Annotated in this window: 44 protein-coding genes and 3 tRNA genes (2 of these 47 cut by a window edge); 14 read left to right on the forward strand and 33 right to left on the reverse strand. The window is 32.9% G+C overall.

Annotation, left to right across the window (positions count from 1 at the left end):
• The 9 genes from tuf to LL966_RS14205 all read right to left on the reverse strand — a co-directional run.
• Window positions 1–275: the start of an elongation factor Tu gene (gene tuf / locus LL966_RS14165; protein ID WP_026730432.1), read on the reverse strand. 913 nt of this gene lie to the left of the window's left edge; only the first 275 of its 1,188 coding nucleotides appear in the window; it begins with the start codon at window positions 273–275; the stop codon falls past the left edge of the window.
• Window positions 276–330: 55 nt separating this feature from the next.
• A tRNA-Thr gene (locus tag LL966_RS14170) sits at window positions 331–402 on the reverse strand.
• Window positions 403–480: 78 nt separating this feature from the next.
• Window positions 481–561: transfer RNA gene (locus LL966_RS14175), tRNA-Tyr, on the reverse strand.
• Between the two features lie 58 nt (window positions 562–619).
• A tRNA-Thr gene (locus LL966_RS14180) sits at window positions 620–693 on the reverse strand.
• A gap of 90 nt (window positions 694–783) precedes the next feature.
• Complete coding sequence (gene hpf, locus LL966_RS14185; RefSeq protein WP_035652108.1) at window positions 784–1,086, reverse strand: ribosome hibernation-promoting factor, HPF/YfiA family; 303 nt, start codon at window positions 1,084–1,086, stop codon at window positions 784–786.
• Window positions 1,087–1,119: 33 nt separating this feature from the next.
• Window positions 1,120–2,013, reverse strand: coding sequence for a tyrosine-type recombinase/integrase (locus LL966_RS14190; RefSeq protein ID WP_229354177.1), 894 nt, complete (start codon window positions 2,011–2,013; stop codon window positions 1,120–1,122).
• Window positions 2,014–2,112: 99 nt separating this feature from the next.
• Window positions 2,113–2,307, reverse strand: a complete 195-nt coding sequence (gene rpsU / locus LL966_RS14195; protein WP_095954821.1) for a 30S ribosomal protein S21 — start codon at window positions 2,305–2,307, stop codon at window positions 2,113–2,115.
• A gap of 252 nt (window positions 2,308–2,559) precedes the next feature.
• Complete coding sequence (locus LL966_RS14200) at window positions 2,560–3,702, reverse strand: acyl-CoA dehydrogenase family protein (protein ID WP_229354178.1); 1,143 nt, start codon at window positions 3,700–3,702, stop codon at window positions 2,560–2,562.
• A gap of 14 nt (window positions 3,703–3,716) precedes the next feature.
• Window positions 3,717–4,526, reverse strand: a complete 810-nt coding sequence (locus LL966_RS14205) for a ComEA family DNA-binding protein (protein ID WP_317207141.1) — start codon at window positions 4,524–4,526, stop codon at window positions 3,717–3,719.
• Window positions 4,527–4,880: 354 nt separating this feature from the next.
• On the opposite strand from LL966_RS14205, the gene LL966_RS14210 reads away from it, so the two are divergent.
• Entirely contained in the window at window positions 4,881–6,347 is a 1,467-nt protein-coding gene (locus LL966_RS14210; RefSeq protein WP_229354181.1) for an APC family permease, read from the forward strand.
• 54 nt (window positions 6,348–6,401) lie between these two features.
• Here LL966_RS14210 and LL966_RS14215 read toward each other — a convergent pair whose 3' ends face one another.
• The 7 genes from LL966_RS14215 to LL966_RS14245 all read right to left on the reverse strand — a co-directional run bounded on the left by LL966_RS14215 (window position 6,402) and on the right by LL966_RS14245 (window position 16,887).
• Window positions 6,402–6,629 (reverse strand): PspC family transcriptional regulator, encoded by a 228-nt coding sequence (locus LL966_RS14215; RefSeq protein ID WP_026730439.1) that lies wholly within the window; start codon window positions 6,627–6,629, stop codon window positions 6,402–6,404.
• 73 nt (window positions 6,630–6,702) lie between these two features.
• Window positions 6,703–7,974 carry a DUF2851 family protein gene (locus LL966_RS14220; RefSeq protein ID WP_229354183.1) on the reverse strand — a complete coding sequence of 424 codons (1,272 nt, stop codon included), beginning with the start codon at window positions 7,972–7,974 and terminating at the stop codon, window positions 6,703–6,705.
• 75 nt (window positions 7,975–8,049) lie between these two features.
• Complete coding sequence (locus tag LL966_RS14225; RefSeq protein WP_229354184.1) at window positions 8,050–8,532, reverse strand: 3'-5' exonuclease; 483 nt, start codon at window positions 8,530–8,532, stop codon at window positions 8,050–8,052.
• 78 nt (window positions 8,533–8,610) lie between these two features.
• A complete protein-coding gene (locus LL966_RS14230) occupies window positions 8,611–9,972 on the reverse strand; it encodes a pyridoxal-phosphate dependent enzyme (protein WP_229354185.1) in 1,362 nt (453 codons plus the stop codon).
• Between the two features lie 43 nt (window positions 9,973–10,015).
• Window positions 10,016–12,001, reverse strand: coding sequence for a putative porin (locus LL966_RS14235; protein WP_229354186.1), 1,986 nt, complete (start codon window positions 11,999–12,001; stop codon window positions 10,016–10,018).
• Window positions 12,002–12,183: 182 nt separating this feature from the next.
• On the reverse strand, window positions 12,184–13,764 hold the full coding sequence (locus LL966_RS14240; protein ID WP_229354187.1) for a RagB/SusD family nutrient uptake outer membrane protein: 1,581 nt from the start codon (window positions 13,762–13,764) through the stop codon (window positions 12,184–12,186).
• 9 nt (window positions 13,765–13,773) lie between these two features.
• Window positions 13,774–16,887 carry a SusC/RagA family TonB-linked outer membrane protein gene (locus LL966_RS14245; protein WP_229354188.1) on the reverse strand — a complete coding sequence of 1,038 codons (3,114 nt, stop codon included), beginning with the start codon at window positions 16,885–16,887 and terminating at the stop codon, window positions 13,774–13,776.
• A gap of 582 nt (window positions 16,888–17,469) precedes the next feature.
• Here LL966_RS14245 and LL966_RS14250 point away from each other — a divergent pair.
• Complete coding sequence (locus tag LL966_RS14250) at window positions 17,470–18,135, forward strand: ribonuclease HII (RefSeq protein WP_229354189.1); 666 nt, start codon at window positions 17,470–17,472, stop codon at window positions 18,133–18,135.
• Between the two features lie 62 nt (window positions 18,136–18,197).
• Here LL966_RS14250 and LL966_RS14255 read toward each other — a convergent pair whose 3' ends face one another.
• From LL966_RS14255 to LL966_RS14270, 4 genes are all read right to left on the reverse strand, one after another.
• A complete protein-coding gene (locus LL966_RS14255) occupies window positions 18,198–19,049 on the reverse strand; it encodes a nuclear transport factor 2 family protein (protein ID WP_229354190.1) in 852 nt (283 codons plus the stop codon).
• A 300-nt stretch (window positions 19,050–19,349) separates the two neighbouring features.
• Window positions 19,350–20,048: a lipoyl(octanoyl) transferase LipB gene (gene lipB, locus LL966_RS14260; RefSeq protein ID WP_229354193.1), complete on the reverse strand. Its 699-nt coding sequence runs from the start codon at window positions 20,046–20,048 to the stop codon at window positions 19,350–19,352.
• Between the two features lie 5 nt (window positions 20,049–20,053).
• Window positions 20,054–20,806: a hypothetical protein gene (locus tag LL966_RS14265; RefSeq protein ID WP_229354195.1), complete on the reverse strand. Its 753-nt coding sequence runs from the start codon at window positions 20,804–20,806 to the stop codon at window positions 20,054–20,056.
• A gap of 99 nt (window positions 20,807–20,905) precedes the next feature.
• Window positions 20,906–21,631: a hypothetical protein gene (locus LL966_RS14270; protein WP_229354198.1), complete on the reverse strand. Its 726-nt coding sequence runs from the start codon at window positions 21,629–21,631 to the stop codon at window positions 20,906–20,908.
• Between the two features lie 313 nt (window positions 21,632–21,944).
• Here LL966_RS14270 and lysS point away from each other — a divergent pair, with 313 nt between their 5' ends.
• The gene (gene lysS, locus LL966_RS14275; protein ID WP_229354200.1) at window positions 21,945–23,648 is read left to right on the forward strand and encodes a lysine--tRNA ligase; all 1,704 of its coding nucleotides are present in this window, start codon (window positions 21,945–21,947) and stop codon (window positions 23,646–23,648) included.
• Window positions 23,649–23,855: 207 nt separating this feature from the next.
• On the opposite strand, the gene LL966_RS14280 is transcribed toward lysS, so the two are convergent.
• Both LL966_RS14280 and LL966_RS14285 read right to left on the reverse strand, forming a co-directional pair.
• Entirely contained in the window at window positions 23,856–24,446 is a 591-nt protein-coding gene (locus LL966_RS14280) for a hypothetical protein (RefSeq protein WP_229354202.1), read from the reverse strand.
• A 44-nt stretch (window positions 24,447–24,490) separates the two neighbouring features.
• Window positions 24,491–25,516, reverse strand: coding sequence for a 2-hydroxyacid dehydrogenase (locus LL966_RS14285; RefSeq protein WP_229354204.1), 1,026 nt, complete (start codon window positions 25,514–25,516; stop codon window positions 24,491–24,493).
• A gap of 163 nt (window positions 25,517–25,679) precedes the next feature.
• On the opposite strand from LL966_RS14285, the gene LL966_RS14290 reads away from it, so the two are divergent.
• Window positions 25,680–26,108: a hypothetical protein gene (locus LL966_RS14290; RefSeq protein WP_229354206.1), complete on the forward strand. Its 429-nt coding sequence runs from the start codon at window positions 25,680–25,682 to the stop codon at window positions 26,106–26,108.
• A gap of 46 nt (window positions 26,109–26,154) precedes the next feature.
• Here the strand turns inward: LL966_RS14290 and LL966_RS14295 are convergent, their stop codons facing one another.
• The 5 genes from LL966_RS14295 to LL966_RS14315 form a co-directional block, all read right to left on the reverse strand.
• A complete protein-coding gene (locus tag LL966_RS14295; RefSeq protein ID WP_229354208.1) occupies window positions 26,155–28,626 on the reverse strand; it encodes a zinc-dependent metalloprotease in 2,472 nt (823 codons plus the stop codon).
• A 160-nt stretch (window positions 28,627–28,786) separates the two neighbouring features.
• Entirely contained in the window at window positions 28,787–30,073 is a 1,287-nt protein-coding gene (hemL, locus tag LL966_RS14300; protein WP_229354210.1) for a glutamate-1-semialdehyde 2,1-aminomutase, read from the reverse strand.
• Window positions 30,074–30,125: 52 nt separating this feature from the next.
• Window positions 30,126–31,025 carry a glucosaminidase domain-containing protein gene (locus LL966_RS14305; RefSeq protein ID WP_229354212.1) on the reverse strand — a complete coding sequence of 300 codons (900 nt, stop codon included), beginning with the start codon at window positions 31,023–31,025 and terminating at the stop codon, window positions 30,126–30,128.
• Window positions 31,018–31,926 carry a 1-aminocyclopropane-1-carboxylate deaminase/D-cysteine desulfhydrase gene (locus LL966_RS14310; RefSeq protein WP_229354214.1) on the reverse strand — a complete coding sequence of 303 codons (909 nt, stop codon included), beginning with the start codon at window positions 31,924–31,926 and terminating at the stop codon, window positions 31,018–31,020. Before LL966_RS14310 ends, LL966_RS14305 begins: the two co-directional genes overlap by 8 nt.
• A gap of 84 nt (window positions 31,927–32,010) precedes the next feature.
• Entirely contained in the window at window positions 32,011–32,355 is a 345-nt protein-coding gene (locus tag LL966_RS14315; RefSeq protein ID WP_229354216.1) for a hypothetical protein, read from the reverse strand.
• 115 nt (window positions 32,356–32,470) lie between these two features.
• On the opposite strand from LL966_RS14315, the gene LL966_RS14320 reads away from it, so the two are divergent.
• The 7 genes from LL966_RS14320 (at window position 32,471) to LL966_RS14350 (ending at window position 40,633) form a co-directional block, all read left to right on the forward strand.
• The gene (locus LL966_RS14320) at window positions 32,471–32,650 is read left to right on the forward strand and encodes a DUF5522 domain-containing protein (protein WP_095928730.1); all 180 of its coding nucleotides are present in this window, start codon (window positions 32,471–32,473) and stop codon (window positions 32,648–32,650) included.
• 11 nt (window positions 32,651–32,661) lie between these two features.
• A complete protein-coding gene (locus tag LL966_RS14325) occupies window positions 32,662–33,636 on the forward strand; it encodes a 2-hydroxyacid dehydrogenase (RefSeq protein WP_229354218.1) in 975 nt (324 codons plus the stop codon).
• A 512-nt stretch (window positions 33,637–34,148) separates the two neighbouring features.
• Entirely contained in the window at window positions 34,149–36,125 is a 1,977-nt protein-coding gene (locus tag LL966_RS14330) for a urocanate hydratase (protein WP_229354220.1), read from the forward strand.
• Between the two features lie 32 nt (window positions 36,126–36,157).
• Complete coding sequence (locus LL966_RS14335; RefSeq protein WP_229354222.1) at window positions 36,158–36,697, forward strand: DUF4136 domain-containing protein; 540 nt, start codon at window positions 36,158–36,160, stop codon at window positions 36,695–36,697.
• Window positions 36,698–37,044: 347 nt separating this feature from the next.
• Window positions 37,045–38,289 (forward strand): threonine ammonia-lyase IlvA, encoded by a 1,245-nt coding sequence (gene ilvA / locus LL966_RS14340; RefSeq protein ID WP_229354224.1) that lies wholly within the window; start codon window positions 37,045–37,047, stop codon window positions 38,287–38,289.
• 79 nt (window positions 38,290–38,368) lie between these two features.
• Window positions 38,369–38,755 carry a group III truncated hemoglobin gene (locus tag LL966_RS14345; protein WP_229354226.1) on the forward strand — a complete coding sequence of 129 codons (387 nt, stop codon included), beginning with the start codon at window positions 38,369–38,371 and terminating at the stop codon, window positions 38,753–38,755.
• Between the two features lie 114 nt (window positions 38,756–38,869).
• Window positions 38,870–40,633 (forward strand): aromatic amino acid hydroxylase, encoded by a 1,764-nt coding sequence (locus tag LL966_RS14350; RefSeq protein ID WP_229354228.1) that lies wholly within the window; start codon window positions 38,870–38,872, stop codon window positions 40,631–40,633.
• A gap of 182 nt (window positions 40,634–40,815) precedes the next feature.
• Here LL966_RS14350 and LL966_RS14355 read toward each other — a convergent pair whose 3' ends face one another.
• The 5 genes from LL966_RS14355 to LL966_RS14375 all read right to left on the reverse strand — a co-directional run bounded on the left by LL966_RS14355 (window position 40,816) and on the right by LL966_RS14375 (window position 50,875).
• Complete coding sequence (locus LL966_RS14355) at window positions 40,816–41,445, reverse strand: DUF4230 domain-containing protein (protein WP_229354230.1); 630 nt, start codon at window positions 41,443–41,445, stop codon at window positions 40,816–40,818.
• A 185-nt stretch (window positions 41,446–41,630) separates the two neighbouring features.
• The gene (gene tamL, locus LL966_RS14360) at window positions 41,631–43,946 is read right to left on the reverse strand and encodes a translocation and assembly module lipoprotein TamL (RefSeq protein WP_229354232.1); all 2,316 of its coding nucleotides are present in this window, start codon (window positions 43,944–43,946) and stop codon (window positions 41,631–41,633) included.
• Window positions 43,930–49,041, reverse strand: a complete 5,112-nt coding sequence (locus LL966_RS14365; RefSeq protein ID WP_229354233.1) for a translocation/assembly module TamB domain-containing protein — start codon at window positions 49,039–49,041, stop codon at window positions 43,930–43,932. The genes tamL and LL966_RS14365 overlap by 17 nt, the downstream gene beginning before the upstream one ends.
• A gap of 176 nt (window positions 49,042–49,217) precedes the next feature.
• A complete protein-coding gene (locus LL966_RS14370; protein WP_229354235.1) occupies window positions 49,218–50,177 on the reverse strand; it encodes a GSCFA domain-containing protein in 960 nt (319 codons plus the stop codon).
• Between the two features lie 86 nt (window positions 50,178–50,263).
• A complete protein-coding gene (locus LL966_RS14375; protein WP_229354237.1) occupies window positions 50,264–50,875 on the reverse strand; it encodes a hypothetical protein in 612 nt (203 codons plus the stop codon).
• Window positions 50,876–51,432: 557 nt separating this feature from the next.
• Here LL966_RS14375 and LL966_RS14380 point away from each other — a divergent pair.
• A complete protein-coding gene (locus LL966_RS14380; RefSeq protein WP_229354239.1) occupies window positions 51,433–53,178 on the forward strand; it encodes an ABC transporter ATP-binding protein in 1,746 nt (581 codons plus the stop codon).
• A 284-nt stretch (window positions 53,179–53,462) separates the two neighbouring features.
• Here the strand turns inward: LL966_RS14380 and alaS are convergent, their stop codons facing one another.
• A complete protein-coding gene (alaS, locus tag LL966_RS14385; RefSeq protein WP_229354241.1) occupies window positions 53,463–56,102 on the reverse strand; it encodes an alanine--tRNA ligase in 2,640 nt (879 codons plus the stop codon).
• Window positions 56,103–56,379: 277 nt separating this feature from the next.
• Between alaS and LL966_RS14390 the strand changes: the two genes are divergently transcribed.
• Both LL966_RS14390 and LL966_RS14395 read left to right on the forward strand, forming a co-directional pair.
• Complete coding sequence (locus tag LL966_RS14390; RefSeq protein ID WP_229354243.1) at window positions 56,380–57,357, forward strand: M23 family metallopeptidase; 978 nt, start codon at window positions 56,380–56,382, stop codon at window positions 57,355–57,357.
• A gap of 49 nt (window positions 57,358–57,406) precedes the next feature.
• Window positions 57,407–57,671 carry the 5' portion of a MerR family transcriptional regulator gene (locus LL966_RS14395; protein ID WP_026730479.1) on the forward strand. Its footprint extends 68 nt past the window's final position, so 265 of the gene's 333 nt are visible here — the first part of the coding sequence; the start codon lies at window positions 57,407–57,409; its stop codon lies off the right edge, out of view.

Below are 57,671 nucleotides of genomic sequence, written 5' to 3' on the forward strand. Positions count from 1 at the left end.
ATGTTCTTTACGTAATCCGCGTGACCTGGACAGTCAACGTGAGCGTAGTGACGGTTAGCTGTTTCATACTCTACGTGTGATGTATTAATAGTAATACCTCTTTCTTTCTCCTCTGGAGCGTTATCGATTTGATCAAACGACTTTGCTTGACAGTAACCAGCATCTGACAATACTTTTGTAATTGCAGCAGTTAATGTAGTTTTTCCGTGATCTACGTGTCCAATTGTACCTATGTTTAAGTGCGGTTTGGAACGATTAAAATTCTCCTTTGCCATTTTACTTAATTTTTAATCTTAGTTATATATTAATTTTCAATTTCCTACTTACTTGAGCCAATGTCGGGATTTGAACCCGAGACCTCTTCCTTACCAAGGAAGCACTCTACCCCTGAGCTACACCGGCAGAGAGTTCTGATTTTAGATTTTTGAATTCAGATTTTAGATTTAATCTAAAACTCCAAATCTCAACCTCTTTTTTTTGTGGGGAGAGCAGGATTCGAACCTGCGAAGTTCACACAGCAGATTTACAGTCTGCCCTCGTTGGCCGCTTGAGTATCTCCCCTAGTTTTAAAATCTCATTATTTTAATGAACAAATTCAAATCGCATTTGAATTATTTTGAGCCGATAGAGGGACTCGAACCCACGACCTGCTGATTACAAATCAGCTGCTCTAGCCAGCTGAGCTACATCGGCGAATGCAATAAAAAAGTCCGCTATTTCTAACGGACTGCAAATGTAGGTATTTTATCTTTTAATCAAAACATTTTTTAAAAAAAATTTCAATTAAATGTGTGCTCTTATTTTTTCTTTCCTTTTTACAAGTAAACGTTCTAAAGATTCTGCCGAAAGCTCAACCGCCTCTTCAAATGTCTTACACTGTTTTTTAACCAAAAAATCATCCCCAGGAACATTAATCTTAATCTCGACCGCCTTATTTTCTTTATCACTTGTTCTTTCAACTTTCAAAAAAACATCTGACGAAACTACGCGATCGTAGTATTTTTCTAACTTATCCATTCTTTCCTGAATAAAATCGACCAATTTTCTGTCAACAGTAAAGTTAACTGCATGAACATCTACCTTCATAATAAAAATTTTAGGATTAACATTTTAGAATTATTATTTATTCCTTGGATGCGCACCTATATATACCTTTTTAAGCTCCGCCAAACTATTATGAGTATAAACCTGTGTAGACGCCAAACTAGAATGCCCTAATAACTCCTTAACTGAATTCAAATCTGCCCCATTATTTAACAAGTGAGTTGCAAAAGTATGACGAAGCACATGCGGACTTTTTTTCACCTTTTCTGAGACTCTACTAAAGTATGAATTTATTAAACGATAAACAAAAGATTCACTCAATTTTAACCCTTTTTTCGAAACAAAAAAATACTCCGAATCAATATCTTTTTCCAAATCATCACGCTCCTTAATATATGAAGCTATCTGATCAGCTATAATTGGCAATATAGGAATAAGACGCTCTTTATTTCTTTTCCCCAAAACCTTTATCAAACCTGCCGAACGATCTACATTTTTCAACATTAAATGAATCAACTCCGCACGACGCATTCCAGTAACATAAAACATCTCAACAATCAACTTATCCCGAACCTCCTCAAAACCGACAGGTACATCAATTTGCACCAACACTTCTTCCATCTCTTTTTCAGAAAAAGGAATCTGAACTATTTTCGGCGTTTTCAAAGACTTGTGCTTTAACATTGGATTAATTTCAATCTGTTTTATTTTTAAAAGAAATTTATAAAAAGCTTTTAACGAAGCCATTTTCCTATTGACCGAAACATTTGAAACATTGTAATCAACCAAAGAAACAATCCAACTTCTTATCTGACCATAATTTACCAAATCAATACCATCCTGCCCAAACTCTTCTTTAAGAAAAACCTCAAAAGCAGTCAAATCACTCAAATAAGCAGTAACAGTATGAGAAGAATACTTTTTCTCTAACATCAAATAATCACAAAAAGCCTCTTTATTCGTTTTCATAAAAATTTAAATATCTCAAAATTATCCATAAAAAAACCGTTAGCATCAAAATTATAACATTTTGACCACTAACGGTAATTATTTTTGAAAAGCTAAATATTAACTTTCTAAGCTATCTTTCAAACCTTGAATATAAGCAGCTTTTTGAATTTGAGCTCTTTTGACAACAGAAGGCTTAATAAAAGCAGTACGTGCTCTTAATTGACGAACAGTTCCTGTTTTATCAAATTTTCTTTTATAGCGCTTTAATGCTCTATCGATATTTTCTCCGTCTTTAATTGGTATAATTAACATAATATAGACACCTCCTCTCGTTAAGGCTGCAAATGTATATATTAATTATGAATTATGAATTATAAATTTTGAATTATTTTTAAAAAAGAGGAAAGAGGAAAGAGGAAAGAGTATAGAGAAGAGATAATAGATATAATTCTTTATTCTTTATTCTTTATTCTTTATTCTTTATTCTTTATTCTTTATTCTTTATTCTTTATTCTTTATTCTTTATTCTTTATTCTTTATTCTTTATTCTTTATTCTTTATTCTTTATTCTTTCAACAAATTCCTAGAAATAACTAATTTTTGAATCTCAGTTGTCCCTTCTCCTATTGTACATAATTTAGAATCTCTATAGAATTTTTCTACTGGAAAGTCTTTAGTGTAACCATATCCTCCATGAATTTGAACTGCATCATTTGCAACTTTCACACACGCTTCAGATGCATACATTTTTGCCATTGCTCCTGATGTTGTAACTTCTCTATGTTTTTGTTTTAAAAAAGCCGCTTTATGCAACAATAGCTCAGAAGCTTCTATTTCTGTAGCCATATCTGCCAACTTAAAAGAAATTCCTTGAAAACTACTAATTGGCTGCCCAAATTGATATCTTTCTTTTGAATACTTCAATGCGGCCTCATATGCTCCTTTTGCAATTCCTAAGGAAAGAGCACCAATTGATATCCTTCCTCCATCTAAGATTTTCATCGCTTGGATAAACCCTTGCCCTACTTCCCCTAATCTGTTTGCATCCGGAACTCGGCAATTATCAAAAACTAATTCAGCTGTTTCACTCGCTCTCATTCCTAGCTTATTTTCTTTTTTACCAGATGAAAAACCTTCCATTCCTTTTTCAAAAACAAAAGCTGTCATTCCTTTAGAATCTCCTTTTTCCCCAGTACGTACAATAACTACAGCAATATCTCCAGAAATAGCATGCGTAATAAAGTTTTTAGCACCATTAACGATCCAATAATCTCCATCTTTTACAGCGGTTGTACTCATTCCTCCCGCATCTGAACCTGTATTATGTTCCGTTAAACCCCAAGCACCAATATATTCTGCTGTAGCTAATTTTGGAAGCCATTTCTTCTTCTGTTCTTCGTTTCCAAAAGTTAAAATATGATTGGTACACAAAGAATTATGAGCCGCAACAGACAACCCTATTGACGGATCCACTTTTGAAATTTCTTCAATTATAGTTACATATTCATGATACCCTAAGCCTGATCCTCCGTACTCTTCGGGAACTAAAACCCCCATAAATCCCATTTCTCCAAGCTGTTTAAACAAAGGGACTGGAAAAATTTGAGCTTCATCCCATTCCATTATATGTGGCTTGATATTTTTTTCTGCAAAGTCTTTTATAGACTGAGCAATCATTATTTGCGTTTCGTTGTAATCAAAGTTCATTAGTTATGTTCTTTTTAGAACTCCAAATATAAACTAATTATTTTTGCTTTTTCTACAGGAAAATCTTTAATTTTTGCTAAATCCTCAATATTATTAAAATTTCCATTCATACTTCTATAAGTAACAATCTGTTTTGCTAAGGCATATTTGAAATAGAAAAATTGCGAAAGCTCCTTTAATGACGCATCGTTGACATTTATTTTTTTGAGGGACGGAGGAACTACAGCTTTAAAATGACTATTTAATTCCACTATAACTTCAGGAGAAAGTCCCCAGATATCTTTCATTTGTTCCATTGAAACAAAACAGCCCAAGACTTCTTTTTGTCTTAGTATTCTGCCTGATAATCCTTCACCAATTCCATACAATTTCATTAAATCTTCCTGACTTGCTTGATTAATATCTAATACTGCTATCTTTTCTTTCTTTGGAAAATCCTTTTTAAAAAAATCTATTTGTTTGGATTTGTAATCAGCTTTTTGCTGTACCCAACTGGGAAATTTAAAAAGAGGAGCCATTTTATTTAATAATGAATCTGAAATACCTGTAACTTTTTGAAACTCATCAGCCGAGTTTATATATTTATTTTCTTTACGAAATTTCATTAAACGATCAATTTCTTCAACAGTCATTCCTAATTTATAACCTTTATAATCAGAAATAAAATTAGGATTAAATAGATAATTGATAATTTTCTCACTCTTGCTCTCCGTTTTCTGCTGATCAATTTCAGACTGATAGGCCATCCATTTTTCTTTGTTTGCATCTTCTTTATCTAAAACATCAAAATCCGCTAATAGATAAAAAATCTGTAATGCAATCATTAAGACGAAAAGAATAAAAATGCCTTTTCGCTGTTGTTTCGAGAAGCGGAAGTGCTTATTAAAATGTGTAAAATTCATAATCTAAAATAAACTCCAATTTTAAAATCAAATCAAAAAGAAAGAAAAATCCTTCAAATTTATTGATTAAATTAGTAAGAAAAGTAGTTTTTAAAAAATTATTGAATATTTTATAAATAAGCAATTAATTTAATGAATATCAATAGTTAAAGAAACATCCTTGAGAGTACTGTAAAAAAATTAAAGTTTTTATAACTTAAAACATGATAAATGTTTTTATTTTTTACAAAAAACAATACATTTGGCACTTAATAACAAATAAACCAATAAAATAGTATGTCAATCTGGAGAGTTAAACCGATATCTGCCTTTGAGGCCGATATGAAAAAAAGTGATTTAAAGAGAGTTCTAGGAAAATGGAGTCTTACTGCCATTGGCGTTGGTGCCATTATCGGTGGTGGAATTTTTGTACTTACAGGTACTGGAGCTTATTATCATGCAGGTCCAGCATTAGCAATTTCGTTTATTATTGCAGGTATTGCCTGTGTATTTGCGGCTCTTTGCTATTCTGAATTTGCTTCGATCTTACCTGTTGAGGGATCTGCTTACGCATATGCTTATGGTACTATTGGAGAAATTTTTGCCTGGATAATTGGCTGGGGACTTATTCTAGAATATGCAATGGGCTCTATGACCGTCGCCGTTTCCTGGTCAGGATATTTTAATAAATTACTTAAAATATTTCATATCCAACTCCCTGAATGGCTTACCACAGACCCTGCAAGTTATACTGGAGAAGGATTCTCAATGAATCTTCCAGCTTTCCTAATTGTTATATTAGTTATTTCATTACTTATAAAAGGAACAAAAAGTGCTGCAAAAGCAAATAACGCTATTGTTATTCTTAAAGTTTCTGCTGTAATTTTTGTAATTGTTGCTGGTCTTTTCTTCATTAATACAGCAAACTGGAGTCCGTTTATTCCTGAAGCTACACAAATTATCGAAAAAGAAACAACACACAATGCTTACGGAATCGGAGGTATCGTTTCTGGAGCTGCGGCAATTTTCTTTGCTTATGTTGGTTTCGATGCCGTTTCTACACAGGCTGGAGAAGCTATCAATCCTAAAAAAGATGTTCCTTTTGCTATTATTGCTTCATTATTGGTTTGTACAACTTTATACATTCTTGTTTCTTTAGTATTGACAGGAATGATGAATTATCAAGATTTTAATCCACTAGGAAAATATCCAGAAGCAATTAAAGCTCCTGTTGCATATGCTTTTGATATTGCAGGACAAGGCTGGGCTGGATTTATTATTACTATTGCTGCTACAATTGGTTTAGTATCTGTATTAATGGTTATGATTATGGGGCAATCAAGAATTTTCCTTGGAATGTCTAAAGACGGCTTAATTCCACCTGTTTTCTCTAAAGTAAATCCTATTTCTGGAACTCCAAAAACTAACTTAATGATTTTAGGAGGTATTATCGCAACAGTTGCTGCTTTTACTCCAATCAATAAATTAGCCGATATGACAAGTTTCGGTACTTTATTTGCCTTTACAATGGTTTGTATCGCGGTTTGGATTTTAAGAGTTAAACAGCCTGGTTTAAACAGAACTTTTAAAGTTCCTGCTTTACCTGTTATTGCTGTTTTAGGAATTGCAATCAACACTTATTTAATTATTAATTTGAGTATTGATGCTCAATTGTTATCACTTGGGTGGCTTGCAATTGGTATTTTGGTTTACTTCGGATATAGTAAACAAAGATCAAAATTGAACAACAAAACTGAAGAATAATATACTATATAATATTTCACAAAAAAGCTCCAAATTTTCATTTGGAGCTTTTTTTTATAAATCAAATACTGAAGTTCTTTTTGATCGAATTAAATCTTTCAATCTAATCCAAAAAGCAAGAGTCAAATACACGCCAAATCCTAAACCTGCTGTAACAAAAGAGATATAGATAAAAAATAATCTTACGTTTGTTACGCGCATTCCAAGTTTATCCGCTAATCTTGAAGAAACATGGAATCCATATTTTTCGAAAAAGAATTTAAGTTTTAAAATAGCTGACATTTTATTATTTTAGATTTTAGACTTCAGATTTTATATCCGTATGGTTATCTGGATTTCAAAAATACAAAATTATCTAATTGTTTTTTAGAAGATCTATACCTATCGCGCATTTCAGACATGATTTATTATTACAATATTCATTTTTAAGTTCTAATAAAGTCTGACTTTCAAATGCGTTTTTAGATTTTATTCCGAAGGAAATAAATTTATCAATTATAGCATTTTTCTCTGGCGCTACTTCATTCATAAAATCAATTAAACTTTCGATATCTGGTTCGCCTAATGTAGCTGAATAAGCAAATTGGATAGGAATAATAGTATTTATTACGATCAAATCTAGAAACGATTTCGATAATGATTTTGCTTTCTTTGGACTTTCTTTATCAAATTGATAATGGTTCAGCCAATAATTACTCGCCGAAATATCAAATAATTCATACACACTTTCAAGAGATTTTAAATGACATATTTTAGAAAACAAGTTTTGATATTTATGATATAAGCCTGCCAACTGAGAAAGTCTAATTGTTGGAAAATTATCTGGACGGAGCTTAAAAAATTGTACCGGATCTACAAATGTTCTCTCTAACTGATACTTATGCAGTAAATAAAAATATCTAAAATTTAAATCTTTAAAATAGACATCTTCTTTTTCGGCATTCAACAAACCGGCATTTCCGAAAAATAATGCTTCGAGGTTTTCGTTCTCAAAACTTTCTTTCCTAATAATAGAAAATGGAATTGATTTAGCTATTTGCAGAAAAGAATTCCCATTCGTATTTAAACCAAAATTTTTTGCTAGAAGACAAAATAAGACTGCTTCCCAATCTTGGTTTGTTTCTTCTAATAAATCATAAATAAATTTAGATTTACGCTCTAAACGTTCTAAAAACAATCTTTCCTGCCAACTCTTAAAAACAAATTGATTCGTGTCTTGAATTTGTTTCTCACATGAAATCCAAGTTTTAGGAGTTATTAATGCAGTGTAGTTATGAATTATTTCTTTACTCACATAATCTTTAAGAATCAAAACAGGAATTTCTGTATTATCTTCTCTAAAAATAGCAGTATCATTTTCCCACACCACATGCAGAATGACATTTTGATATGCTGGATCATTTTCGTGATTGTGAAGATACCAATCTGAAGATTTTAAATGAATCTCTACATTGCCAGCCCATTTTTGATGTCCAATTTCTATATGGGCGTTAAAAAAATCTGGTCCCGAAAGCTCCAAATAATCACCTATTTTTAAAATGGTAATTATCTCTCCTTGAGCACTTTTTAAATTCAAAGTGTCAAACTTCTTGAATTTCCAGAGATAATGAAGAAAATCTTCTTTCATTTTTAGACCTTATAAAAAATTTTAAAGGTCTAAAAATAATAAAATTTTAATACTATTCTTACAAAAATAAATTATTTAACGCAACATATAAAGTTTAGCACAAGCTCTTGCGTCTGATAAAGCTTCATGGTGATTGAGTTGAATATTCATTTCACGGCAACAATCGCTTAACTTTGTCGGTTTTAAACCCTTTGCTTTATAAATTTTAACTGTGCATTCCCATTTTGGTGCAATATTCAAATCTTCATAATTTAAACCGTGAAGCAGCATTGTTTTCATCAAAACATTTCGATCAAAACTTTCGTTATGAGCTACTACAACGCGGTTCTTTAATCTCTTTTCGATTTCTGGATAAACCTGAAAAAAAGATTTTGCATTAATGGTATCTTTCGGATAAATGCCATGAACACGAATCGTAAATGGATTGTATTCATTGTTTGGAGGTTTGATTAAAGACACAAATTCATCTACTATTATTCCGTTTTGAACAGTAACAATTCCGACTGAACATGGATGATGCCCAGTTGCTGTTTCAAAATCAATTGCCGTAAAATTCATATTATATTTTTAAAAGAAAAATCCACAAATCCAATTGTACAACAATTAGATTTATGGATAAGTTATATTTGTAAATGCTTATTTTATTGCACCAATTATATCATATTTAGTAATAATATGATGATGTCCATTTCCTAAATCGACCAAAACAGCATCATTTTCTTTTGAGAAAAGTTTTGATACTTCTTCGATTGGTGTTCCTAATTTTACAATTGGAAAAGGTTTTCCCATTACTTCTTTAATAGGTTTTTCGGCTACATTTTTATCTGCTACATAACTTCTAAACAAATCTGTTTCATCAACAGAACCAACAAATCCGTTAATATCTACAACTGGAATCTGCGAAATTTTATATTTACGCATACGCTCAATTGCGTGCGAAACCAATTCTTCTGTTCGAACAACAATTAATTCTTTATCAATATGATCTTTAATAACGTCTTCTGCCTTCGTTATATTTTCTTCTAAAAACCCACGCTCGCGCATCCAATCATCATTGAACATTTTACCTACATAACGGCTTCCAGAATCGTGAAAAAGAACAACAACCACATCGTCTGGCTTAAAATGCTCTTTCAATTGCAAAAGACCTTTTATACAAGCCCCAGCAGAATTCCCAACAAAAATAGCTTCTTCTAAAGCAATTTTTCTAGTATAAACTGCAGCATCTTTATCCGTTACCTTTGTGAATCCGTCAATTAAAGAAAAATCGACATTTTTAGGCAAGATATCTTCACCAATTCCTTCTGTTATATAAGAGTAAATTTCGTTTTCATCAAAAATTCCAGTTTCGTGGTATTTTTTAAAAACAGAACCATAAGTATCAATTCCCCAAATTTTAATATTTGGATTTTTTTCTTTTAAATATTTCCCAACACCAGAGATTGTTCCTCCAGTTCCGACACCTACAACAAAGTGCGTGATTTTACCTTCTGTTTGTTTCCAAATTTCTGGTCCCGTCTGCTCATAATGTGCCAATGAATTTGACATATTATCATATTGATTAACATACCAAGAATTTGGTGTTTCTTCTGCCAAACGTTTTGAAACTGAATAATAAGAACGAGGATCTGTAGGTTCTACATCTGTTGGGCAAACAACAACTTTTGCTCCTACAGCACGAAGAATATCCATTTTTTCTTTTGATTGCTTATCCGAGATTACACAAATTAATTTGTATCCTTTTACGATTGCAACAAGTGCAAGTCCCATTCCTGTATTTCCAGAAGTTCCTTCAATAATAGTTCCTCCCGGTTTCAATCGGCCATCAGCCTCTGCATCTTCAATCATTTTTACAGCCATCCTGTCTTTTACAGAATTACCAGGATTAAAGGTTTCGACTTTTGCCAATACTAACGCATCAATTTCAGCAACAATTTTATTGAGCTTTACCAATGGTGTGTTACCAATTGTTTCTAAAATATTTTTTGAAAAGTCCATTTTATTTAAGTTTAATATAGTGGTTCTAATTAAATTAGGCTTTTTATTGGAAGAAATTCCAAACTAAACCAAAACGCAATACAAAATCACGATAAGGATTATTAGGCGCCGAGTAATAATTGCTTTGTGAAAAAAGCGCGTTTAAATGTTCTGCTTTTAAATAAAAACGTGTTTGACGAATTCTGGCATTTACGAAAACATCGAAAGTAGCGAAGCCACCCGTCTTTTTTTCTTGCTGCACAAAGAATTCTGCAATAACAGGATTGTAATCATCTCCATAATATTTTGTCATATAATTAAAGACAATACCCGTTTGCATAAACAATGCTTTTTTGAAGAAATGATTTGAATAATAAAAGGTATTTCTTGTCACAAAATCAGGAACATTCAGAATCAAATCTGATTGATCTACTTTTTGATATAAAAGTGTATTGTCTAATGCAAAAGGACCAAATTTAAATTCACGACTTGCTTTTATTTCTAAATAATTGATCACATTACCATATTGGAACGGCCTAACTATTTGAACATTTCCTTCTTTTTCTACATCTGTTGCATCATCAGTAAAATACAAATGATCTTTCAGTACTGTATATTGAACTTGTCCTGTTAACCAAGGAGTTGTTATTTCGGCACTTAACGAATTTATTTTTTCATTCTTAAAATTATGCGACCAATTATATGAAATCCAACTACTCTGATATAAATTATAATTATTATTTGGCAGTTTATTGATATTACGATATCTAAAATCGAACTTAATTTTTTCATTTAAGTCGTATCGTAATTTAGCATCCAAATCTGAAAGTGATTGATTGGTTATTGATCTTGAATACAAAAATCTACCGTTCCATTTGTTTTTTTGGTATTCATACTGCCCACCCACATTATTAAATTGCAGATATAAATTGGCAGGAACAGCACTTCCTAAAGAATCTACTATTACTCTTTCATATTTATAATTTGATCTGTAATCATCTATAAAAAAGTTAAACTTACCTAAAAGCGAGTTTTCATAGGCAGCTCCCACTTTATTATAAAGCCTTTCATATTTTGTTTCATCGTTGATACTACTTGCTACATAAGAATCTCCAAAACGATTTACTGTTGTCGTTACGTTGTTATTATCTGTAATAGAAGAAGCAACTGTTGGCTGTTTATACTGGTAATTTTTATACTCGTAATTAAATTGATGTGTTAGATATAAATTATTATTCCCATCTTTTGGATTTACTCTAAAAGCATGGTCAAAAAACAATCTTCTTCCCTTCAAAAGCGTTTCTGCATCCGTCAAATAGACTTGTAATCTTTGTCGGTTTTTAAAATCTGGATCATTACTTTCGAAGTTAGAAACATTTGTAATTCCTCCATTTTCTTCGTTCATTATATCTTGATTGGCAAAATGCGCATTTATTGCATAACGTCTGCTGGTTGTAGCATAACTCGTTGTAAATCTAAAATTACCCGCACTAACCAATTGATTAATGTAATCTCCTTCAGACCTTAGACCTCTGTAAGCGATTGAAAAATTGAGGTTTTTAGATGTATTCAGAGTAATAAAAGAATCTACATTTTGTCCTTTATTAATTGTTGTATTAAAAAACAGCTCTGTAAAAGGTGTTGCGGCTGAATAATATCGAATTTGATCTGCCTGTATATAATTAGAATGCTTTCCTGTAAATCCAATTTCAGGATACGGAGAAAAACTTGTCAAACTATATTGCAAGGTATTTAATGGCTGGCCAATATTTGAAAATTCTAAAAGTCCAAAAAGATCTTTTCTAAGATGATTTTGCCTGTAAGCACTTTTTATTGTAAGCGAAGTATCTGCATATATAGTATCATGTTCTAGGGTAATAATCTTATATTGATCGATAGTTGCAATTTTAGCTTTTTTCTTCTTTACGGTATCTGTAATACTAGAATATTCCGTATTCATATCTAAATCCTTTTTAGGAGCGGCTTTTTTTTCTTGAGAAAACAATAAAGTTGGTACAACTAATAGATATAGGAAAATGAATATTCTCATTTGATGGCTTTATATAAATTTATTTTTTGACAGAATTTGTTGAGCAAAGGTAAAGATAAAAACGTATTAACGAAAAAACATAATATATAATATAAAGTGAAAATTGTCTCACTATTTTGAAACGAAAACCCCGTATACAAAAGTATACGGGGCTTCCAAAAAAAATTCAAAATAATTACCTATTACCAATCAGGATTTTGTCCTAAACCTGGATTTGTATTCATTTCTAATTGAGGTATTGGCCATAAAAATCTACGGTCAGCTGAAGGAATAGCCGCAATAGGAGTGGCAATAACATAAGTATTTCCTAAAACGAATGCAGCAGCTGTAGGTGCAGCATTTGCCATTTTAGCTGGAATACCACTTGTAGCAACTGATGCTATTGGATCTCCTTGTAATCTGTGAATATCGGTCCATCTACGTCCTTCTTGTAAAAACTCAATTCTTCTTTCTTTAAGAATAGCTGCAACCATTGCTGCATCTGTTGTAAAAGAAGCAGCTGTGTAAGCCTGAGTAGTTGGGTTTGCCAAAGATCTATTTCTAACAGAATTTAATAAAGTTAAAGCAGCTGGCAAATTAGATTGACGAGCTTGAGCCTCAGCCATATTTAATACTACTTCAGCATATCTGATAATTGGAGCAGCATCAGTTCTGTTCGTAACATCAGTATATTTATTAGTATATTTAATACCAGAAGCTGTGTAGATAAACTTACCATCTTCTCTACGTTTATCATCAGCTAACCATTGTGCATCTCTCCAGATAATTGGACTAATACAAACTAAAGCTCTATCTTTTAAAATACTAGCTAAAGCAGCATTTACACCTGGATTAGCTGTAGCTGAATGCTGAATAGAGAAAATAGACTCTGAGTTACTAGCATTAACTCCTGTAGTATTTTGGAAAGGTGCATATGGATCTGCAGTTAAAGCGAAAGCTCCGTTTAATTTAGCTCCTTCAACCAAAACATTTGCCCAATCTCTTTTTTGAAGATAAAGTCTAGTTTTGAAAGCGATTGCAGCCCATTTAGAAGCTCTTCCAACCGGTCTAGATGCAAAAGCAGTACTGCTTCCTGAAGTAATCAAAGTCTCAGCATCGTTTAAATCTGCTAAAATTTTATCATAACAATCTGCTACAGTATTTCTTGGTTTTGCAGATTCAGAATCAATTTCTTCAAATGTGTTAACTCCAACTGTTCTGTAAGGAATACCAGGGTGAGTTGCGCCAGCAGTAAAGTGATAAGGTCTTGCAAAATAAGTTAACAACTCTAAGTGCGTAATTGCTCTTAAGAATTTAGATTGCCCGATGTAATTATCACCGATTGCTTTTGTAATAATACCTTTTGCTACAGCTTCGTTAGTACCTTCAATCATAAGATTACATCTGTTGATTAATCTGTAACCATCAACCCAGTAGTAAACGTTGTTAGCCGTTGTTGGATCGTAAGTACCTCTATAAGTTAACTCATAGAAAGTTGCCATATTTACAACATCTTCTCCTCTAGCCTCTCCTTGTTCAACATAAGCAGCTCCCCATACATAACCACGACCACCGTTTGGACTAGTTGGTGCAGCGTTATATTGTCCAATTGCAGCCGCATTATAAACCCCATTCATATATGTAGATATTAATGTAGGAGTAGTAAAAGCGTCAGGACTTAAAATATTGTTGACAGGCTTTAGATCTATTATTTTTTCTTCTGTACATGAACTCATCCCAAGTACCACTGCAGAAAGTAAAATTGTTTTTATTATATTTTTCATATTTCTTTATTATAAACTTACATTTAATCCAATTGATACAACTTTAGCACGTGGAGTACCATTAATATCTACCCCAGAAGTTTCCATTTCAGGATTTAAACCTTTATAATCTGAAATTAACCAGATATTTTGGCCTTGAACAAAAAGTCTAAATGTATCTACACCAATTTTGTCTAATAATACTTTAGGCAATGTATAACCTAAAGTAATGTTATCAAGTGAGATAAAATCTCCTTTTTCAACAAAACGTGTACTAGCACTTCCAGAAAGGTTAGTAAATGTATTTGAACTTGCATATAATCTTGGTGTCCATCCATCTCCAGGATTAGCAGCACTTTGCCATCTTCCTAAGATTTCAGTTCCGTTATTGTTGAAGTTTTGATTCAACAACTCTCTTCTTGTTGAGTTGAAAATTTCATTTCCTCCACTAAATCTGAACATGAAACCAAAATCGATGTTTTTATATTTCATATTAGAAGATACAGAACCGTAATATGTTGGTAATGTGTTTCCTAATATTTTCTTATCAGCTGTACTTAAAGTAGCTGCTGTTGTTGTATCCATTGGACCGCCTGGGTTACTTGGATCAAACTTGAAATAAGTCTGTGTATTCAAGTTACCTTGCACTAAACTTCCATCAGCTTTGTAATAAACTGGGTTACCATTTGCAGAGTTAACTCCCCAATATTGGAAACCATATAAAGAGTTAATCGACTCACCTTCAGCAATAATAATGTTTGGGGCAATATTTGTATCTGTAGAAGAACCACCTACAATAGATTGTCCATTGTAAAGAGCCGTAACTTTGTTTTTAGTTAACGTTAAGTTAGAAGAAATATCCCAAGAGAAATTTTGAGTATTGATTGCCTTAAAGTTAAGAGAGAACTCATATCCTTGGTTGTACATTTTACCAACGTTTTGGTTAACCGTATTATTTGGAATACCGATAGAAGGAGAAGTTGGAGCTGCTAAAACTAAGTTATCAATATCATTTTTGAAATAATCAAAAGCTAATGTCAAACGGTTGTTTAAGAATCCTAAATCTACACCAAAGTCAACTTTAGTAGAAGTTTCCCACTGCAATAAAGGATTACTAAACTGGTAGTATCCAATTCCGTTTGATGGACCATAAGGAGAACCAATTGTAAGGTCTTTTGAAGGATAAGCTGCACCATTTAATACATCAACGTTACCTACTTCAGAATAAGAACCTCTGAATTTCAAATCAGAAACTACACCGCTGATTCCTTCCATAAAACTTTCTTTAGATACTGTCCAACCTGCAGAAACTCCAGGGAAGTTGTGGTATCTAACATCAGATTCGAATTGTGAAATTCCGTCACGTCTAAGAGACGCCTGTAAGAAGTATTTTTCTTTAAAGTTGTAAGTGAAACGACCTAAGTAAGAAATAATACCTTTTTCTGTAATACCACCACCTGCATCTTTAGTATTGAATGTATTTGTTACAAGATTCTCATCAAAGAAATCACTAATGATGTCACTTCCTTGACCCCATAACAATTTATCTCTAGATTTTTGGTATTCAGCAACTCCTGTTAAACCAATGTTGTGGTTTTCAGCAAAAGTATGTTTGTAGTTCAAGATATTTTGCCAGTTCCATCTTAAAAGGTTTCTGTTATCTTGGTAAACTAAACCATTAGATCCACGTCCATCACCATGAATAGGGTTCCAATATTGAAAACCGTCAGTCATTGCGTTATCAGCACTTACCTGTAATTTATAACTTAAGTCTGAAGTAATTTGCGCATTTGCATAAGCACTTGCGATAATTCTTGTTGTTGTAGACTTGTATTTGTTGTGATCCAAAACATACAAAATGTTTGTAATATTATCTCCAACAGCTGCCGTGTTATCCCACTGACCAACTGTAGCATTATTTGCTGATAGGTTGTAACCTGTTGGATCTAAAGCATCGTAAATTGGCGTATTAGGCAATTGTCTGATTGTATTAAAGATATTTCCAGAAAGACCACTAGCATTACTGTTCAATCCATCATACTCTGTTCTACTTACCGCTAAGTTTGTTCCGATACTTAACCATTTGTTTATATTCTGATCAATGTTTGCTCTAATAGAGTATTTTTTCATACTATTAGCCAAGTTGATACCATCCATATCAGAAAGACCTAAAGACAAATAGTATTTAGTTTTTTCAGATCCTCCGCTAAAATTAAGATTATGCGTTACTTGTGGAGCATTTCTTAAAACAGCTCCCTGCCAATCTGTGTTATATGTATTTCCAACTGCCCAAGGAGTTTGTCCTGCATTAGTTCTTTTTTCGTTAGAAATCACTAAGAAATCAGGAGTTTCTAACAAGTCATATTTTTTAGCAGCACTTGCAACACCAAAAACACTTGAATAACTCACTTTTAAAGCACCTTTTTTACCGCTTTTAGTTGTAATTAAAATTACCCCATTAGCAGCACGAGATCCATAAATAGCTGTTGCAGCACCATCTTTTAACACGTCAAAAGACTCAATATCCTCTGGATTAATATCTGCCAAACCATTTGTAGCAGAAACACCTCCAATATCACCTGAGTAAATTGGCACACCATCTACAACAATTAAAGGCTCTGTACTACCAGAAATAGATCCGATACCTCTAATTCTAATTTTTGGTGCAGCACCAAGAAGACCTGTGTTCGTTAAGACTTGAACCCCTGTTGCTCTACCAGCTAAAACACCTTCGAAAGACGGAGTAACTAAGTTAGAAATGTCTTTTCCAGCAATTTTAGAGATAGATCCAGTTACCTCTTTTCTTTTCTGTACACCGTAACCAACAACCACAACTTCATTCATTAATTGTGCTTCAGACTCTAATTCAACGCTAATTGTATTAGATGTTCCTACAGTGACATTTTTATTATTCATACCTACGTATGAAAAAATCAAAACATCACCAGTTTTTGCTTTGATAGAGTAGCTTCCGTCAAAATCTGTCTGAGTACTTGTTTTAGATCCTTTCACAAGGACATTTACCCCTGGAATAACACCTGTTTTATCAGATACCTTTCCAGTTACAGTTCTCTCCTGAGCAAAAGAAAACTGCATAGATAACGCTACAAGCAGCGTCGAAATCCATTTTAATTTTAATTTCATTTTAAGTTATTTTGAATTAGTATTTCGCAAACATCATAATTATTTCTTAAAATACCAAGCCGTTTATTAACACTTTCTAATGTTATTTTAATGTTTCATTAACACTTATAATTAATAAAGCAACAATTTCACGCTTAGACCTAGTTATATTTAACAAAACGGTTAAAAATGCTTTTTTTATCACTTTTTAATTTTAACAAATAATTAACACTTTAAAATGTAACAAATCACTTTTTTTTTAGTCTAAAACATCATTTTCATAAATAATATCTTAACAAAAAGTTAATGCAAAAAACTTTTTAATCTTGTTTTCTGTCATGTTCGTCGATTCATTTCATTCATTTATTGAAAAAGAATAATTTATTCTCTTCTTGTTAACAGAAAAAAACACCCATTTAATCTGATTTTCAGATTTAAAAAAAAAAGAAAACTAATTTCAGAGTTAAAGAACAAAATCATAAAAAACAGGTGTTTTTTTCTTGCAAATAAGTTTTCTCAAAAACTTTGATCTCATTTTTAGAACTTCATTTTTTAGGTCAATTTTCAAAAAATTGCAATATTTGCGATTCAAAAGAATAAGAAATGCTCGAAAAAAATTTCTCAGGATTAATTTTAGAAACCGGAACTGATGAAGCTGGCCGAGGATGCCTAGCTGGTCCTGTTACGGCAGCCGCGATAATTTTACCAGAACATTTTGAAAATCAAATATTGAATGATAGTAAACAATTGTCTGAGAAAACAAGAGCTCTTTTAAGACCTATCATAGAACAAGAAGCTTTGTGTTTTGCGGTTACACATTTATTTCCAGATGAAATTGATGAAATAAATATTTTAAATGCTTCAATGAAAGGAATGCAAGAATGCATTTTAAAACTCAAGCATGTTCCAGAATATATTATCGTGGACGGAAACCGTGCCATAAACGCGAAACTTGGTCTTAAAAACACCTTTGGAAAACAATTTACTCCTGAAGAAATTTCGTTACTTAAATCAATTCCGAATCAAAGTATTATAAAAGGAGATGGTAAATATTTGAGTATTGCAGCGGCTTCTGTATTAGCCAAAACATATCGTGACGAATACATGGATCAAATCCATGAAGAATTCCCTATGTACAATTGGAAAAAAAATAAAGGTTATCCGACCAAAGAGCATCGAGAAGCAATTAAAAAATATGGAACTACAAAATACCATAGAATGAGCTTTAGGCTTTTGCCAGAACAACTAGAACTTAATTTTTTTGAATAAAAAAACAAAACGACCCTTTAGGTCGTTTTGTTTTAAACTAATTACTATTTACTTTTTACTAATTACTTCTTACTTTTCAAAAATTCGGCAAATTGTTTTGTGTCGTAATAAAAAGGTCTTACTGCTGTAATTTTTCCATTTTTTAAATCAAAATGTTCAGATATAGGCATTGACATCGTTTTACCTGATTTTTTAGATTTACAACTAATTGTAAAATAAATAATAACTTCATTTTTAGAAGCATCACTAAAATAAGTTGGTTCTTTTTCTATTTGCAATTCAAAAAATTCTGTTGATTTAGCAAACATTTTATTCCATTCGCTAAAACCAATAAAAGTTCCTCCATACGGCAAACCAGTTGCTTGATTATAAATGGCTCCATCAGCTATCAAAGTGCCCAATGCATCAAAATCTCTCGTTTTAAAAAGACATTCATAATATTTTGCAACTACTTTTAGATTGTCAACTTCAAGATTTTTTAACACATCAGCCTCAGACAAAGCGGCATCTTTGTCCCAAAATCCAATAATTTTACTGACTTGACCTTTTCCGTTTAATCGGGCAAAATCTCGACCGCCCATAATCAGATTATTCTTTGAATCGACAATTTTCCACTCCCAAGTTACATAATTGTCTTTTACAATCTTTGGTCCTGATGTTAAGATTGCATCTGGATTTTTTTTATAAAATTCATTTATCACGTTATTAAATGCTGCAGTTCCTTTTACAGATGCAGAAGGATCTTCAAAAGTGCTGTCTTCCAGCCAAATTGTTTTAATCAATTTCAATCTGGAATCGCTGTTTTTTTCTTGCCAAACTTTTTCGTAGGCAGTAATGGCATATAATTTATCTTTCTTCTGAGCAAAAAGACCATTAAGAATAAACAGAAAACATAATAAGTAGATTTTTCTCATAAGGAATTTGGTTAGATTTGATTAAACTTTACTTGCGATGTTTTCAAATTTAGCACAAATACACTACAGAATTACATAAGTTATATAATTTAGCATCCTTTCAAAATCTTAACTTTTGTCCCTTACTTTTTCATTTTTTTTGAATGTATTTTTATAAAAAACAGCTTTCTATTTAATTATACAAACTCTTTTGGTGTTTAAAAAGAGACTAGATTAGATTGAAATTATGGAGTATTTACAAGAAAAAACAAAAAAACCGCTTCAAAAAATTGAAGCGGTTTATACGATTAGCAGTCTATTTTAAATAAATTCTGCTTCAAATAAAGCTTTTAAATGTTTAATAATTTTAGCCTTTACTTCTTCTTCATCAACCTTTTCTACGCCAAGTTCAACATGTAAAGAAGTTACGCCTTTTCCGCGAATACCGCATGGAATTATGTTATCAAAATACCCTAAATCTACATTTACATTTAAAGCAAATCCATGCATGGTGACCCATCTCGAGGCACGAACGCCCATTGCGCAAATTTTACGTGCAAATGGAGTTCCCACGCCAAGCCAAACTCCAGTTTCTCCTTCGCTTCTACCCGATTCTAAGCCATATTCTGCGAGAGTTAAAATAATAGATTCTTCGAGAAAACGTAAATATTTATGAATATCGGTAAAGAAATTTTCTAAATCAAGTATCGGATAACCTACAATCTGTCCTGGTCCATGATACGTTATATCACCACCACGATTAATTTTGTAAAAAGTCGCTCCTTTGGCTTCTAATTGCTTTTCGTTTAATAATAAGTTTTCTAAATCACCGCTTTTACCTAAAGTATACACGTGTGGATGCTCAACAAACAATAAATAATTTGGTGTTGGCAAATCAAGTTCTTCTCTTCTGTTCTTGATTTTTAAATCGACTATATCTTTAAAAATTTCTTCTTGATATTCCCAAGTCGACTTATAATCTCTTTTTCCCAGATCTTGAAGTTGGATTTTTTTGTTCATTTTAATTATTTTTCAAACTCAACATCAAAGTTAAGTTTGTCAGGATTCTCCATATAATCCGTAAAAGAGTATTGAATTGTAAGTGATTTTCGGTCGTCGCTAAATAAAGCATTCGGATTAGAGACTTTTTTTATTTTTTTTGGAAAGTGATATTTTACAATATAATTAGAAGATGCAAACATCATTTTAGACATATCTCCAGCAGAATCTTTAGGTTTTGCTGCCAGTTTTTGCTGATCGATTACGGCTTTTCTTGCAAATTTTTTTCCGTCGTAAGTATAACTTAATTTACTGTTATTATCTCCAAAACCACTTCCTAACGGACTTGCTCCCGCTCCGCCTTCTAATTTTTGAAACGTACTCAAGGTCTGTAAGATATCCTGAAGTTCATTTACATTTTTAAAATCGGTTCCTAAAGTCATTAAAAACTGTTTTTTAGTCGAACTCATTTTGGTCATTACAACAAAGTTTTCTAGTTTTTTAAGTTCTTTTTGAGTTTCTGGAGACAATTTTGAAATACTGTCTTTTTTCTGTTCAAATAATTGCTTGAATGTAAAAGTCGAATCGATATCTTTTTTGGCATCTTCACCCATTTGACCCGCTATTTGGTCTCCAGCCATTTCCATTAAAGAAGACCCATCCATATCTACAGAGAATTTTCCGGTTCCGTTATCGTTGATATAAATATTTTCAGTAAAAGTGCAACTTGTTAATGTCGCTATTAAAAAACAAAAACTAAGTAATTTGTATAATTTCATCGTAGTACAATTTTTTATCAAAGATACGAACTTTTTAGATTCTGAGATTCTAAGCTACTAAGTTGCTAAGTTCATAAATGCTGAAGCCAACAAACTTTATTATTCTAAAACCACTTCTAGATTTGTACTTGCGGGATTTCCTGAAAAATCTGAAAGCAAAAATTCTAAGGTTAGAGATTTTTTGTCTGGACTGACAACCGCATTTGAATTAGAAACTGATTTTATCTTAAAAGGAAAATGATACTTTAAGATATAATTTTGAACCAGTTTTGAAGAGCCATATTTAGAAACAAATTTTTCTGATTCTCCTTTTGCTTTTTCCAATTCGCTTGTATTGATAATGGATACCGAGCGTTTAAAAATTTTTCCATTAAAAAAATACCCAATCGTGAAATAATTATTTTCTGCCGTCAATGCATAATTATGCTGAATATCTGAGGCATAATTTTCTGTCTTAAATAAATCTGGAATTTCTGAGACTTTATGAAATTGAAGCGAAAACTCATTTTTATATTCTTTTTCGAAAGAGCTTTTCTTAAGATGCACTTTTACATTCGAATATTTTTGAAATAACTGCTGTTCTTCAGCGGTATATTTTGTGAAATTTTCATTGTATTTATCGATATATTCTTTAAAAATGTAAGTGGTATCCTGAAAAACATTTTCTTTTGAATATTCTTCTCCAGCCAATTGCATATAACTGTTTTCATCTCGAAACTGTTCTAGTTTTATGGTGCCGCTCCCGTCTGAATTAATGGAAAGTGTTTCGGTAATTTGACAGCTTGCAAATAAAAATATAAGCAATAAGAGTACTAGATGTTTCATTTTATTTTAAAGAGAGATTGGTTCGAAGAAGCTAAGATACTACGTTTTTTTTCGTTTATTTCTTACAGGAATATTTTACTCAAAATAACAAACATCGCAACCAAAACGTCTTATGAAAACCAAAACCTCTAATCTAGCCCCGATAGAAGCGGTATCCTTTTTTTGGCTTCTTTAGCCAGAAAAAGATACAAGCGGATAGCGGGACAAAACGTTCATGAAAAAACGATAAATTTCTGCTGCAAAAAACCTTAACACTTTGAGTTGAAACTTGAAACAAAAATTTTATCTTTGCACACTTAAAAAAAAGCACAAAATGGCATTATCAGAACAAGAAATCATCAGAAGAGAAAAACTTCAAAATTTACGCAATCTGGGAATCAATCCTTATCCAGCTAATCTTTTTCCTGTAAATCATACTTCGAAGCAGATAAAGGAAACTTTTGAGGAAGGTAAGAAGGTTATCGTTGCGGGACGTTTGATGAGTGTTCGTGATCAGGGTAAAGCTTGTTTTGCTGAATTACAAGACAGTGAAGGACGTATTCAATTGTATGTGAATCGTGATGTTTTGTGTGAAGGTGACGATAAAACTTTATACAACCAAGTATTTAAAAAATTAACCGATTTAGGAGATTTTATTGGTATTGAAGGTGAATTATTTACTACACAAGTTGGTGCAAAATGTATTCGCGTAAGTGGATTTACTTTCTTGAGTAAAACATTACGTCCGCTTCCGTTACCGAAAGTTGACGAAGAAGGAAATGTACACGATGCATTTAATGATGCTGAATTACGTTACAGAATGCGTTATGTAGATTTAACTGTAAATCCGCAGGTTAAAGAAACTTTCATTAAACGCACCAAATTATTTACTGCAATGCGTGGTTATTTTAACGACGCTGGATATTTAGAAGTTGACACTCCGGTTTTACAATCAATTCCTGGTGGTGCTTCGGCACGTCCGTTTATTACGCATCATAATTCGCTTGATATTCCGCTTTACATGCGTATTGCAAATGAGTTATATTTAAAAAGATTAATTGTTGGTGGATTTGAAGGTGTTTATGAGTTTTCTAGAAATTTCCGTAACGAAGGAATGGACAGAACGCATAATCCTGAATTTACTGCAATGGAAATATATGTAGCCTACAAAGACTACAATTGGATGATGGAATTTGCTGAAGGTTTATTGGAACATTGTGCAATTGCAGTTAATGGAACTAGTGAAGTTACTTTTGGCGAGCATACAATCAATTTTAAAGCGCCTTATGCACGTGTTACAATGACAGATTCTATCAAACATTTTACTGGTTTTGATATCTCTGGCAAAACTGAACAAGAATTGTTCGAAGCCGCACGCGGAATGGGAATCGAGGTTGACGAAACGATGGGTAAAGGAAAATTGATTGATGAGATTTTTGGAGCTAAATGCGAAGGAAATTACATTCAGCCAACTTTCATTACTGATTATCCAAAAGAAATGTCGCCGCTTTGTAAAGAGCACCGTGATAATCCGGATTTGACTGAGCGTTTTGAATTAATGGTTTGTGGTAAAGAAATTGCAAATGCGTATTCTGAATTGAACGACCCAATTGATCAAAGAGAACGTTTTGAAGATCAAATGCGTTTGGCCGCAAAAGGTGATGATGAAGCAAACGGAATTATCGACGAAGATTTCTTAAGAGCTCTTGAGTACGGTATGCCTCCTACTTCTGGAATGGGAATTGGAATGGATCGTTTGATTATGTATTTAACAAACAATGCTTCTATTCAGGAAGTTTTATTGTTCCCACAAATGCGTCCTGAGAAAAAACAAGCTCAAATTGAATTGACAGAAGAAGAAAAAGTAATCATTACTTTATTGAAAGGAAATGAAAATAAAATGGATTTGGGGCAACTTAAAGTTTCTGCTAACTTAAGCGGTAAAAAATGGGATGCGTCTATGAAAAATTTATCGAAACATGGTTTGACTAAAGTTGCTGTTGAAGGTGAGTTTAAATTTGTGGAATTGGTGGGGTAAATTTTAAATTGAATTTTATAATATTTCAAACCCGATAGGCTATAAACCTATCGGGTTTTTATTTAGAATCTATATTTCCAACCATCAACCGGACTGAAGTCCGGCCATACAATATAAATCGAGCTGAAGCTCTTTTCTAGTTCCGAAGGAACAAATCATATTGTAGAGCTGGACTTCAGTCCAGTTTAAATAAATTAAAATTGGAATTTAAAACGAATATTTTTCCAATTTCTTTCCTTGAATATCCAAAACCTTAGTGCTTTCTTTTGTAACTTTTACAACTTCCTGAACAGAAGGATTAGAAGGATATTTTCCGCCTTTCATTTTTAAAAGATGAAATTTTCCTCCGCTTTCAAATATCAAATCATAAAATTTTTCAGTAACTGAAGTCGTTACATAAATTGGAAAATCGGTTACAGTAAATTTGTTGATTACACTTCCGCCGTTATTTAAAATGTAGCCTGAACAGCCTCCGCTTCCGCAGAAATAAGAGTTGGAGAAACCAATAAAATATTCGTTTTTCTTATCGTTATTTAAATCAAATTCTTCATAATAAAAATAACGATCGTCTTTTGTTAATGCTAGCAAATCACTTTTCAACAAAACATTTAATTGTTTTCTGATGAGTTCCACTGCTTTATCATCTCTTGGCGGCGCATCGCTTAAATCTGCCGTTCCTCCTATTGTTTTCGATAATGTATCCTGCACAATCGTTTTGACAATATTTTTTGAATTCTCTTTATTTTGACAGGAATAAAATGCCAAGATTCCGATTAGAATTAGAATTTTATTTTTCATAATAATTTAATTTAAGGATTTCTCAAACCTGACAGGTTTAAATTCTAAACTAAAAGCGCCGCTTTATTTTCAATATCATCTCGCGTCAGCAATGATTTTATATTATTAAAAGTTACTAGCGCAATCTGTGTCAAAGCTTCATTTGTAAAAAATGCTTGATGTGCTGTTACCAAAACATTCGGAAAACTCATTAAACGCTGAATGGCATCGTCTTGAATGATATCTGCCGATAAATCTCGAAAGAATAATTTTTCTTCTTGTTCGTAAACGTCAATTCCTAAATAACCAATTTTACCTTCTTTTAAACCTTCAATAACCGATGATGTTTCGATTAATCCACCACGACTTGTATTGATAATCATCACGCTTTCTTTCATAAAAGAAATTGACGTTTTGTTGATAACGTGTTTTGTTTGATCATTTAGTGGACAATGAAGCGAAATAATATCGCTAGATTTAAATATCTCTTCTAAACTCACAAAAGAAACGCCATCTTTCTTCATTTCTTCGCTTTCAACAATATCATAGGCCAAAACTTTACAGCCAAAACCCAATGCAATTTTAGAAAATGCTTTTCCGATATTTCCAGTTCCAATAATTCCGATTGTCTTTCCAAATAAATCAAAACCTAATAATCCGTTTAGAGAAAAATTTTGTTCGCGAACTCTGTTATATGCTTTATGTGTTTTTCGGTTTAAAGTCAAAATCATCGCCATTGCATGTTCGGCAACAGCTTGCGGAGAGTAAGCAGGAACTCGGCATACTTTTATGTTATGCTTTTTCGCAGCTTCTAAATCGACATTATTAAATCCGGCGCAACGCAAGGCAATAATTTTTACGTTTTTTTCTGCCAATTGTTTGATAACTGTATCGTTTACAATGTCATTAACAAAAACACAGACAATTTCAGCTTTTTCAATTAAGATTACTGTTTGCGGATTTAATTGCGTTTCAAAGAAATCTAATTCAAAGCCAAAATCAGAATTATATTTATTGAAAAACGTTTTGTCATAAGGCTGAGTCGAAAAGAAGGCAATTTTTCGATTCGCTATAATACTATTTAAACTCATAATTAATGCTGATTTAGATTTGAACACATACAGTTTTACTAAGTTAAACAATTTTAAGCAACTGCTTTTAGTTTTGTTAAATAAAGTATAATTCTGACAATCCGATTAAACCAATTTAATTTCAAAAAGTCTTATTACTATAAAACAATAAAAAAACTTAGATATGAAAAAATTATTTATCGCAGCTATGTTATTCGTTGGAATAGCAAGTTTTGCACAAGATGCAGATCAAAAACCATCACGCGAACCAAGAGAAAGAATGACTCCAGAACAGCGTAATGAAAAACAACTTCAAAAATTAACGACAGAATTAAGTTTAGATGCTAGTCAGCAAGCTCAGGTTAAACAACTTTTAGCAGACAGAAGCGCTAAAGCTGAAAAATTTAGAGAAGCTCGAAAAGATAAAAAAGACAGCAACACTAAACCAACTGCTGAAGAAAAAGCTGCTTTCAAAAAACAAATGGAAGACGAAGTAGCTGCAAACGACGCTAAAATGAAATCGATCTTAAAAGCTGACCAATATACCAAATGGAAAACTTTACAGGAAGAGAAAAAAGATAAAATGAAAGAGCACAGAAAAGAAAAAATCTAATTTGATGCAAAAAAAAGAGGCTAGTTAAGCCTCTTTTTTGTTTTTATTATTTTATCGGATTCAATATCAAATCTATTCTTTTGATACAATCTTCATAATGGTATTTTGTTTCTGTATTTATTGCTCCAGCTTTTCCTGCAACAAGTGATTTTCTTAAGGCATTTAATTCTCCACGAACTAAAGCTCTCAAATCTGATTGCGAAACATTATAGAAAATTGTAGACCTATCTGTCGGTTTAATTTCTTCTATCATTAAAAAACCCATTCTGTCAATATAAGCACGCTGTAAATTTCTGCGATATACCGTTACGCTTGACGCAGTAGCCGATTCTTTCCAGATTCCTTTTCGAATGTCTTTAAAGAAATCTAAAGCTTTGTAGTTGTCGCCGCTCAAAATTTCGTTGTCCATCAATCTTCCAATTCTTCCTAAAGTCATCAGATTATTCAACTGTCTCACTTGCAGATTTCTAAACTTCTCTGTGTAACCTGCAAATTCCGTATTTTGCAATGTTTTCGTATTGACAATCCACGTTGGCGATTCAAAAGCATTTTTCTGAAGCCAGTTCATCGCTTCAATTTGTTTGGCTTTTGGTACAACTTCGTACACACTTCCTTTTTGATTTGGTTTTTTAGTATTTTCATAAATACCACCGACATTGGTAACAACGTGTCCAACATAACGACTCCAGCAATCCAATAATTCTTTGTATAATTCGTCTAAATCTTCATAGTTATTAGTCGCATTACTGGTCCATTCACTTAAATGACCTGCTACATATTCTAAATTTTTAAGTCCATATGAACTTGCTTTCATTGAATTATTCCCAATATCTTCCGTTTGTGAAGAAGGATCAAAAGCGCTGCTTTGTTTTCCAAATTTATAAATCGGATTTCCTGCTTTTTCTAAAATCCATTTGTCTAAAGTTGGCACTTCAGCTTCAGGAGACTTCGCGGTCGGAATAACTCTGTAGCCCCAATTTAAAGCATAATGATCATAAGCTCCCATTTTACGAATAAATCGAATATTTTGATCTCCAGGCTGTGCAATGTAATTGAAACGAGCATAATCCATAATACTCGCTGAAATTCCATTTTCTTGTGTAAAAGCTCCGTTTCTGTAACTTTCTACATCAAAAGCACAACTTGCTCCCATATTATGCGGAAATCCTAATGCATGTCCTACTTCGTGAGCAATAACCATTCGCATCATTTCGCCCATTTCTTCATCGCTAGTTTGTAACGTTCTCGCTGACGGATTTGCTGCTCCCGTTTCTAATAAATATCTGTTTCTGTACGAACGTAAATGATTGTGATACCAAATTACATCACTTTCTATAATTTCTCCTGTTCTTGGATCAGAAACGCTTGGTCCAACTGCATTTCGTGTAGTACTTGCTACATATCGAATTACTGAATAACGCACATCTTCTGGACTAAAATCTGGATCTTCTTCTTTCGTTGGCGCGTCTTTTGCAATAATAGCATTTTTAAATCCTGCTGATTCAAAAGGTTTCTGCCATTCTTCAATTCCTTGTTTGATGTATTTTTTTAGTTTTTCAGGAGTCGCAGGATCCAAGTAATAAACGATTGGTTTTATCGGTTCGACCAATTCACCTCTGTTATACGCTTCGAGATCTTTTGGTTCTAATCTCCAGCGTCTGATGTAGGTTTTCAAATCCGATTTTAATTCATTACTTCCATAATCGTACTGACTTGTCGTAAACCATCCCACGCGTGAATCTGCTAATCTTGGTTTCATCGGCACTTCTGGCAGTAAAATCATCGATTGATTCATTTGAATACTTATCGATTCTGATTCTTCTAATATCGATGGTTTCGATGCATTATAAGTAAAATCCTGAATTACTTCAATATTCATCGGAAAGCTTTTCATCGCAGTAATAAAACTTCTTGAATCATCTAAACCTTTAACTTTATAGGTTTCACGCATTTCTGGAGAAATTCCGCTAATTGCTTTAACATCTGTATTGTAAAATTTAGTCACATCAATAACAGTGTTAGCAGAATCTTTACTAAAAGCAACGATATCAAAAGCAAATAATGTAGGTTCATAATTATTCGCTTTTACCGAAATACTAATAGGCAGGCTGTCATTGGCAACCGAATTATACGATTTTGATTTGATTAAAATTTTATCTTGAAAACGCTGCCATACAATTAACTGTTCATTGGTTTCAGAACCAGCATTTACATAACCTCCGCCCAAATTAGAAGGCAATTTTGCCAAGCGACTCACTAAAAGCATGTCTTTGTTTAAATACTTATTCGGAATCTCGAAATAGTATTTTTTATCTACTTTATGAACTGTAAAAAGTCCTTCGTCTGAAACAGCATCTTTCGTAATTACTTTATTATAATCTTTAATGGAAGATTCTGGTTTCTTTTCTGGTGCAACAGCCGGAACTTCTTTTTGATCTTTCTTTTTACTCTGTGCAAATTGTTTAGAAGGAAATAGCGCAAAGACAGCTATTGCTGATAAAATGAAAAATTTATTCATTTATTGTAGGTTTAGTTAATTATTTGACAAACAAAAATAAATTTTACTTAGAATGATACAACAAAAGCTATTTGCATTAACTTTTTATTAACTAATTTATTTTAGCCATAAAAAAGGCTCAGCTTTAGAGAAAGTGAGCCTTTGATATCATTTTTATGAATTAAAATGTCTTCGAAACTTTATCAATTGCATTAATTGTAAAATCTAAATCTTCATAAGTTAATGCATCTGTAATAAACCAAGTTTCGTATGCGGATGGTGCAATGTAAATGCCTTCTTGCAGTAATCCGTGGAAGAATTTTTTAAATGTTTCGTTATCACCTTTTGCTGCCGTTTGAAAATCAGTAACTGGATTTGCATCAAAATGAACTGAAATCATTGAACCAACTCTGTTGATTGTAAACACAACATTGTTTGCTTTTAAAACTCTATCAATTCCTGCTTCTAAATATGCTGTTTTTTCTTCTAATCGAGTAAAGATTTCTCTATCATTATCAAGAGCTTTCAACATTGCCAATCCCGCTGCCATAGCCAACGGATTTCCAGATAATGTTCCTGCCTGGTAAACTGGTCCAAGCGGCGCTAAATGATTCATAATTTCTTCACGAGCAGCAAAAGCGCCAACTGGAAGTCCTCCGCCAATTACTTTTCCGAAAGTTACAATATCAGCATCAATTCCATACAACTCTTGAACTCCACCTCTAGCCAAACGGAAACCTGTCATTACCTCATCAAAAATCAGCAAAATTCCGTTTGCTGTACATAATTCTCTTAAACCTTCAAGAAAACCTTTTGCAGGTGGAATACATCCCATATTTCCAGCAACGGCTTCAATAATGATAGCAGCAATTTCTCCTTTATTAGCTTCAACTAATGTTTTTACATTTTCTAAATCATTGTATTTTGCTAATAAAGTATCCTTTGCAGTTCCTTCTGTAACTCCTGGACTGTTTGGCGAACCAAAAGTAACAGCTCCACTTCCTGCCTGAATCAAAAATGAATCAGAATGTCCGTGATAACAGCCTGCAAATTTTACAATTTTATCTCTTTTTGTAAATCCCCGAGCCAGACGAATTGCGCTCATACAAGCTTCTGTACCAGAATTTACAAAACGTATTTTATCAATATTCGGAACCATAGAAACAGCCAAAGCTGCAATTTCTGTTTCCAATTCTGTTGGCATTCCAAATGAAGTTCCCAATTTTGCTTTTTCGATCACCGCATCTACAACTGGTTGATAAGCGTGACCTAAAACCATTGGTCCCCAAGAGTTGATATAATCTATTAATTTGTTTCCATCTTCATCATATAAATAAGCACCTTTGGCACTTTTTACAAAAATCGGAGTTCCGCCAACTGCTTTAAATGCTCTTACTGGTGAATTTACTCCTCCTGGAATTACTTTTTCTGCTTCAGCAAAAAGCTGACTACTTCTTTTATATAACATTTTTTATTTTAGATTTCTTGATAATTGTTAATTGTCAATTATCAATTGATAATTATTTCACTTTCAGCCTTTGTCCAATCGAAATGGCATTATCGGTTAGATTATTTTTTTTCTTCAAATCTTCAACCAACAAATTGAATTTCTTTGAAATTGAATATAAAGTATCTCCTTTTTGAACTTCGTACAAATTCGGATCGTATTCATTTCTATTTATTTTGAGATCAGAATTCGCTACAGAAGAAGAACTTTTTGCTGGAACTGTTTTATTAATCGGAACATAATTTTTTCCCGTAACCTGACAATCATATTGATGCAGATTATATCGTTCTATATAACTGATTAATTTGTCTGGATAATTAGGATCTGTAGCATAACCTGCAGCACGTAATCCCTTTGCCCAAGCTTTGTAATCGTCTTTTTCATAAGTGAACAAAGTTGCATATCTCTTTTTACCCACCAAAAACAAAGCATGATCTCTGTAAGATTCTGAGGCTTGCGGATATTTTCTAAAACATTCTTGAGCTGAATCATCATCGTGACGAACACTTTCTCCCAACCAATCTTTATGACATTTAATTCCGAAATGATTATTAGCCTCTAAAGCCAAATCTCCTCTTCCAGCACCCGATTCTAAAATTCCTTGTGCTAGAATAATACTTGCAGGAATTCCGTACGTTTTCATGTTTCCAACTGCAATATCTTTATACTGCAAAACATAATTATTGATTAAATCGCTAGTTACAACTGTTTTAGAAGTAGATTGAATAACCTCAGTTGTATTATTTGTAGAAGGATAATTTTTGCCGATTGGTTTTACTGGAGCACCTTTTTTAGTTGAAGCTGTTCTTGTTTGAATTGCTGCCGCTTTTTTAGTCGTCGCGATGGCAGGCTTACTAGAGGAGCAGCTTGCTAAAGCTAATATTACGAAGAGTAATACAATTTTTTTAATCATTGGTTTTGAGTATTGGTAATTTTTTCTGCTTCAACTTTATATTCATTCCATCAATTCCCTGTAATCCACCGGTGTGAATGAGTAAAATTTTTGAATTTGTAGGAAAATAATTTTTGCTGATTAAATCTATAACGCCAAAAACCATCTTTCCTGTATAAATTGGATCTAAGGGCACTTTATTTTCTTCAAAAAAAGCGTTTATAAATTCGATTAATTCCAAATTTATCTTGCCATAACCTCCAAAATGATAGTCAGAAATTAAATTCCAGTTATCTTTTTGGGCAAAAATACGAATTTCATCGGTTAAAAAGTCACCTTTTAACGCCGGAAATCCTAAAATTTTCTGATTTGGCAATGCACTATTTATTAATCCCGAAATAGTTCCACCCGTTCCTACAGCACAGCAAACGTAATTAAAAACCGAATCTTCATCAGTTAAAATCTCTTCACAGCCTTTTACAGCGAGTTCATTTGTGCCGCCTTCGGGAACTAAATAAAAATCGCCAAACTTGTTTTTCAACTTTTCTATAAATGAAGTTTCGCTCTTTAAACGATACTCTTCGCGAGAAACAAATTCAAACTTCATTCCGTTTTCTTGCGCAAATTTCAAAGTTGGATTTTCTTCAATTTTATCAAAAAGTTCATCTCCGCGAATGATTCCGATTGTTTTTAAACCTTGCTCTTTTCCTGCATACGCCACAGCCGCAATATGATTGGAAAAAGCGCCACCAAAAGTCAATAAAGTGTCTTTGTTTTCGGCTTTCGCCTGAAGTAAATTGTACTTTAATTTTCTGAATTTATTTCCTGAAACGAAAGGATGAATTAGATCTTCACGCTTTATGGTCAAGGAAACATTATTCGGAAATTGAATATTTATATTTTGATTGAAAACTGGATTCATTTTAATTTAAAGTTCAAAGTCGAAATTCAAAAGTAGAAAGTGATAATTCATACCTATATTTTTTTTAAGCTTAAAGCCTATTGCTTATTGCTTATAGCCTATTTTAATGTAATGTAAAAACTGAAAAAAAGATCGGTTTTTTAAATAATTTAGATCGGACTCTTTATCGTAAGCTTCTCTTTCAAAACTGATATTCCGATACGCTAAACCTGCATTTTTATATTGAATCAAACGAATTAAATATTCTAAAAAATACCAAATAAAAAACGGAATTATTAAAAGCTCTAATTGCTGTCTCAAATGAATTTTCTCATGATTTACGAAAACGCCATTGGTTTTGTCAAAATCATATTTTACCAAAACGAACGGAAATAATGCCATTCCACGATATCCTTTCGGAATTAAATATTTGGCAACAATCAGAAACATTGGCTGTAAAATTTATAAATTTGTAGCTATAAAATTGTTCGATTTCGATAAAATCACAATCAAATATTATATTTTTGATTTTAAAGTTTATTAAAACCGAACGCGACGCAGATTTATGAAAGAGCAAAGTAATGAAAATAAATTAATCGAAGGCGAAGATTTTTATTATACGCCCGAAGGTTACAAATGCTTTACCGAAAAACATCATTTAAAAAGAGGGTATTGCTGCAAAAGCGGCTGCCGCCATTGTCCTTACGGATATGATAAAAAAACAGGACGAATAAATAAAAATTAGACCTAAAAAAAATGAACGTTTTTATAAATAAAAATATACCAGAAGCAGGTCTTTTATTGCTTCAAGAAAAAGGAATCAACTTAACAATAAATCCAACAGAGAATATATTGTCAAGAAAGGAATTTATAGAAATCTGCCAGAAAAATGATGTTCTTTTAAATGTTGGAACAAATAATTTAGATGAAGATTTTTTTCAGCAATGTCCCAATTTAAAAGGAATTGCTTTGTTTTCTGTCGGATTTGATTCAGTTCATATTCCATCGGCAAACAGCAGAAAAATTCCTGTTGGAAATACCCCTGATGTTTTAAGCAGAGCAACTTCTGATGTCGCTTTTCTTTTGATGCAAAGTGTTGCTAGAAAATCTTTCTATAATCATAAAAGAATTTTAAACAATGATTGGGGAAGTTTTGATCCGTTAGCCAATTTAGGACAAGAACTTTATGGCAAAACATTGGGAGTTTTCGGTTTGGGAAGAATTGGTTTTGAAATGGCGCAAAAATGTAAAGCTGCTTTCGGAATGAATATCATTTACCACAATCGTTCTCATAATGAAAATGCTGAAAAAGAATTGGATGCAAAATTGGTAGATTTTGAAACGTTACTTGCTGAAAGTGATGTTTTGAGTATTCATGCTAATTACAGTGCAGAAAACAATGAACTTTTCAATAAAAACACTTTCGCAAAAATGAAAAGCAATTCGATTTTCATCAATACAGCGAGAGGAAAATTTCATAACGAAGAGGATTTATTTCATGCCTTAACGAATGATATAATCTGGGGCGCGGGACTTGATGTTACCAATCCGGAACCAATGAAACAAGACAATCCGTTATTATCTTTGCCAAATTGTTGTGTTTTACCACACGTAGGTTCAGCAACATACGAAGCCAGAAACGGAATGGCAGTCTGTGCAGCACAAAATGTAATTGCTGTTATTGAAGGAAAGAAAATGCCGTTTTGTGTTAATGAAGAAGTTTATTCTTAATTAGAAAATGAGATAATTAGTCCATTAGATAATTTTTGAAAATCTAAAATCACCAATCTTTAATCTAAAATATCATACATGGATATTCGTTCGAGAAAATTTAGGATTACGATCCACAAATCTTATCATAGGTCGGATATCCGTTATCCCTAGTTTTTTTAATTAGAAAATGTGACAATTTTCCAATGAGTCAATTTGAAAATGAGTCAATTTGAAAATGAGATAATTAAAATAAAATCTAAATTTTAAATTGCAATTTCGTCGGCCAATATTCCGCTCCACTGGAGCTTGTGTATTGGGTGATTATTATTTTCTGTACATATTACGTCTTGGTAAGGCTTTATTATATCAGCTTCAGAGGAGCGACATATTTATAGAAATCATTTAAACATTTGTCACATTTAAGCCCCAGCGGGGCGACATAATTAAAAAACAAAAAATTAATCTGTTGTTAATCTAACTAAAATATCTTAGCATCTTAGAACCTTAGCAACTTAGCATCTCTAAAAAAAATGACTTTCAAAGAACAAATACAACAAGGGATCCCTTCTATATTGCCTCCAAAGCAAGCATACGATCCAACTATAAATCACGCGCCAAAACGAAAAGAAATTCTTTCGGCAGAAGAGAAAAAACTGGCTTTGAAAAATGCATTGCGTTATTTCGATTCAAAACATCACGCCGAATTAATTACTGAATTTTCAGAAGAATTAGAAAAATACGGGCGTATTTATATGTATCGTCTTCGCCCGAATTACAGAATGTACGCGCGTCCGATTGACGAATATCCAGGAAAATCATTGCAGGCAAAAGCGATTATGCACATGATTCAAAACAACTTAGATTATGCTGTGGCACAACATCCGCACGAATTGATTACGTATGGCGGAAACGGAGCTGTTTTTCAAAACTGGGCGCAATATTTATTGACGATGCAGTATTTGTCTGAAATGACAGATGAGCAGACTTTAACGATGTATTCTGGACATCCGATGGGATTATTTCCTTCTCATAAAGAAGCGCCAAGAGTTGTTGTAACAAACGGAATGGTAATTCCTAACTATTCAAAACCTGATGATTGGGAAAAAATGAATGCACTTGGGGTTTCTCAATACGGACAAATGACGGCAGGAAGTTATATGTACATTGGTCCTCAAGGAATTGTACATGGTACTACAATCACTGTTTTAAACGGTTTTAGAAAAATAAAACAAAATCCAGAGGGAAGTTTATTTGTAACTTCTGGTCTTGGCGGAATGTCGGGTGCACAGCCAAAAGCCGGAAATATTGCAGGTTGTATTACGGTCTGCGCCGAAGTAAATCCGAAAATTACTAAAATTCGCCACGAACAAGGATGGATTAACGAAGTGGTGACTTCTACAGATGAATTGGTTGCCAGAGTCACTTCGGCGAAAGCCAATAAAGAAGCCGTTTCAATTGCTTATTTAGGAAATGTAGTTGATGTTTGGGAACGTTTTGATCAGGAAAACATCAAAATTGATTTAGGTTCAGATCAGACTTCACTTCACAATCCGTGGGCTGGAGGTTATTATCCGGTTGGAATTTCTTTTGAAGAAGCCAATGATTTGATGGCAAATAATCCGGAATTATTCAAAGAAAAAGTTCAGGAAACGTTGCGTCGTCATGCAGATGCGATTAACAAACACACCGCAAAAGGAACTTACTTTTTCGATTACGGAAATGCCTTTTTATTAGAAGCTTCACGCGCTGGCGCAGATGTAATGGCAGCAAATAATATCGATTTTAAATATCCTAGTTACGTTCAGGATATTATGGGACCAATGTGTTTTGATTACGGATTTGGCCCTTTCCGTTGGGTTTGTACTTCGGGAAAACCAGAAGATTTACAAAAAACCGATTTAATTGCAAGTCAGGTTTTAGAAGAAATGTCGAAAACGGCTCCAAATGAAATTCAGCAGCAAATGCAGGATAACATCAAATGGATTAAAGGCGCACAGGAAAATAAATTGGTTGTAGGTTCTCAAGCCAGAATTCTTTATGCCGATGCCGAAGGAAGAACCAAAATTGCTGAAGCTTTTAACCAAGCGATTGCAAAAGGCGAAATTGGCGCTGTCGTTTTAGGACGCGATCATCATGACGTTTCAGGAACTGATTCTCCTTACAGAGAGACTTCAAACATTTACGATGGTTCTCGTTTTACAGCCGATATGGCAATTCACAACGTAATTGGTGATAGTTTTAGAGGAGCAACTTGGGTATCCATTCATAATGGTGGCGGAGTTGGCTGGGGAGAGGTTATAAATGGCGGATTTGGTATGGTTCTTGATGGTTCTAAAGAAGCTTCAAAACGTTTAGCCTCAATGCTTTTCTGGGATGTAAACAACGGAATTTCAAGACGAAGCTGGGCTCGAAACGAAGGTGCTGTTTTTGCCATAAAAAGAGCAATGGAAGTTGAGCCATTACTTAAAGTAACTTTACCTAACTTTGTAGATGAAGACTTGCTTTAGAAAATTAAAAAGAACATTAAATTTCCAATAATATGAAAACATTCAAGTTAATTCCGATTTTACTGCTTTTGATTCTTTCTTCATGCAGCAGTGTTACTGTATATTCTGATTACGACAAAACTGTCGATTTTGCGCCTTACAAGACTTATGCTTTCTTTAAGCCCGGAATTGATAAAGTAGAAATTTCTGATTTGGATAAAAGACGTATCCTTAAAGCAATCGATGCTGAAATGCAAGCCAAAGGTCTTACAAAAAGCGAAAATCCTGATTTATTGGTAAATATTTTCACTAAATCTAGAGAGCAAGTAAATGTAAACCAATTTAGCGCTGGCTGGGGCTACGGTTGGGGTTGGGGATGGAATCCGTGGATGATGTACGGAGGAAACCAAACTACCGTTTCAACTTCTACTGAAGGCACTTTATATATCGATTTGATCGATGCTAAAAAGAAAGAAATGATTTGGCAAGGTGAAGGTCAGGGAACGCTAACGCGAAACATTGATAAAAAAGATGAAAAAATCGGTGAGTTCGTAAACAAAATTTTAGCTCAATATCCGCCGGTTAAAAAATAGTTATCATTCGCAGTGACAGTTTTTAGCTTTATATAAAACTTTAAATAGCTGTGAACTTTTCAAAAAAAATTAATACTTTTGCTATTCAATCAGCTAAAAAAATGAAAAACTTTAACAACATTATTATCGCTATTATTAGCATTATTGCAATTGAGCAATGATGGCGAGGTGTTATATAAGTTTGTAAAATATAATTTATAAGAACCTCCCACATCGGGAGGTTTTTTATTTTAAAAAAGATTTTAAATAGCCCCCAATTACACAAATTATCACGAAATACTTTTGGATAGCTTCTAAATAAAAATTAGTGGAAATTCGTGAAATTCGTGGCAAAAACAAACAACAATATGAGTTTATTTAACGAAGTACTTAATGCCAAAAAGCAACTGGAAGATGTAGTTGCAGCGACTCCTCTAACACAAAATCTAAACCTTTCAGACGAATTTGAATCGACTATTTTATTAAAGAGAGAAGATTTACAAATTGTTCGTTCGTATAAAATTAGAGGCGCTTATAATAAGATTTCTTCTTTAAATGAAAAAGAAAAAGCAAACGGGATTGTTTGCGCCAGTGCAGGTAATCACGCGCAAGGCGTTGCTTATTCTTGTAATCTCCTTAAAATAAATGGCAAAATCTATATGCCGAAAACTACTCCAAAACAAAAAGTTAAACAAGTTCAATTGTTCGGAAAATCATTTGTTGAAATTGTTTTAATTGGAGATACTTTTGATGACGCTTATGCTTCGGCAACGGCAGATGCTATCAAAAATCATAAAACTTTTATTCATCCTTTTGACGACGAAAAAGTAATTGCTGGTCAAGGAACTGTTGGTTTAGAAATTTTAGAGAGTTTTAAAGAACCTATAGATTACGTTTTTGTTCCAATTGGTGGCGGCGGACTGGCTTCTGGTCTTTCTGAAGTTTTCAGACATTTAAGTCCGCACACCAAAATTATTGGAGTTGAACCAAAAGGTGCTCCTTCGATGAAAACTTCAATTGAAGAAAATCAGAATACACCACTAAAAACAATAGACAAATTTGTTGACGGAGCTGCGGTAAAACAAGTTGGCGACAAGACTTTTGAAATCTGCCGTTACAATCTCGAAGATATTATTTTGGTTCCCGAAGGAAAAGTATGCACCACAATTCTACGATTATATAATGAGGAAGCGATGGTTGTAGAACCTGCGGGCGCATTGACCATTGCGGCTTTGGATTTTTATAAGGATAAAATTAAAGGTAAAAATGTCGTTTGTATTGTAAGTGGAAGTAATAATGATATTGAAAGAACGGCCGAAATAAAAGAACGTTCTTTATTGTACGAAGGTTTAATGCATTATTTTATGATTCAGTTTCCACAACGTCCGGGAGCTTTAAAAGAATTCGTTAATAATATTTTAGGACCAGATGATGACATCACTTATTTTCAGTTTGCGAAGAAAAACAGTCGTGAAGTAGGTTCTGTAGTGGTAGGTTTAGAATTAAAAAACAAAAATGACATCATGCCTATCAAATTAAAAATGACAGAAAATGGATTTGAGTTTCAATATTTAAATGACAATCAAGATTTATTTACCCAGTTAATTGGATAATAATTGTCTTCATGATAAATATCAGAAAACAAAAAAGAAGTTATCGTATTTTTGCATTTTACTTTAATACTTAAAAACAATGGCAGCTCTTAAAGATATTTCAACAATAGAAGACATAAAACAAATGGTTGACAGCTTTTATGGCAATGTTAGAAAAGACGATCTTATTGGTCCTATTTTTAATGATAAACTGCAAGATCGCTGGGAACCTCATTTACAAAAAATGTATAATTTTTGGCAAACTATTCTGTTTGATGTGCGCGCCTATTCGGGAACACCATTTCCACCGCACAAGCAATTACCAGTAGACAAAACTCATTTTGATCGTTGGATTGCCATTTTTAATTCTACTATAGATTCACAGTTTGAGGGACCTATTACTGAAGAAGCAAAAATGCGTGCGACCAATATGGCTTTTATGTTTAGTCATAAAATAGAATATTTTAGAAATATTGAAAAACAGTAAACTAAATTAGAAAAAAGCAAAAAATATCATTTCGAACAAAACTTTTGTGATTATTATCACAAAAAAGGTGGCTTAAATTCGTAATTTTACATTTTAACCTAGAACGTTTTCGAAATGAATCCAAATATTGAAACTAATCCGCTTTTAGATCGATTGCCAAAACATTTACAGCAATTTATTAAGCCACAAGATTATAGCGATTACACTCCTATCAATCAAGCGGTTTGGCGATATGTGATGCGTAAAAACGTAGATTATCTTTCTAAAGTTGCCCATCATTCGTATTTGGAAGGCTTACGCAAAACAGGAATCGAAGTTGATTCTATTCCGAGTATGTACGGTATGAACCGTATTCTAAGCGAAATTGGCTGGGCGGCAGTTGCCGTTGACGGATTTATTCCGCCGAATGCTTTTATGGAATTTCAGGCTTACAATGTTTTGGTTATTGCTTCAGACATTAGACAATTAGAACATATTGAATATACGCCCGCTCCAGATATTATTCACGAAGGTGCTGGCCACGCTCCCATTATTGCCAATCCAGAATATGCAGAATATTTAAGACGTTTTGGTGAAATTGGCTGTAAAGCCATTTCTTCTCACAAAGATTATCAGATGTACGAAGCGATCCGTCTACTTTCTATTTTGAAGGAAGCAGAAGATACTCCAAAGGAAAAAATTGATGAAGCCGAAAAAGCAGTTGCCGATTTGCAAAACGATATGGGAGAATTGTCTGAAATGGCGCAAATTCGAAACCTGCATTGGTGGACAGTGGAATACGGCTTGATTGGAACGGTTGAAAACCCAAAAATATATGGTGCTGGATTGCTTTCATCAATTGGAGAAAGCGCGCAATGTATGACCGATAATGTGAAGAAAATACCTTATGATATTTCGGCTGCGAATCAGAATTTTGATATTACGCAATTACAGCCTCAGCTTTATGTAACGCCAACTTTTTCTCATTTGAGTTTAATTTTAGAAGAATTTGCTAATAAAATGGCTTTGAGAACTGGAGGACTTTCAGGAATTCAGAAACTAATTCAATCGAATGCACTAGGAACAATTGAATTGAGTACAGGTTTGCAAATTTCTGGCGTTTTCACCAATGTTATTGAAGAAGAAGGAAAACCAGTTTATATTCAAACTACTGGAAAAACGGCACTTTCTAATCGCGAAAAAGAATTGGTTGGTCACGGAACTTTGACACATCCGCACGGATTTGGAAGTCCGATTGGGAAACTGAAAGGCTTTAATCTCGCGATTGAAGACATGAGTCCGAAAGATTTACAGGCTTACAGCATTGTCGAAAATGAAACAGTAAAGCTGGAATTTGAAGGCAATATTATTGTGGAAGGTGAAATTATTACAGGTTCTAGAAACCTTCACGGAGAAATTATTTTAATTAGTTTTAAAAATTGTACCGTGACTCATGGCGAAACGGTTTTATTTCAGCCTGAGTGGGGAAATTACGATATGGCAATTGGTAAAAAAGTAGTTTCTGCTTTTTCCGGTCCAGCCGATGTGAATAGTTTTGACTTGATTAATATCGTTCCAACTACTAAAACAATTAAAGCAAAACATACTGATGAACGTGATGAATTGGAGATTTTATATGCATCTGTTCGTAATATCAGAAACTCTAAAGAATCTAAAACTGAACTGCAGCCTGTTTTTGAGAAACTAAAAAACAACCATGCTAATGATTGGCTTTTAAGTATTGAAATTGCTGAACTTTTAAAAGATTCTGATGAAAAACAACTTTTACAGGAAGTGTTGGTTCATCTAGATCAATTGAAAATAAAACGCCCTGAAATTGCACATTTAATTGCTGGCGGTTTGGATTTGATTTTTGATAATTTGCCACAAAGACACTAAGATGCGAAGTTTTCACTAAACAATTATTTGTCATTTCGACGAAGGAGAAATCACACTAGAAATTCTACAAAGAAAAACACCAATTCTTGTCGATATACGTGTGTGATTTCTCCTTCGTCGAAATGACAAGATTGCGAAAAAACCTTTGCCTCTTTGAACCTTTGCCTCTTTGAACCTAAAAACTATAATTTCAAATCTTGGTTCAATTCTGTCTCTGACTCAATAGTTTTTCCATTGTATTGGAGTTTCCAGCCCATTGAATTTGTCATGATTAAAATCTTAGACAATTCACTGATTAATCTATTTTGGGCATTTGTTTTTAAGGTCGATTTTTCGATTTTTTTAGCCAGATTCGCCTTTACCGATTTATTAATCTTATTGTAGTCATCTCCCGTAAATGGATTCAGTTTACTTTGTTCAACATCATAAAATTGAATATCTGGGTTGATCGTTATTTCTTCTTTTGGAATATTTAAAATCGTGATCGTTTTATTTTTTTCATCAATATCATATTTCATTTGATGCAAATCGTAGGCAACTGTAACATTTGCATTAACTACAACCAATGCTTTCTTTTCAAAAGAAACCATATCCATCAAATATTTCTGCTGATTTTTATAAGTGATCACTTCTGAAAAATGTCCTTCGGTTACAACCAATTTTCCAACATTAAGAATCTGCTGCTGAATTAAATTGGTATTATACTGGATATCTGAATCGTCTTCTTTTTTGAACTGGCAATATTTAAAAGCCAAAACAATTAATAAAACTATTATACCAACTCCAATAATTCTTTTGATCAAGTTTTGCATTCCTTAAAATATTTAAAGACCAATTTACTTCTTTTTTTGTTTCTTTCGCCACGAATTACACGAATTTCCACTAATTTTTTTGAAATTCAAATTGAAATTAATCAATAAATACAGCATAGTGAATTTGTGAAAATTCGTGAATTGCTTCGCCTGTTCGCTATCGCTCGAGTCGTGGCTAAATAAGACTAGAACGGATATCCAATCGCAATATTCAAAATAAGATTGTCTTTTCTCCAAGAACTGCTTCCAAAATTAATATCATCAATTACCCAGCGTTGTCCGTCTGGTAAAGAAGGATTTCTAAGCGGAATTGCCAAATCTGTTCTTAAAACCAAAAATGACAAATCGAAACGTAAACCTGCTCCCGCTCCAACAGCCAATTCTTTCATAAAATCTTTTGAGATTTCAGCTCCAGGTTTATTAGGATCGGCGTGAAGAAGCCAAATATTTCCGGCATCTATAAATACAGCTCCTCTAACTATGCTAAATAATTTAGCGCGATATTCTGTATTGAATTCTAATTTTAAATCGGCAGATTGATCTGGAGTAAAATTATTATTTGTTGGTGGCGGAATAACATAGCTTCCTGGTCCTAAAGTTCTTGCTCTAAAAGCACGAATACTATTGGTTCCTCCCACAACAAACTGTTTTGAAGTTGGCAACACATTCGAATTTCCATAAGCAAATCCAGCTCCCACAATTAATCTGCTCGCTAGTTCGCTTTCTTTTCCTAGTTTTAAATAATGTCTAAAATCAGTTTTAATTTTTACATATTGGCTGAAAGGAACATCAAATATATTTTTAACATTATTAGGATAATCTGCTCCTGTAACCAAACCGGTAATATTTCCTGCCAAATCCAATTCACCATTAAAATAGATGGTGTTTTTTCGACGTTTTTGCATTGTATTGGTGTATGTATAATTATAAGTCGGACCAAAAATCAATTGTTTTTCAATTACCCGTTCCAAAGCAGGATCTTTTTGAATATCTGCTAGATATTCTTCTGTAACATGGTTTGGACTTACATAAGTAATGTCAATCACATTCAATTGATGTTCTTTACGAATATTTTCTTTCCACAAATAACCAAACGAAGTATTAAAAGAATTCAAAGCATATAACTGTGTTCTTTTTTGATATTCATAACGAATTGTTGCTTTCGTTCTCGGTACAAATTCGCTGTTTCCTTCAATATTAAAAGGTGAAATAAATCGAGGCCAAGTCAAACTAACTTCTCCTCCTAGTTTATAAATATTTTTGCCTTTGTTTGCTCCTCCCAACTGAAAATCGGCACCACCAAAAACCGAAGCCGTGAACAATTCCGCTCCTTTAAAAAAGTTTCGATTATTCCAGTTAACATTTAATTCTGTTCCTGTATAACTCGCCGAATTGGTTTTTCCGATCACTTCAACACGAATAAACTTTTTAGGTAAAAGTGTCAGATAATAATAAGAATTTAAAGCATTCGGAATAGAATCTGAAGGTTTAAATTCATTCTTTACAAAACTGAAAGTTCCAAGATTTACAAATCGATTTAAAGTCAAATTATGATCTTTTCGATTGTAAACATCCCCTTTTTTAAAGTAAATCGTTCGGTCATAAATTCTTGGTTTAAAAGTATCTGCGGTATCAATTATCGTAAAATCTTTGTATTGCGTAATATTCTTTTTTCTGTAAACTGCGCTGTCATTGGTAAGAGAATAATTTGGATACACGAAAATTTTATCAATTTTATAAGCTGTCATTGCCTTAACTGGTGTATCATCTTTTATGACCAATCTGATTTTTACTTCATGATCGCCTTTACTGCTATCCACCTTTGCCAAAATATAATCTGGGTTAAAGTAGAAATATCCTTTTTCTTTTAATCGAGCATCAATTCGTTCTCTCTCTGCTTTGATAACATCCAAATCATAAGGATTTCCAACTTTAAGCAAACTTCTTCTGTGACTCTTTGCAATAATCTTAGACATTTTCAAAGAATCATCTGGAAAAATCACACTTTTTATAATGTATTGTTTTCTTGGCGTAACAGTGTATTCTGCTTTAACTCTTTTATTACTAACAGTTGAATCGGCACTAACTCTGACTTTAAAATAACCTCTGTTTTCGGCAAAGTTTCGCAAAACCGAAGCATTATAATCTAAATCAACTTGACTGAAAAGCACAGGCGCTTCTCCAACTTTATTGCGCAGCCAATATCTTGTTCCCTTTTCTTTTTTAGGTTCTCCAGCAAGATTGTAAATCAATAATTTCGGGCGCAAACCAAAAATCTGCTTATTTGGTTTTGGACGCAATAAACCTTCCAGTTCAGTTTCTAAAGCTTTTCGATCTTTCTTTTTCATAATCGAATCTTTTATGGTAACTGAACCTCCTGTGTAAAGTAAATCGCCCTCTGGAAGATATTTTGTATTACTGCATCCGACAACAAAAAACAAAGAAAGCAGAACGATACACTTTACATAAGATGCCTTTATATATTTATGTTTTTTGCTCATTTCCTTTAATTTGATTTTCTTCTTCGTTCTCCTGCAGTTTTTCTTTTTCTTTAGCCTCTTGCTTCTTTTTCTTTTCTTTTTCCTTGCGAATTTTTTCTTCTCTAATTAATTCCTTTTCTTCTTCCGTACGATGAAAAAGCTCTCTGAATTTATTGTAGCTCATGGTAATTACAAAAGCAACGCCAGTTTCTACTACCTGACCTTCAACTGCAACCTGATATTGATTTTTACGATACGCACGAACCATATATCTGCCGTCTTTTGTTAGCTGATAATCTAACGCTACGTCTCCTGCAATATTGGTGCTTTCTTCGTTGGCACGTTCTTGACCTTCAACTCCAAAACTGCTTCCAACGGTAACTTTCAATCGATCGTCTAGTAATTTTTTAGAAACCTCAACATTCAGGTCGGTCCTATTTTGCATAGTACCTGTCGTATAATCTTCGGTTGATTCTAAATCGAAATTGACTTCAAATCCTGTAATTAAATCTCCTGCAAGATTATTTAATTGTTGCGAAAGAATCTTGCTCACACTTTGTCTTGCAAAAGATTCTGCGTTTGTACCGCCGCTTTCGCTCGAAAACGGATTTTCGCCCACAAATCTGTTCAATAATAAAAGAGCAAAAACCTGTTTATTTAATTCTGCTGGATCTTGTTCTAATTGTTTTAATTTGGCCTGAGTAAGTTCTACAACATCCGAAGAAACATTATAGTTGCCTTCAGGAAGTACAATTCCAAAAGATATTTCTGGTTTCAATAATTCTCCATTCATTTTCAGTAAAGTCTGAAAAGGAAGTTTCTGTTTGTATGTATTTTGCACCGTTTGAGATTCACCTTTCAATTGATTTCCTAACAAGTCAATTGGAGCCGTTTCTACTTTATAAATAGCTGTAATATTCAAAGTTGCCATTGTCGGTTCTCCATTCCAAGTAATAAAACTTCCTTTCTGAATATCGAACTTTCTTTTGATTCCGTTGAAATTCATTTGGTAAGCACCCTCCGAAAACTCATACTTTCCAGTCAAAGTTGTTTTTCCAGATTGATCGATTCCGCCAACCAATTCTGCTTCTCCTTTCAAATTTAAATAATCGCCGTTTGACTTATCAATCAGCAAAGTTAATTCTGCTTCTTTATCAATTGAAATGGCAACATTTACGTTCATTCCTTTCAATTCCGATTGATTCAATTTATTCTGCATATCTACGGTTTGTTTTAGATAAGCATTATCTTCATCCACAAATTCTACAATTCCTTCACGATCTGCAATAGAAGGATCAGACTGTGGCATTACAACCGTAAATTTGGTTTCTTTATTGATTTTAAGCGTTCCATCAATTGTTGGACTGTCCAAATCTCCTTTGATATTTAGTTTTGTGTCTAAAAATAAATCTCCGTAGAATAAATCATTGTCTTTTGCTTTTGAATTGATCGCTCTAAAATCGTTTGCTTCAACCAATAAATCGAAATTGTATTTTCTAAAATCTGCCGATTTGATATTTCCGTTTACGTACAATTCATTATCATTTTCATCAAAAAGAGAGAATTTATCAAATGAAATCGTTTCGTTATTAAACGTGATTTTTTCTTTTCCAATTTTAAAATAAGAATTCAACTGCGTTACTCTAAAAGCGGCATCATTAAAATTTAGTTCTCCGTCAATTTTTGGAGTTGTTGTATTTCCCGTTATTTTAAAATTCCCTGATAAATATCCTTTACCTTCGGTAATGTTATCCATGCTGAAACCTTGAATGCTCTTAATATTCAACTTATTAATATCGACATCAAAATCAAAATTTCCAGCATCGATCTGATAATCCCCTGTCAGCTTAAGATCATTTCCTTCGTCACTTAAAGCTACATTTGCGGCTAAAGTATTGGCTGTTTTATTGTCTACTTTGATTTCTAAATCACCTACTTTTTCACCTTTAAAAGTAAAATCATCTATTTTTAAATCGGATGTAAAAGTTGGATTGGTCATTACGTTTTCAACCAATGCATTTCCGTTAATTAACCCTTGCATTAAAAGTTCATCTTTTTTAACCATATTCATAATGGTTTCGATTTTGAAGTTTACAAAATCAACTTGCAAAGGCGCATTATCTTGAGTTCCCTGAGACTGAACTTTTAATTCATTTCCACTATTACTTAAATTAAATTTGTTGATATAAAGTCTTTTGTCTCCAAATTCAATTGCATTTTCTGGATCAACCGTCCATTTATCGTAGTTTAAGACGAAATTTTCAGCATCTAATTTTAAGATGTTTTTAGAATCTTCTGCTTTAAACTCACCTGCAATATAATATTGCTGTTTTTGTTTGGCATCTTGAACATCAAGTGCATAAGTCAAAATATTATTTTGCACTTGTCCAGTTAAACTTGTAAACGGAATTTTTAGAGAACCACTTTCAATCGTCGCGATAGAAATAGAATATTCTAAAGCATTTTCTTTTGCTTCGATATTTATTTTTCCGTCAGAAATAGTATTTTCCGCGTAAGTAATTCTCGGAATCGTGCCTCGAACTTCTAAAGAATCTGTTATATTATTGTATTTTCCTGTGATTTTAATTGGCTCTAAACCTGTTAGTTTCGGAACCAACTTAAACAAAATCGGATCGTTATCTACAGTTAATGTAAAAGACAGTCTTTGCTCATCTGATTCTCCATTTGCTTTTGGATTTTTCAAATCGATATATTTTGACAACGATTTTTTCATCGCTGCAGCAAGTGTCGTCAATTTGTATTTTCCGTCTACTTCGGCCTTTAAAAACTGAGAAGAAACTTTAATATTATTTCGTGTATCATCTGAAAATGCAATTACGCGAACCGAATCTAAAACGATTGGTTCTTTGTCTTGTAAAATCTGCACATTCGAAAGAAACACTTTTCCGTTTAAATAATCTGGATTACTATTGGTAATATCTGCATCAATATTACCGCGAAGTTTCATTGGACCAGCATGAAGGTTCAGTTTTTCTAAATCGGCAATATCTAAATTCAGTTTTAATTTTACAGTTGGATATTTATCTTTTGTATCGCCTGAAGCTGTCAAATCGAAATTTAAATTTGGATCTTTCATTCCAGATTTTACTGCAAAAGATCCGTTTTCGATATTTCCTTTTAAAGCTAAATCTTTATACGTGTAGCGATTAAAAACTGCTTTCTGCACCAAACCATCAATTGCTGCATTTGCTGTTTTTGGATCTAAACCGTTTCCTTTAACTTTCGCTTTAAGCGTAATTTTTCCAATCGAATCGTTTTTGATTAATCGACCCAAATCGAAATCCAGCAAATAAACGGTCGCATCGTATTTTTCTCTTTTTTTAATGCGCTGATCAAATAAAGCATCGACTTTTGCATTTCCGAAACTACTTTTTAAAGCTAAATTGGTTTTAAAATTTTGAACCGAACCTTTAAATTTTCCTTGCAAATTTAACTGCGAAGGAATTTGAATGTTTTTTGGAATTGTTCCAGCCGGCACAAACATATTAATATCTTTTGCAGTGCTCGAAATGTTTTTAATATCCAAATCGTAATACGCTTTTTGTGCATCGGGCAATCCGGCGATTTTCCCCGAAAGAGAAACTTTTGTAGCACCAATTCCGCTCATTTCAAATTTGGAAATAGTCAAATCTTTTACTTTTCCGCTCACACGGCTGTCTACGTACAAAATTGCGTTTGGATTACTTTTAAACGGATTAGTATTTTGTAAATCTGGTACAAACAACAAAATGTCTTTGAAACCAATTTTTGATTGTTTCAAGTTAGCATCAATTGCTAGATTTCCTAAATCTTTTTGAAGTGATTCAAGCGATTTATATTCTGCCTTAACTTTATCTTGTACAAGCGTTTGAGGCGTTTTTAAATATAAATTATCCAGCGAAGCATTTTTTGGTCCGTAAAAGAAATCGGTTTTTAAAGCCTGAATCTGCAAACCGCTTTTTTCGTTTACGTTAAGCGTTTTTATATTTCCAGAAATGGTATCGTTTCCATAATACAATTTCTCGGCTTGAAAATTGAATTTACTCAAATCTAAATGCGCATAATCTAAACCTTTGGTTTTAGGTTTTGATTGCATATCATCAAATTTGAAAGCTATATTTTCTAGATTTGTATCTTTTAATTTTACTTTCCACCCCGCTTGTTTAATGGCTGTTGAATCTAATTTTGGAGTTTGAATTTGTTTGTCTTTTGCACCAAGTCGTAAATTCCCGCTCAGATTTTTTACTTCGAAAGTATCGAAATCCAAAAGCTGCTTGTTTAGGTCAATTTCATTTACATCTAAATTTAAGTTTCCTAAACGAATGCCCGAATTGAGTTTTGAATCTTTATTATCGTATAAAATATCAATTTTAGACAACGCTATTTTATCTAATGCCAGTTTGAAATCTGGGCGCTTCGAAATCGTATCGACTGTTTTAACCGAAACTTCAGCAATTTTTTCGACAACATCTTGATCCAAAACTACTTTCAATCCGTTTAAATTGATTGTTGGAATATTGAAATCCATCTGATCCAAATCGAATTTCTTGAATTTGGTATCAAAATGCGTCAGATTTAAGCGAATATCATTTTTAGCAAAATCATCTTTAAAGTTGAATTTAACTTGATCGAGATTTACTTTTACTACCGAAATTTTGAAAGGTTTCGCATTGGGATCTTCTACTTTTGGCTCTTTCGATTCAAATGCTTTTATGATGTAATCGAAGTTAAAAACGCCGTCTTTGTTTCTTGAGATATTGGCTTTTACATTTTCAAGCGAAACCGAATTGATTTCAAGTTCGCTACTAACCAGTTTAAAAAGATCAACATCTACTTCTAATCGTTTACCTGCCAGCAAAGTATCTTTTTTTTGATCTTCAAAATAAAAACCTTCCAGAACTACATCTTTAGGGAATTTTATGGAAATATGATCTAATGCAACTTTAGTTTTTATCTTTCCTTCAAGGTAAGTTATCGCTTTATCTTTAACGAAATTTTGAACTGATGGAACTTGAATTAAAATGATTATAAGCAATAAAAGTGTAATCACAGAAACCACGCACCAAAGCAGTACACGAAGAGTTTTTTTAAGAAAATAAACGGGTTTCTTATTCATACGTCAATAAAATCGATTAGATTAATTGCTTCTGAAAAAAGCAAGATTACACATTTTACAAAAGTGTAAAATTTAAACCTTAACAATTTACATAATTATGAGGAATTATTCTAAAATTTTACTGCAAATCGTTGTTTTGTCTGCCACAAAGGCACTAAGGCGCGAAGTTTTTTTTCTTAGAATTTGATATGTGAAATCTTATTTTCTAAAATGCTAATTTTCTGCTGCAACTTAGCGAGAAATTTTTGATGTTGATCCGATTCTGGATTAAAACTTCTGTGAAGCAGACTTTTCTGAATTTCATCAACTTCCAGCATAAGTGAAAAACTATCTTGCGATATATAATTCTCGCTAAAAAGTTTCCAAATATAATCGATTGCAATTTGGTTTGGATGCAGCATATCTTCGTTATAAAAACGATAATCACGAAGTTCATCCATCATGATTTCGTATGACGGGAAATAGTTATGAGTTTTGAGTTTTGAGTTATGAGTTTTTAAAACTTGATGTAAAGCTGTAAATAAATGCGATTTACTTAACTGATTTTCTACAAAACCATCTTTGATATGACGAACGGGAGAAATCGTAAAAATGAAATTGATATTGGGGCTTAAGGCCTCGATAGATTCAATTGTATTTTGAATACTTTTTTGGATTTCATCAACCGATAATAATTCTTTTGAAAATTGTTTTTGAGGTACTTTATGACAATTGGCGACTACTTCATCGCTTTCCATATTTCTATAAATCCAGGAAGTTCCTAAAGTGATTATAATATGAGTGGCTTCTTTTAATTTTTTATGCGTTTCTGTAACCGCTTTATTCAGTGTTTCCAGTAATTCTTGTCTGTCTGAATTGCTTAAATCGGAATGGACTTCAAAACTATGCCAGCGTTCATTATGAAAAAAAACATCTTTTTCTTCAAACAATTCTTCTTTACAAACTCTTTTAAATAATTTCTCAATTGAAACGGAGTTAAATATAATTCCAAACGGATTGATCTCATTTTGAAATTTAAAATAATCAAACTTCTCCGCCATGTTTTCTGCAAAACAAGATCCAATAGAAAGTATTTTCGAATTATAATCGATTGGATTATTACTTTTTGAAATTGGAATTTGAGTTCTGAATTGCATAATATTCTTTTCCGTAAATTTCGGTTATTTTTTACAAACAAAAAAGCCAGAAGTTTTTTTGCTTCTGGCTTTTTTAGTCTAAAAAATCAATACGTATAAATTATATTGTATTCAGATTCATCGGAAGATTTGGTTAACGGATAACCATTTTTATCATATGTGTAATTAAATTTTTCTACATAAGTACTGGTATCATTTTTACTACTTATACTTGTTATTTTTTCAGTAATATTATTTAGACCAAAATCATTTATACCAAAATCTCCATTTGGCATATCATGACCATTGTACAGAGTTCCCTCTAGCATTATCAGATTTAATCCTGTAATATTTTTTAAAGGATTGTTTTTATTATCGTACTTATATTGATAAGAATATTTATAATATGGTGCCTCTCCATTATATTTGGTTGTTATTTTATCGAGATTGCTGTTGCTGAATGACAAAATTTTCTCATCCTCGGCAGTATCAGGCTTATGCTCACGAAATCTTACATAAGAAACAGTTCCATCTGGATTATGGGTAAAAACGTCTTTTACATAAAAGTCACTGTCTGAATTAGCACTTGGAAGTGTCAAAATTGATTCTTTTAGTTTATCATTATTATACGTATATTTAATTGTCGTAATTAACTGATTATCCATAAATCCTTCAGTTTTGGTAATAAAATTTCCTTCATATGTAAAAACAGTTTTCATGATTTTATTATAAGCTACACAAGATACGCTAACTATTTTATTGCCATTATAAACAAAAGTACTTGTTTGTAATTTTTCTTTTTCATTAGAACTTTTCGGTTGAAAAGATATAGTTTTAGGTAAAACTTCTTGAACTGGTTCTTGTGGTTTCTTTGTTTCTACTTCATTTGAACATGAAGATATAACTCCAGTAATAATAAATAACAAATAACAAAATTTCTTTTTCATTTCTTTTTTAATTAAATAGTTTAAACACAAAAAGAAGATTTTACTATTCCATTTGCTACCCGTAAAAGACTAGCTTATGATACTTTAAGGCATATTTTAAGACATCCTATCTTCAAAATATAAAGGATCACTTGATAAGAAAATTTTCTAAAAAGACATAGATCTTAAACACAATCTGCTTTTATGACCTATTTTATTTGTGCGTGAAAAAATTGAAAACTCCATCAGTAAATTCACCTGTAAAAAAATTACATTTTTAATAACAGAATTCAACTTCACAAACTAAAACAATTGCTTACTTTTGCATCTTCCATTTTTTTAAATCACTTATGAAATTATTATATACTTACATCATCAAACACAAAATGCTTTTATTTTTTGCTTTGATAATGGCTACTATCAACATCTGTTTCAGTTTATCAGACTCTGTAATCACAGGAAAATTAATGCAAGATTGTGGTGTTGGACTTGCAAAATATAAAGGAAACGAAATAGGTTTTATTAAATCTTTAGCTTTCTGGCTTGGTCTTTCTCTTGGCGCAGCAATGATTTCCAGAATTACCAAAAACTTTCAGGATTACTTCACCAATGTTGTAATTCAGAGAACTGGTGCTCAAATGTATACGGATGGAATCAAAAAATCACTTGACCTTCCGTATGCCGAATTTGAAGATCAGCGAAGCGGCGAAACTTTAAGCAAATTGACCAAAGTTAGAATTGATTCAGAAAAACTAATTACGCTTTCTATCTCTTTAATTTTCCAGACTATTATTGGTTTCATTTTCGTAATCGTTTATGTAGCTCGAATTGATCTTCGCATTTCGATTATCTTTTTAATTACAGCTCCAATTATTGCTTTGGTGAGTTTGTATTTAGGAAAAAAGATCAAAATTGTTTCTAGAAAAATTGTTAATCAAACTAATGCACTGGCTGGTTCTACAACCGAAAGTTTAAGAAATATCGAATTGGTAAAAAGCCTTGGTTTAACCTATCAAGAAGAAAAACGTCTTAATTTAAATACGTTTAAAATTCTTCAATTAGAATTACAAAAAATTCGGTTTATAAGAAGTTTGAGTTTTATTCAAGGAACAACGGTTCACTTTTTAAGAACTTGTGTGGTTTTTGCATTGTATTATTTCTTATTCGGAGGAAAAATAATTGTCGGAGATTTATTGACAATGGTATTTTTTACTTTTTTCATCTTTGGGCCTTTGCAAGAATTAGGAAACTTTATTATTGCTTTGAATGAAACCAAAGTTTCAATGGAGAATTTTAAAACCTTATTAAATGCACCAAAAGAATTTCGCCCTAAAACACCAAAGCATGTTGGTGCTATACAGAAATTGCTTTTTTCGAATGTTAGTTTCCAACATAGAACTGCTAAATTTAAAGCAGTAGAGAATATTAATTTCGAAATTAAACAAGGGCAAACTGTTGCTTTTGTTGGGCCATCTGGTTCTGGTAAAACAACTTTGGTTAAATTGTTAGTTGGTTTGTACACACCTGCAGAGGGAGAAATTCTCTACAATGATATTGATTCTACAGATATTGATTTACTCGATTTAAGAAAACAATTAGGTTTTGTAACGCAAGATGCACAATTATTCTCAGGAACAATTCGTGAAAATTTATTATTTGTAAAACCAAACGCAACCGACGAGGATTTATACGACGCTCTAAAACGTGCAAGTTGTGATAAACTTTTAAGACGTGCCGAAGATGGTTTAAACACTACAATTGGCGAAGGCGGAATAAAGGTTTCTGGTGGTGAAAAACAGCGTTTGTCTATCGCAAGAGCTATTTTGAGAAACCCTAATTTATTGATTTTTGATGAAGCAACTTCTGCGTTGGATTCTATTACCGAAGAAGAAATTAATGCTACCATTCGAAATATTTCAGACAAAAACAGAATCACCGTTTTAATTGCGCACCGTTTATCGACTGTTATGCACGCTGATAGGATTTTTGTTTTAGAACAAGGAAAAATCATCGAGCAAGGTAAACACGAAGATTTAATTGTGGAGAAAGGACTCTATTATGCTATGTGGCGCCAGCAAATTGGCGAGCGTAAGTAGTTTTTTGAGGTTCTAAGATACTAAGTTGCTAAGGTTCTAAGTTTTTTATTCGAATAATTAAACGTACTATTTGTCATTTCGACTGAAAGGAGAAATCACACTAGTATATCGACAAAGAGTGGCGACTTCCTTTGCGGATTTCCGCGTGTGATTTCTCCTTTCAGTCGAAATGACAAAATACTATAAATACAAAACCCGACAAATTTTAAAAAATCTGTCGGGTTTATTTTTTGAATATTCTAAAAACTTAGTCCCTTAGTATCTTAGAACCTTAGCATCTTTAATTACTTCACGAAATCCACCGCTTTAGCCAAAGCCTCAGCAATTCCGTCAACATTTTTACCTCCTGCGGTTGCGAAGAAAGGTTGGCCTCCTCCACCACCTTGGATGTATTTCCCTAATTCACGAACAACTTGTCCAGCGTTTAGGTTTTTCTCAGCTACAATTTCTTTAGAAATATAGCACGTTAACATTGGTTTTCCTTCTTGAGCTGTAGCGAAAACTACAAATAGATTATTATACGAATTACCTAATTCGTAAGCCAAATCTTTTGCTCCTTCTGGATTCAAATCTACTTGTTTTGCTAAGAACTGAACTCCGTTGATTTCTTGCAATTCTTTAGCCAAATCAGCTTTCATGTTTTTAGCTTTATCTTTCAATAAAACTTCCAATTGCTTTTTCAACTGCGCATTTTCGTCTTGTAATGCTAAAATCGATTTTACAGGATCTTGAGCATTCTTAAGAGCTTCTTTAATTTCACTTAACGAAACTGCTTGAGACTCAAAATATTCTTTTGCAGCTTCACTTGTAATCGCTTCAATTCTTCTAATTCCAGCAGCAACTGCTCCTTCAGAAACAATTTTAAAATGCCAGATATCAGATGTATTTGCAACGTGTGTTCCTCCGCATAATTCGACAGAGTCACCAAACTTAATGGTACGAACTAAATCACCGTATTTTTCACCAAACAAAGCAATTGCACCGTCTTCAAGTGCCTGCTCTTTTGGAATTCCTCTTTTTTCAATTAATGGAAGACTTTCACGAATTCTTGCATTTACAAAGTTTTCCACTTCAACTAATTCTTCATCAGTTACTTTAGCAAAATGAGAAAAGTCAAAACGTAATGAAGCATTTCTTACCATCGAACCTTTTTGCTCAATATGAGTTCCTAAAATCTTACGCAAACCTTGGTGCAATAAATGCGTAGCCGAGTGGTTTGATGAAGTTTTAGCTCTTTGGTTTGCATCAACAACCGCATTAAATGTTGCCGTAATATTTTCTGGCAACGATTGTGTTAAATGGATCGTTTGGTTGTTTTCTTTTTTAGTATCAATGATATAAATAATATCTCCGTTTTGAGATTCTAAATATCCTTTATCACCCGTTTGTCCTCCGCTTTCTCCGTAAAATGGAGTAGCATTGAAAACCAATTGGTAGATTTCACCATCTTTTACACTATCAACTCTACGGTATTTAGTGATTTTTACTTGGTGTGATAATCTGTCATAACCAATAAATTCTTGAATATCGTCTTCAACAATTACATTCCAGTCTCCAGCAGTAACTTTAGAAGCTGCACGAGATCTTTCTTTTTGCAATTGCAATTGTTCCTGGAATCCAGCTTCATCCAACTTCAATCCTTTTTCTGAAAGAATCAAAGCGGTTAAATCGATTGGAAACCCATATGTATCATACAATTCGAAAGCTTTTTTACCATCGATTGTATCTCCGTTATTGTTTAAAATTACAGCGTCTAAAAGCACTAAGCCTTGATCTAATGTTCTTAAGAAAGAATTCTCTTCTTCACGAATAACATTCGAACAAAGTGCTTTTTGTGTTCTGATTTCTGGGAAAGAATCTCCCATTTGCTCGCTTAAAGTTTCAACCAATTTAAAAATAAATGGCTCTTTAGTCCCTAAGAAAGTAAATCCGTAACGAATTGCACGACGCAAAATTCTACGAATAACATATCCTGCACCCGTGTTAGAAGGCAACTGACCGTCAGCAATAGCAAATGCTACGGCACGAACGTGATCTGCCACAACACGAATAGCGATATTCATTTTGTTTTGTTCTTCACTAATGTCTGTTACCTCATTAGTTGTATATTTTGCACCTGTAATGGTTTCAATTTCTCTAATCAAAGGCATGAAAACATCAGTATCATAGTTTGATGTTTTTCCTTGCAAAGCCATACACAAACGCTCAAATCCCATTCCGGTATCTACGTGTTGTGCAGGAAGTTTTTCAAGAGAACCATCCGCTTTACGGTTAAATTCCATGAATACATTATTCCAGATTTCAACTACTTGCGGGTGATCATTGTTTACTAAGCTTTTTCCAGAAACTAATGCTTTTTCTTCAGCAGAACGCAAATCAACGTGAATTTCAGAACATGGTCCGCATGGGCCTTGATCTCCCATTTCCCAGAAATTATCTTTTTTGTTTCCAAGAATAATTCTGTCTTCGTCTATTAATGTTTTCCAAATATCCCAAGCTTCTTGGTCAAATGGAACATTATCTTCTTTACTTCCTTCAAAAACAGAAACATAAAGATTTTCTTTTGGAATTTTATACACTTCTGTCAATAATTCCCAAGCCCAGTTGATTGCTTCTTTTTTAAAGTAATCACCAAAAGACCAGTTTCCTAACATTTCAAACATAGTGTGGTGGTAGGTATCAATACCCACCTCTTCAAGATCGTTATGTTTTCCAGAAACACGAAGACATTTTTGCGTATCGGCTATTCTTGGACTTTTTGGAGTTCCGTTCCCTAAGAAAAATTCTTTAAACTGGGCCATTCCCGAGTTATTGAACATTAAGGTTGGGTCGTCTTTAAGGACAATAGGAGCCGAAGGAACAATAGTATGCCCTTTACTCTCAAAAAAATCTAAAAATTGTTTACGTACGTCTTGTGATTTCATATTTTAATTAGAAAATGTGTCAATTTAATGTGTCAATTTGAAAACTAGATAATTAGATAATTTGCCAATTTGACAATGCATCATTTTCGAAATCGAAATTAAAAAACTTATTATTTAAAACAATAAATTCCTTATTTTGCGCATTATCTAATTATCTAATTTGCCCCAATTATCTAATTAACCTCTTCTTGTAAAAAAACGCCGAACTGCTGAAACATTTTAGAGCTTTGTTCGTCTAATTCATTTTACAAGCTGCAAAAATAGCGTATTTTAAAATATGGCGAAAGTAAAATATTATTACGACTCAGAAAATCTGGCTTATACGAAAATAAAAACCAGAAAAAGAATAAAAATTGGTTACGCATTGCTGTTTTTAGTAGCCTCGGCACTGTTCGGTTTTTTAGTTTTCGTTCTTTTAATAAATACGCCTTATTTTGAAACGCCAAAAGATCGTTTGCAAGCACGTGAAATTGAAAATTTAAAAATTCAATATGCTATCTTGAATAAAAAACTGGACGAAATTGATGAAGCGGCGGAAGCATTAGAAGAACGTGACAATAATATTTATCGTGTTTATTTTAATAAAACTGAAATTCCAGATTCTATCAGAAAAGCTGGTTTTAGAAATTCTGAAAAATACAAAGTATTAGAAGGTTACAACAATTCGCAATTGGTTTTGAACACCACAAAAAGAGTAGACAAACTTGCCAAACAACTGGCAATCCAATCTCAATCTTTGGATGATATTTTAAAATTAGCAGGAGCAAAAGAAAGTTTATTATTAGCAATTCCTGCCATTCAGCCAGTTCGAAATGAAAATTTAAAACGTGTTGCGTCAGGTTTTGGATATAGGATCGATCCTTTCACGAAAGTACGAAAAATGCATAACGGAATGGACTTTACCGCTAATACAGGCGCTCCCATTTACGCAACAGGAGACGGCGTAGTAGAAAGAGCTGACAATACTGCTTCTGGCTATGGTAATCATATAGTAATCAGGCACGGTTTTGGATATGAAAGTCTTTACGCTCATTTAAGCAAATACAACTGCCGCCCCGGACAGCACGTAAAACGTGGCGATGTGATTGGTTACGTAGGGAGTACAGGTAGATCTGAAGGTCCGCATTGTCATTATGAAGTTCATAAAGATGGAAAAGTGGTCAATCCGTTGAATTTTTACTATGGAAATATTTCCGCTGTAGAATATGTGGCGATTTCACAAATGGCGAATCAAGAAAATCAATCATTAGATTAATATTACAAAAAAGTAGTATTTTTGAAATAAATATAGAAAAAAACAAATCATGCATATTGAACTTTCTAAAGACAAAAGATATTACAGTATTGGCGAAGTAGCCAAAGCTTTTAATGTCAATGCCTCTTTGATACGATTTTGGGATAGTGAATTTGATATTCTAAAACCCAAGAAAAATGCAAAAGGAAACAGAATGTTCACTCCTGAAGATGTTACAAACCTGCAATTAATTTACCATCTGGTTAAAGAACGAGGTTTTACGCTTGAAGGTGCCAAAATACATTTAAAAGAAGGTCAGAAGAAAACGTTAGATA

Source organism: Flavobacterium chungbukense, from assembly GCF_020805785.1.
GTDB classification, from domain to species: domain Bacteria; phylum Bacteroidota; class Bacteroidia; order Flavobacteriales; family Flavobacteriaceae; genus Flavobacterium; species Flavobacterium chungbukense.

Excerpts from the sequence above, each read along its gene's own strand:
- hpf (WP_035652108.1), bottom strand. The coding sequence starts at position 1,086 with ATGAAGGTAGATGTTCATGCAGTTAACTTTACTGTTGACAGAAAATTG.
- LL966_RS14190 (WP_229354177.1), bottom strand. The coding sequence starts at position 2,013 with ATGAAAACGAATAAAGAGGCTTTTTGTGATTATTTGATGTTAGAGAAA.
- rpsU (WP_095954821.1), bottom strand. The coding sequence starts at position 2,307 with ATGTTAATTATACCAATTAAAGACGGAGAAAATATCGATAGAGCATTA.
- LL966_RS14200 (WP_229354178.1), bottom strand. The coding sequence starts at position 3,702 with ATGAACTTTGATTACAACGAAACGCAAATAATGATTGCTCAGTCTATA.
- LL966_RS14205 (WP_317207141.1), bottom strand. The coding sequence starts at position 4,526 with ATGATTGCATTACAGATTTTTTATCTATTAGCGGATTTTGATGTTTTA.
- LL966_RS14210 (WP_229354181.1), top strand. The coding sequence starts at position 4,881 with ATGTCAATCTGGAGAGTTAAACCGATATCTGCCTTTGAGGCCGATATG.
- LL966_RS14215 (WP_026730439.1), bottom strand. The coding sequence starts at position 6,629 with ATGTCAGCTATTTTAAAACTTAAATTCTTTTTCGAAAAATATGGATTC.
- LL966_RS14220 (WP_229354183.1), bottom strand. The coding sequence starts at position 7,974 with ATGAAAGAAGATTTTCTTCATTATCTCTGGAAATTCAAGAAGTTTGAC.
- LL966_RS14225 (WP_229354184.1), bottom strand. The coding sequence starts at position 8,532 with ATGAATTTTACGGCAATTGATTTTGAAACAGCAACTGGGCATCATCCA.
- LL966_RS14230 (WP_229354185.1), bottom strand. The coding sequence starts at position 9,972 with ATGGACTTTTCAAAAAATATTTTAGAAACAATTGGTAACACACCATTG.
- LL966_RS14235 (WP_229354186.1), bottom strand. The coding sequence starts at position 12,001 with ATGAGAATATTCATTTTCCTATATCTATTAGTTGTACCAACTTTATTG.
- LL966_RS14240 (WP_229354187.1), bottom strand. The coding sequence starts at position 13,764 with ATGAAAAATATAATAAAAACAATTTTACTTTCTGCAGTGGTACTTGGG.
- LL966_RS14245 (WP_229354188.1), bottom strand. The coding sequence starts at position 16,887 with ATGAAATTAAAATTAAAATGGATTTCGACGCTGCTTGTAGCGTTATCT.
- LL966_RS14250 (WP_229354189.1), top strand. The coding sequence starts at position 17,470 with ATGCTCGAAAAAAATTTCTCAGGATTAATTTTAGAAACCGGAACTGAT.
- LL966_RS14255 (WP_229354190.1), bottom strand. The coding sequence starts at position 19,049 with ATGAGAAAAATCTACTTATTATGTTTTCTGTTTATTCTTAATGGTCTT.
- lipB (WP_229354193.1), bottom strand. The coding sequence starts at position 20,048 with ATGAACAAAAAAATCCAACTTCAAGATCTGGGAAAAAGAGATTATAAG.
- LL966_RS14265 (WP_229354195.1), bottom strand. The coding sequence starts at position 20,806 with ATGAAATTATACAAATTACTTAGTTTTTGTTTTTTAATAGCGACATTA.
- LL966_RS14270 (WP_229354198.1), bottom strand. The coding sequence starts at position 21,631 with ATGAAACATCTAGTACTCTTATTGCTTATATTTTTATTTGCAAGCTGT.
- lysS (WP_229354200.1), top strand. The coding sequence starts at position 21,945 with ATGGCATTATCAGAACAAGAAATCATCAGAAGAGAAAAACTTCAAAAT.
- LL966_RS14280 (WP_229354202.1), bottom strand. The coding sequence starts at position 24,446 with ATGAAAAATAAAATTCTAATTCTAATCGGAATCTTGGCATTTTATTCC.
- LL966_RS14285 (WP_229354204.1), bottom strand. The coding sequence starts at position 25,516 with ATGAGTTTAAATAGTATTATAGCGAATCGAAAAATTGCCTTCTTTTCG.
- LL966_RS14290 (WP_229354206.1), top strand. The coding sequence starts at position 25,680 with ATGAAAAAATTATTTATCGCAGCTATGTTATTCGTTGGAATAGCAAGT.
- LL966_RS14295 (WP_229354208.1), bottom strand. The coding sequence starts at position 28,626 with ATGAATAAATTTTTCATTTTATCAGCAATAGCTGTCTTTGCGCTATTT.
- hemL (WP_229354210.1), bottom strand. The coding sequence starts at position 30,073 with ATGTTATATAAAAGAAGTAGTCAGCTTTTTGCTGAAGCAGAAAAAGTA.
- LL966_RS14305 (WP_229354212.1), bottom strand. The coding sequence starts at position 31,025 with ATGATTAAAAAAATTGTATTACTCTTCGTAATATTAGCTTTAGCAAGC.
- LL966_RS14310 (WP_229354214.1), bottom strand. The coding sequence starts at position 31,926 with ATGAATCCAGTTTTCAATCAAAATATAAATATTCAATTTCCGAATAAT.
- LL966_RS14315 (WP_229354216.1), bottom strand. The coding sequence starts at position 32,355 with ATGTTTCTGATTGTTGCCAAATATTTAATTCCGAAAGGATATCGTGGA.
- LL966_RS14320 (WP_095928730.1), top strand. The coding sequence starts at position 32,471 with ATGAAAGAGCAAAGTAATGAAAATAAATTAATCGAAGGCGAAGATTTT.
- LL966_RS14325 (WP_229354218.1), top strand. The coding sequence starts at position 32,662 with ATGAACGTTTTTATAAATAAAAATATACCAGAAGCAGGTCTTTTATTG.
- LL966_RS14330 (WP_229354220.1), top strand. The coding sequence starts at position 34,149 with ATGACTTTCAAAGAACAAATACAACAAGGGATCCCTTCTATATTGCCT.
- LL966_RS14335 (WP_229354222.1), top strand. The coding sequence starts at position 36,158 with ATGAAAACATTCAAGTTAATTCCGATTTTACTGCTTTTGATTCTTTCT.
- ilvA (WP_229354224.1), top strand. The coding sequence starts at position 37,045 with ATGAGTTTATTTAACGAAGTACTTAATGCCAAAAAGCAACTGGAAGAT.
- LL966_RS14345 (WP_229354226.1), top strand. The coding sequence starts at position 38,369 with ATGGCAGCTCTTAAAGATATTTCAACAATAGAAGACATAAAACAAATG.
- LL966_RS14350 (WP_229354228.1), top strand. The coding sequence starts at position 38,870 with ATGAATCCAAATATTGAAACTAATCCGCTTTTAGATCGATTGCCAAAA.
- LL966_RS14355 (WP_229354230.1), bottom strand. The coding sequence starts at position 41,445 with ATGCAAAACTTGATCAAAAGAATTATTGGAGTTGGTATAATAGTTTTA.
- tamL (WP_229354232.1), bottom strand. The coding sequence starts at position 43,946 with ATGAGCAAAAAACATAAATATATAAAGGCATCTTATGTAAAGTGTATC.
- LL966_RS14365 (WP_229354233.1), bottom strand. The coding sequence starts at position 49,041 with ATGAATAAGAAACCCGTTTATTTTCTTAAAAAAACTCTTCGTGTACTG.
- LL966_RS14370 (WP_229354235.1), bottom strand. The coding sequence starts at position 50,177 with ATGCAATTCAGAACTCAAATTCCAATTTCAAAAAGTAATAATCCAATC.
- LL966_RS14375 (WP_229354237.1), bottom strand. The coding sequence starts at position 50,875 with ATGAAAACTGTTTTTACATATGAAGGAAATTTTATTACCAAAACTGAA.
- LL966_RS14380 (WP_229354239.1), top strand. The coding sequence starts at position 51,433 with ATGAAATTATTATATACTTACATCATCAAACACAAAATGCTTTTATTT.
- alaS (WP_229354241.1), bottom strand. The coding sequence starts at position 56,102 with ATGAAATCACAAGACGTACGTAAACAATTTTTAGATTTTTTTGAGAGT.
- LL966_RS14390 (WP_229354243.1), top strand. The coding sequence starts at position 56,380 with ATGGCGAAAGTAAAATATTATTACGACTCAGAAAATCTGGCTTATACG.